The 53477-nt window shown below is 68.3% G+C and carries 56 protein-coding genes and 11 pseudogenes (2 of these 67 only partly in view); 36 read left to right on the top strand and 31 right to left on the bottom strand.

Annotated elements, in window-relative coordinates:
- Together ACIOGX_RS00630 and ACIOGX_RS00625 are read left to right on the top strand one after the other, a co-directional pair.
- Positions 1 to 688 carry the 3' portion of a hypothetical protein gene (locus ACIOGX_RS00630; RefSeq protein WP_401908943.1) on the top strand. It extends 176 nt beyond the left edge of the window, so 688 of the gene's 864 nt are visible here — the last part of the coding sequence; its start codon lies off the left edge, out of view; it ends in the stop codon at positions 686 to 688.
- 101 nt (positions 689 to 789) lie between these two features.
- Positions 790 to 1638 carry a tetratricopeptide repeat protein gene (locus ACIOGX_RS00625; protein ID WP_401908940.1) on the top strand — a complete coding sequence of 283 codons (849 nt, stop codon included), beginning with the start codon at positions 790 to 792 and terminating at the stop codon, positions 1636 to 1638.
- A 435-nt stretch (positions 1639 to 2073) separates the two neighbouring features.
- On the opposite strand, the gene ACIOGX_RS00620 is transcribed toward ACIOGX_RS00625, so the two are convergent.
- The 6 genes from ACIOGX_RS00620 to ACIOGX_RS00595 all read right to left on the bottom strand — a co-directional run bounded on the left by ACIOGX_RS00620 (position 2074) and on the right by ACIOGX_RS00595 (position 7309).
- Positions 2074 to 2280, bottom strand: coding sequence for a hypothetical protein (locus tag ACIOGX_RS00620; RefSeq protein WP_401908937.1), 207 nt, complete (start codon positions 2278 to 2280; stop codon positions 2074 to 2076).
- A 72-nt stretch (positions 2281 to 2352) separates the two neighbouring features.
- Complete coding sequence (locus ACIOGX_RS00615; protein ID WP_401908935.1) at positions 2353 to 2973, bottom strand: dihydrofolate reductase family protein; 621 nt, start codon at positions 2971 to 2973, stop codon at positions 2353 to 2355.
- Positions 2973 to 3479, bottom strand: coding sequence for an SRPBCC family protein (locus tag ACIOGX_RS00610; RefSeq protein ID WP_401908933.1), 507 nt, complete (start codon positions 3477 to 3479; stop codon positions 2973 to 2975). The genes ACIOGX_RS00615 and ACIOGX_RS00610 overlap by 1 nt, the downstream gene beginning before the upstream one ends.
- 3 nt (positions 3480 to 3482) lie before the next feature.
- The gene (locus ACIOGX_RS00605) at positions 3483 to 3824 is read right to left on the bottom strand and encodes a metalloregulator ArsR/SmtB family transcription factor (RefSeq protein WP_356512905.1); all 342 of its coding nucleotides are present in this window, start codon (positions 3822 to 3824) and stop codon (positions 3483 to 3485) included.
- Positions 3825 to 3978: 154 nt separating this feature from the next.
- A complete protein-coding gene (locus tag ACIOGX_RS00600) occupies positions 3979 to 5172 on the bottom strand; it encodes a tetratricopeptide repeat protein (RefSeq protein ID WP_401908930.1) in 1194 nt (397 codons plus the stop codon).
- Positions 5173 to 6592: 1420 nt separating this feature from the next.
- A complete protein-coding gene (locus tag ACIOGX_RS00595; protein WP_401758302.1) occupies positions 6593 to 7309 on the bottom strand; it encodes a CDP-diacylglycerol diphosphatase in 717 nt (238 codons plus the stop codon).
- A gap of 582 nt (positions 7310 to 7891) precedes the next feature.
- On the opposite strand from ACIOGX_RS00595, the gene ACIOGX_RS00590 reads away from it, so the two are divergent.
- The 3 genes and pseudogenes from ACIOGX_RS00590 (at position 7892) to ACIOGX_RS00580 (ending at position 9710) form a co-directional block, all read left to right on the top strand.
- Complete coding sequence (locus ACIOGX_RS00590) at positions 7892 to 8266, top strand: VOC family protein (protein WP_401758299.1); 375 nt, start codon at positions 7892 to 7894, stop codon at positions 8264 to 8266.
- A 125-nt stretch (positions 8267 to 8391) separates the two neighbouring features.
- Positions 8392 to 8967: pseudogene (locus ACIOGX_RS00585) on the top strand (transposase); the annotation flags it as partial.
- Positions 8968 to 9056: 89 nt separating this feature from the next.
- Positions 9057 to 9710 carry a ScbR family autoregulator-binding transcription factor gene (locus tag ACIOGX_RS00580; protein ID WP_384770733.1) on the top strand — a complete coding sequence of 218 codons (654 nt, stop codon included), beginning with the start codon at positions 9057 to 9059 and terminating at the stop codon, positions 9708 to 9710.
- A 224-nt stretch (positions 9711 to 9934) separates the two neighbouring features.
- On the opposite strand, the gene ACIOGX_RS00575 is transcribed toward ACIOGX_RS00580, so the two are convergent.
- Both ACIOGX_RS00575 and ACIOGX_RS00570 read right to left on the bottom strand, forming a co-directional pair.
- Entirely contained in the window at positions 9935 to 11443 is a 1509-nt protein-coding gene (locus ACIOGX_RS00575) for a hypothetical protein (protein ID WP_401908926.1), read from the bottom strand.
- 637 nt (positions 11444 to 12080) lie between these two features.
- A complete protein-coding gene (locus ACIOGX_RS00570) occupies positions 12081 to 13010 on the bottom strand; it encodes a LysR family transcriptional regulator (RefSeq protein ID WP_401908923.1) in 930 nt (309 codons plus the stop codon).
- Between the two features lie 114 nt (positions 13011 to 13124).
- Here ACIOGX_RS00570 and ACIOGX_RS00565 point away from each other — a divergent pair, with 114 nt between their 5' ends.
- Complete coding sequence (locus tag ACIOGX_RS00565) at positions 13125 to 13652, top strand: DapH/DapD/GlmU-related protein (RefSeq protein WP_401758291.1); 528 nt, start codon at positions 13125 to 13127, stop codon at positions 13650 to 13652.
- 643 nt (positions 13653 to 14295) lie between these two features.
- Here ACIOGX_RS00565 and ACIOGX_RS00560 read toward each other — a convergent pair.
- A complete protein-coding gene (locus tag ACIOGX_RS00560) occupies positions 14296 to 14859 on the bottom strand; it encodes a dihydrofolate reductase family protein (protein ID WP_401908920.1) in 564 nt (187 codons plus the stop codon).
- Positions 14860 to 14947: 88 nt separating this feature from the next.
- Between ACIOGX_RS00560 and ACIOGX_RS00555 the strand changes: the two genes are divergently transcribed.
- Positions 14948 to 15928 carry a GNAT family N-acetyltransferase gene (locus ACIOGX_RS00555; protein WP_401908918.1) on the top strand — a complete coding sequence of 327 codons (981 nt, stop codon included), beginning with the start codon at positions 14948 to 14950 and terminating at the stop codon, positions 15926 to 15928.
- Positions 15929 to 16007: 79 nt separating this feature from the next.
- On the top strand, positions 16008 to 16187 hold the full coding sequence (locus ACIOGX_RS00550; protein ID WP_356518374.1) for a hypothetical protein: 180 nt from the start codon (positions 16008 to 16010) through the stop codon (positions 16185 to 16187).
- Between the two features lie 24 nt (positions 16188 to 16211).
- On the opposite strand, the gene ACIOGX_RS00545 is transcribed toward ACIOGX_RS00550, so the two are convergent.
- Together ACIOGX_RS00545 and ACIOGX_RS00540 are read right to left on the bottom strand one after the other, a co-directional pair.
- Positions 16212 to 17786, bottom strand: a complete 1575-nt coding sequence (locus tag ACIOGX_RS00545; RefSeq protein WP_401908914.1) for an MFS transporter — start codon at positions 17784 to 17786, stop codon at positions 16212 to 16214.
- A gap of 345 nt (positions 17787 to 18131) precedes the next feature.
- Positions 18132 to 18365 (bottom strand): annotated as a pseudogene (locus tag ACIOGX_RS00540) (FAD-binding protein); the annotation flags it as partial.
- A gap of 90 nt (positions 18366 to 18455) precedes the next feature.
- On the opposite strand from ACIOGX_RS00540, the gene ACIOGX_RS00535 reads away from it, so the two are divergent.
- The 3 genes from ACIOGX_RS00535 (at position 18456) to ACIOGX_RS00525 (ending at position 20290) form a co-directional block, all read left to right on the top strand.
- Positions 18456 to 19070, top strand: coding sequence for a helix-turn-helix domain-containing protein (locus ACIOGX_RS00535; RefSeq protein WP_401908911.1), 615 nt, complete (start codon positions 18456 to 18458; stop codon positions 19068 to 19070).
- Positions 19071 to 19200: 130 nt separating this feature from the next.
- Entirely contained in the window at positions 19201 to 20073 is an 873-nt protein-coding gene (locus ACIOGX_RS00530) for a class I SAM-dependent methyltransferase (RefSeq protein ID WP_401908908.1), read from the top strand.
- A gap of 61 nt (positions 20074 to 20134) precedes the next feature.
- Entirely contained in the window at positions 20135 to 20290 is a 156-nt protein-coding gene (locus ACIOGX_RS00525) for a hypothetical protein (RefSeq protein ID WP_401908905.1), read from the top strand.
- Positions 20291 to 20429: 139 nt separating this feature from the next.
- On the opposite strand, the gene mdlC is transcribed toward ACIOGX_RS00525, so the two are convergent.
- Together mdlC and ACIOGX_RS00515 are read right to left on the bottom strand one after the other, a co-directional pair.
- The gene (gene mdlC / locus ACIOGX_RS00520) at positions 20430 to 22004 is read right to left on the bottom strand and encodes a benzoylformate decarboxylase (RefSeq protein ID WP_401908902.1); all 1575 of its coding nucleotides are present in this window, start codon (positions 22002 to 22004) and stop codon (positions 20430 to 20432) included.
- Positions 22005 to 22444: 440 nt separating this feature from the next.
- Positions 22445 to 23359 (bottom strand): alpha/beta hydrolase, encoded by a 915-nt coding sequence (locus ACIOGX_RS00515; RefSeq protein WP_401908900.1) that lies wholly within the window; start codon positions 23357 to 23359, stop codon positions 22445 to 22447.
- Positions 23360 to 23473: 114 nt separating this feature from the next.
- On the opposite strand from ACIOGX_RS00515, the gene ACIOGX_RS00510 reads away from it, so the two are divergent.
- The gene (locus tag ACIOGX_RS00510; RefSeq protein ID WP_356518367.1) at positions 23474 to 23890 is read left to right on the top strand and encodes a MarR family transcriptional regulator; all 417 of its coding nucleotides are present in this window, start codon (positions 23474 to 23476) and stop codon (positions 23888 to 23890) included.
- Here the strand turns inward: ACIOGX_RS00510 and ACIOGX_RS00505 are convergent.
- Positions 23874 to 24526 (bottom strand): annotated as a pseudogene (locus ACIOGX_RS00505) (hypothetical protein). The gene ACIOGX_RS00510 and the pseudogene ACIOGX_RS00505 sit on opposite strands and share 17 nt — an antisense overlap.
- Positions 24527 to 24754: 228 nt before the next feature.
- Here ACIOGX_RS00505 and ACIOGX_RS00500 point away from each other — a divergent pair.
- Complete coding sequence (locus ACIOGX_RS00500; RefSeq protein WP_356518366.1) at positions 24755 to 25210, top strand: MarR family transcriptional regulator; 456 nt, start codon at positions 24755 to 24757, stop codon at positions 25208 to 25210.
- Between the two features lie 629 nt (positions 25211 to 25839).
- Here ACIOGX_RS00500 and ACIOGX_RS00495 read toward each other — a convergent pair.
- Complete coding sequence (locus ACIOGX_RS00495; protein WP_401908896.1) at positions 25840 to 26418, bottom strand: TetR/AcrR family transcriptional regulator; 579 nt, start codon at positions 26416 to 26418, stop codon at positions 25840 to 25842.
- Between the two features lie 81 nt (positions 26419 to 26499).
- Between ACIOGX_RS00495 and ACIOGX_RS00490 the strand changes: the two genes are divergently transcribed.
- Entirely contained in the window at positions 26500 to 27273 is a 774-nt protein-coding gene (locus ACIOGX_RS00490; RefSeq protein WP_356518364.1) for an oxidoreductase, read from the top strand.
- Between the two features lie 31 nt (positions 27274 to 27304).
- On the top strand, positions 27305 to 27673 hold the full coding sequence (locus ACIOGX_RS00485; RefSeq protein ID WP_401908893.1) for a VOC family protein: 369 nt from the start codon (positions 27305 to 27307) through the stop codon (positions 27671 to 27673).
- Positions 27674 to 28073: 400 nt separating this feature from the next.
- Here ACIOGX_RS00485 and ACIOGX_RS00480 read toward each other — a convergent pair.
- A pseudogene (locus tag ACIOGX_RS00480) lies at positions 28074 to 28169 on the bottom strand (site-specific integrase); the annotation flags it as partial.
- 38 nt (positions 28170 to 28207) lie between these two features.
- Here ACIOGX_RS00480 and ACIOGX_RS00475 point away from each other — a divergent pair.
- Both ACIOGX_RS00475 and ACIOGX_RS00470 read left to right on the top strand, forming a co-directional pair.
- Positions 28208 to 28567, top strand: coding sequence for a hypothetical protein (locus ACIOGX_RS00475; RefSeq protein WP_401908889.1), 360 nt, complete (start codon positions 28208 to 28210; stop codon positions 28565 to 28567).
- A 39-nt stretch (positions 28568 to 28606) separates the two neighbouring features.
- Positions 28607 to 28858, top strand: a complete 252-nt coding sequence (locus ACIOGX_RS00470; protein WP_401908886.1) for a hypothetical protein — start codon at positions 28607 to 28609, stop codon at positions 28856 to 28858.
- 403 nt (positions 28859 to 29261) lie between these two features.
- Here the strand turns inward: ACIOGX_RS00470 and ACIOGX_RS00465 are convergent, their stop codons facing one another.
- Together ACIOGX_RS00465 and ACIOGX_RS00460 are read right to left on the bottom strand one after the other, a co-directional pair.
- Positions 29262 to 29654, bottom strand: coding sequence for a Dabb family protein (locus ACIOGX_RS00465; protein ID WP_401908883.1), 393 nt, complete (start codon positions 29652 to 29654; stop codon positions 29262 to 29264).
- A 349-nt stretch (positions 29655 to 30003) separates the two neighbouring features.
- Positions 30004 to 30276: a hypothetical protein gene (locus ACIOGX_RS00460; RefSeq protein WP_401908880.1), complete on the bottom strand. Its 273-nt coding sequence runs from the start codon at positions 30274 to 30276 to the stop codon at positions 30004 to 30006.
- 11 nt (positions 30277 to 30287) lie between these two features.
- On the opposite strand from ACIOGX_RS00460, the pseudogene ACIOGX_RS00455 reads away from it, so the two are divergent.
- Together ACIOGX_RS00455 and ACIOGX_RS00450 are read left to right on the top strand one after the other, a co-directional pair.
- Positions 30288 to 30626 (top strand): annotated as a pseudogene (locus ACIOGX_RS00455) (hypothetical protein); the annotation flags it as partial.
- 125 nt (positions 30627 to 30751) lie between these two features.
- Entirely contained in the window at positions 30752 to 31489 is a 738-nt protein-coding gene (locus ACIOGX_RS00450) for an ATP-grasp domain-containing protein (protein ID WP_401760125.1), read from the top strand.
- A gap of 261 nt (positions 31490 to 31750) precedes the next feature.
- Here ACIOGX_RS00450 and ACIOGX_RS00445 read toward each other — a convergent pair whose 3' ends face one another.
- Positions 31751 to 32176 carry a transposase gene (locus tag ACIOGX_RS00445; RefSeq protein ID WP_401908877.1) on the bottom strand — a complete coding sequence of 142 codons (426 nt, stop codon included), beginning with the start codon at positions 32174 to 32176 and terminating at the stop codon, positions 31751 to 31753.
- Between the two features lie 54 nt (positions 32177 to 32230).
- Entirely contained in the window at positions 32231 to 33025 is a 795-nt protein-coding gene (locus tag ACIOGX_RS00440; protein WP_401908874.1) for an SDR family oxidoreductase, read from the bottom strand.
- Positions 33026 to 33117: 92 nt separating this feature from the next.
- Between ACIOGX_RS00440 and ACIOGX_RS00435 the strand changes: the two genes are divergently transcribed.
- The gene (locus ACIOGX_RS00435) at positions 33118 to 33381 is read left to right on the top strand and encodes a hypothetical protein (RefSeq protein WP_401908872.1); all 264 of its coding nucleotides are present in this window, start codon (positions 33118 to 33120) and stop codon (positions 33379 to 33381) included.
- 260 nt (positions 33382 to 33641) lie between these two features.
- On the opposite strand, the gene ACIOGX_RS00430 is transcribed toward ACIOGX_RS00435, so the two are convergent.
- Both ACIOGX_RS00430 and ACIOGX_RS00425 read right to left on the bottom strand, forming a co-directional pair.
- Positions 33642 to 34235, bottom strand: a complete 594-nt coding sequence (locus ACIOGX_RS00430; RefSeq protein ID WP_401908869.1) for a short chain dehydrogenase — start codon at positions 34233 to 34235, stop codon at positions 33642 to 33644.
- Positions 34232 to 34693, bottom strand: coding sequence for a nuclear transport factor 2 family protein (locus ACIOGX_RS00425; RefSeq protein ID WP_401908867.1), 462 nt, complete (start codon positions 34691 to 34693; stop codon positions 34232 to 34234). Before ACIOGX_RS00425 ends, ACIOGX_RS00430 begins: the two co-directional genes overlap by 4 nt.
- Positions 34694 to 34799: 106 nt before the next feature.
- On the opposite strand from ACIOGX_RS00425, the gene ACIOGX_RS00420 reads away from it, so the two are divergent.
- Entirely contained in the window at positions 34800 to 35723 is a 924-nt protein-coding gene (locus ACIOGX_RS00420) for a LysR family transcriptional regulator (RefSeq protein WP_356518356.1), read from the top strand.
- 487 nt (positions 35724 to 36210) lie between these two features.
- Here ACIOGX_RS00420 and ACIOGX_RS00415 read toward each other — a convergent pair whose 3' ends face one another.
- Positions 36211 to 36537 (bottom strand): hypothetical protein, encoded by a 327-nt coding sequence (locus tag ACIOGX_RS00415; RefSeq protein ID WP_401908864.1) that lies wholly within the window; start codon positions 36535 to 36537, stop codon positions 36211 to 36213.
- An 80-nt stretch (positions 36538 to 36617) separates the two neighbouring features.
- On the opposite strand from ACIOGX_RS00415, the gene ACIOGX_RS00410 reads away from it, so the two are divergent.
- Positions 36618 to 36911 carry a hypothetical protein gene (locus ACIOGX_RS00410; protein ID WP_401908862.1) on the top strand — a complete coding sequence of 98 codons (294 nt, stop codon included), beginning with the start codon at positions 36618 to 36620 and terminating at the stop codon, positions 36909 to 36911.
- A gap of 315 nt (positions 36912 to 37226) precedes the next feature.
- Entirely contained in the window at positions 37227 to 37796 is a 570-nt protein-coding gene (locus ACIOGX_RS00405) for a GNAT family N-acetyltransferase (protein ID WP_401908860.1), read from the top strand.
- 688 nt (positions 37797 to 38484) lie between these two features.
- Here the strand turns inward: ACIOGX_RS00405 and ACIOGX_RS00400 are convergent.
- From ACIOGX_RS00400 to ACIOGX_RS00390, 3 genes and pseudogenes are all read right to left on the bottom strand, one after another.
- Positions 38485 to 38596, bottom strand: a pseudogene (locus tag ACIOGX_RS00400) (AAA family ATPase); the annotation flags it as partial.
- Positions 38597 to 38782: 186 nt separating this feature from the next.
- Positions 38783 to 39169, bottom strand: coding sequence for a DUF6355 family natural product biosynthesis protein (locus ACIOGX_RS00395; RefSeq protein ID WP_401908857.1), 387 nt, complete (start codon positions 39167 to 39169; stop codon positions 38783 to 38785).
- 512 nt (positions 39170 to 39681) lie between these two features.
- Complete coding sequence (locus ACIOGX_RS00390; RefSeq protein WP_401908854.1) at positions 39682 to 40245, bottom strand: dihydrofolate reductase family protein; 564 nt, start codon at positions 40243 to 40245, stop codon at positions 39682 to 39684.
- On the opposite strand from ACIOGX_RS00390, the pseudogene ACIOGX_RS00385 reads away from it, so the two are divergent.
- The 6 genes and pseudogenes from ACIOGX_RS00385 to ACIOGX_RS00360 form a co-directional block, all read left to right on the top strand.
- Positions 40191 to 40580 (top strand): annotated as a pseudogene (locus tag ACIOGX_RS00385) (hypothetical protein); the annotation flags it as partial. The gene ACIOGX_RS00390 and the pseudogene ACIOGX_RS00385 overlap by 55 nt on opposite strands.
- 183 nt (positions 40581 to 40763) lie before the next feature.
- Positions 40764 to 41165 (top strand): annotated as a pseudogene (locus ACIOGX_RS00380) (IS481 family transposase); the annotation flags it as partial.
- Between the two features lie 151 nt (positions 41166 to 41316).
- A complete protein-coding gene (locus tag ACIOGX_RS00375) occupies positions 41317 to 41727 on the top strand; it encodes a RidA family protein (RefSeq protein ID WP_356518350.1) in 411 nt (136 codons plus the stop codon).
- Between the two features lie 341 nt (positions 41728 to 42068).
- Positions 42069 to 42689 (top strand): DUF6518 family protein, encoded by a 621-nt coding sequence (locus tag ACIOGX_RS00370; RefSeq protein WP_401908852.1) that lies wholly within the window; start codon positions 42069 to 42071, stop codon positions 42687 to 42689.
- A 378-nt stretch (positions 42690 to 43067) separates the two neighbouring features.
- Positions 43068 to 43358 (top strand): annotated as a pseudogene (locus ACIOGX_RS00365) (transposase); the annotation flags it as partial.
- Positions 43356 to 43929, top strand: a pseudogene (locus ACIOGX_RS00360) (ATP-binding protein); the annotation flags it as partial. The pseudogenes ACIOGX_RS00365 and ACIOGX_RS00360, both read left to right, overlap by 3 nt.
- A 67-nt stretch (positions 43930 to 43996) precedes the next feature.
- Here the strand turns inward: ACIOGX_RS00360 and ACIOGX_RS00355 are convergent.
- A complete protein-coding gene (locus tag ACIOGX_RS00355) occupies positions 43997 to 44935 on the bottom strand; it encodes a MerR family transcriptional regulator (RefSeq protein ID WP_401908849.1) in 939 nt (312 codons plus the stop codon).
- Positions 44936 to 45336: 401 nt separating this feature from the next.
- Here ACIOGX_RS00355 and ACIOGX_RS00350 point away from each other — a divergent pair, with 401 nt between their 5' ends.
- On the top strand, positions 45337 to 45594 hold the full coding sequence (locus tag ACIOGX_RS00350; protein ID WP_401908846.1) for a hypothetical protein: 258 nt from the start codon (positions 45337 to 45339) through the stop codon (positions 45592 to 45594).
- A 176-nt stretch (positions 45595 to 45770) separates the two neighbouring features.
- Here ACIOGX_RS00350 and ACIOGX_RS00345 read toward each other — a convergent pair whose 3' ends face one another.
- Positions 45771 to 46937 carry an RICIN domain-containing protein gene (locus ACIOGX_RS00345; protein WP_401908843.1) on the bottom strand — a complete coding sequence of 389 codons (1167 nt, stop codon included), beginning with the start codon at positions 46935 to 46937 and terminating at the stop codon, positions 45771 to 45773.
- 395 nt (positions 46938 to 47332) lie between these two features.
- Here ACIOGX_RS00345 and ACIOGX_RS00340 point away from each other — a divergent pair, with 395 nt between their 5' ends.
- Positions 47333 to 47500, top strand: coding sequence for a hypothetical protein (locus ACIOGX_RS00340; protein ID WP_356518330.1), 168 nt, complete (start codon positions 47333 to 47335; stop codon positions 47498 to 47500).
- Between the two features lie 834 nt (positions 47501 to 48334).
- On the opposite strand, the gene ACIOGX_RS00335 is transcribed toward ACIOGX_RS00340, so the two are convergent.
- Positions 48335 to 49195 (bottom strand): enoyl-CoA hydratase/isomerase family protein, encoded by an 861-nt coding sequence (locus ACIOGX_RS00335; RefSeq protein ID WP_356518329.1) that lies wholly within the window; start codon positions 49193 to 49195, stop codon positions 48335 to 48337.
- Positions 49196 to 49276: 81 nt separating this feature from the next.
- Between ACIOGX_RS00335 and ACIOGX_RS00330 the strand changes: the two genes are divergently transcribed.
- The 3 genes and pseudogenes from ACIOGX_RS00330 (at position 49277) to ACIOGX_RS00320 (ending at position 51884) form a co-directional block, all read left to right on the top strand.
- Positions 49277 to 49861, top strand: a complete 585-nt coding sequence (locus ACIOGX_RS00330) for a TetR/AcrR family transcriptional regulator (protein WP_356518328.1) — start codon at positions 49277 to 49279, stop codon at positions 49859 to 49861.
- Positions 49862 to 50863: 1002 nt separating this feature from the next.
- Positions 50864 to 51393 (top strand): annotated as a pseudogene (locus tag ACIOGX_RS00325) (flavoprotein).
- A 332-nt stretch (positions 51394 to 51725) separates the two neighbouring features.
- On the top strand, positions 51726 to 51884 hold the full coding sequence (locus ACIOGX_RS00320) for a hypothetical protein (RefSeq protein ID WP_401908839.1): 159 nt from the start codon (positions 51726 to 51728) through the stop codon (positions 51882 to 51884).
- Between the two features lie 241 nt (positions 51885 to 52125).
- On the opposite strand, the gene ACIOGX_RS00315 is transcribed toward ACIOGX_RS00320, so the two are convergent.
- A complete protein-coding gene (locus ACIOGX_RS00315; RefSeq protein ID WP_356518327.1) occupies positions 52126 to 52374 on the bottom strand; it encodes a hypothetical protein in 249 nt (82 codons plus the stop codon).
- 54 nt (positions 52375 to 52428) lie between these two features.
- On the opposite strand from ACIOGX_RS00315, the gene ACIOGX_RS00310 reads away from it, so the two are divergent.
- Positions 52429 to 52704 carry a DUF6233 domain-containing protein gene (locus ACIOGX_RS00310; protein ID WP_401908835.1) on the top strand — a complete coding sequence of 92 codons (276 nt, stop codon included), beginning with the start codon at positions 52429 to 52431 and terminating at the stop codon, positions 52702 to 52704.
- Between the two features lie 154 nt (positions 52705 to 52858).
- Here ACIOGX_RS00310 and ACIOGX_RS00305 read toward each other — a convergent pair whose 3' ends face one another.
- Positions 52859 to 53353, bottom strand: a complete 495-nt coding sequence (locus ACIOGX_RS00305) for a hypothetical protein (protein WP_401908833.1) — start codon at positions 53351 to 53353, stop codon at positions 52859 to 52861.
- Between the two features lie 116 nt (positions 53354 to 53469).
- Here ACIOGX_RS00305 and ACIOGX_RS00300 point away from each other — a divergent pair, with 116 nt between their 5' ends.
- Positions 53470 to 53477 carry the start of an aminoglycoside phosphotransferase family protein gene (locus ACIOGX_RS00300; protein WP_401908830.1) on the top strand. 889 nt of this gene lie beyond the right edge of the window, so the window shows 8 of its 897 coding nt (coding positions 1-8); the start codon lies at positions 53470 to 53472; the stop codon falls past the right edge of the window.

The raw sequence follows: 53477 nt of genomic DNA, 5'->3' as shown, positions 1-53477 counted from the left end.
CACCGTCACAGCGACCTTCTACAACTTCCGCCACGCGCATGTGGAGCGGTACATCCCCGCCGCATGGGCCGTCACCACGCCGAAGGCGGTGCTCGCGGCCCGACTGCGCGGCGCGGACACGATGCTGCGGCGACTGCTCGGGGAGGAGGCCCTCACCTCGAAGGAGATGGCCGAGGCCGCCGAACTGGCGCTGCGCGCCACCGAGGCATGCCGCCGGGAGGCACGGCCGCTGTACGCCGCGAACGCCGGACTCCCCGTGCCCGAAGAACCGCACCTGGCCCTGTGGCACGCCGCGACGCTGCTGCGCGAGCACCGGGGGGACGGTCACCTCGCCGCGCTGGCGGTCGCCGGCCTGTCCGGTATCGAGGCGCTGGTTCTGCACAATGCCACCGGCACGGGGCCGACGTCGGCGCTTTTCATGCGCACCCGCGGCTGGTCCGCGGAGCAGTGGGCCGCCGCCCGGGACGGGTTGCGCGAGCGCGGCCTGCTGGACGAGGCGGGCGATCTCACGGCATCGGGGGCGGCCCTGCGCGGCGAGGCCGAGGCGCTCACCGACCGTCTCGACGCCGCCCCGTACGACCACCTCGGCCCGGCCGCCACCGCGCGCCTCACCGAGCTGGCCGGCGGCTTCACCAGAACCCTCAGGGCGATGGGCGCCTTCCCCGCGGTGCACTTCGGCAGGGGCTGAAGTCCGGAGCGGGGCGCTCGGCACCGGCAACGGGCCGCCTCCACGCCGCGCGCGGAACCGCTGAAGGGCCGGGTTCGTCATTGCGGGTTGGGAGGCGGGATATGAGCGACGCAGGACAATCACCCGAGGTCACGGCGGAGGCGCGGGAGCTTCATGAGCGCGGGGTGGAGGCGCTGCGCGAGGGGCGCGCGCTGGACGCCGAGGACCTGTTCCGGGAGGCATACGAGGCGGGCCACGCGGGCGCGGCGAACGATCTCGGCGACAGCCTGGCGGTGTGGCGGGATCTCGACGGGGCGCGGAAGTGGTGGCGGCGCGCGGCCGACGCCGGGATCACCGGGGCGGCGTACAGCCTCGGTCTCCACGCGGACGAGGAGGGTGACCCGGAGGAGGCCGAGCGCTGGTACCGCCGGGCCGCGGCGGACGAGCACCGGGACGCGCTGCTCAATCTCGGGAAGCTGCTGGAGGGCCGGGACGAGGACGAGTCGATGCGCCTGTATCTGCGGCCGGAGCTGGGGTCCGACAAGGCCGCTTTCAACATCGGCCGGCTGTACGACAACAGGGGGCAGCTGACGGCGGCCGAGCCCTGGTACCGCCGGGCGGCGGAGCGCGGCAACCCGTCCGGCGCGTTCAACCTGGGGCATGTACGGCTGGATCTCGGGAATGAGGACGGGGCCCTGCAGGCGTGGCGGCACGCGGCGGATCTCCAGCACCAGGACGCGGCGCTGAGTGTGGGAATCATCCTCGCGCGGGGCGGTGACGAGGACGGCGCGGGCGAGTGGTTCCGCCGGGCGGCGCGGGAGTTCGGCGATCCGCGCGGGGCCCGGAAGCTCGCCACGTACTACGAGGCCCGTGGCGACGCCGCCGAGGCGACCCGATGGACCGCCCTGGCCGAGCGACTGTCGGCGCCGCCCGTCGAGGTGATCGGGATGACCTGGCGCCCGGACGCCTGACCGGGCCGGACTGCCATGGCGGCCGGCCGGCCCGGGGCGCCGGGCGCGCAGCCCGGGAAGCCGGAACGGCCGCCATCGTCCCGCAGTCGGCCGGAGCGCCCCCTCCGAACCGGCCCCTTCGGAACCCCCGGTGTATGCCGTTTGCCCTCGACCACCCTCCGTGCGATGACGATTGACAGACGTTCCTGGCCCGGGACCTGATCAGGCGGACTGATCAGGCGGTCGAAGCCGTGCCGCGCCGATGACAGGTGATACGACGCGGCGTGACGTCATCGCACAGACGGCACAGGGCATCCCGAGCGGGGGAGGCGTATGACGGCGGGTGAGGGGGTAGCCCGCAAGTACCTTTCGGATCGAAGGCGCTCCGTATAAGTGGCGACGCCCAGACAAAGGCCGTCACTCTCCCCGTCCGAACGCCTGGAGCGTACGGCCCCGTCAGGGCGTGGCGGTGACCTGCTCCGGTGACCAGCCGTCGTTCTCGGCGGTGTCGCTCACCAGCCCGGCCTGCACCAGGTCGGCCGGCTCGATCGCCGCCTCGTACTCCGCCACGAACGCCGCTTCGTCGCCGCCCTCGTCGCTGGGAAGTTCGTCGTGACCGGGGATCACCGCGGACGGCAGTTCCGACACCGTGTCGGCGTACATGGCCGGCTCCCCACCCCCATCGGCCGTCCGCGGGCAGCTGATCTCGGCGGGAAAGCGCTGAGGTCGGGACGATTACCGCTTCCGGACGGCGTACGTCACATGCGTCACCCTCGGGGAGGGCTCCGCGCGGACCTGCTCCAGGGCCACACGGCCCGCGTCCACGCCCTCGAACAGGCGGATTCCGGAGCCGAACAGCACGGGTGAGAGCGCGATCGAGAACTCGTCGATCAGGCCGGCGTTCACGTACTCCAGGATTGTCGCGCCGCCGCCCGCGATGCGGACGTCGCGATCATCGGCGGCCTCGCGGGCCTGGTCGAGGGCGGACTCGATGCCGTCGTTGACGAAGTGGAACGTGGTCCCGCCCGGCCGCTCCCAGGGGTCACGCTTCTCGTGCGTCACGACGAAGACCGGCGTGTGGAACGGCGCCTCCTCCGGCCACATCCGCTCGCCGGCGTCGAACATGCGCTTGCCCATCACGCTCGCGCCGGTGCGCTCGAACGTCTCCCGCACGATGTCGTTGTCGCGCCCCTCCTCGCCGCCCCGGCCGAGCTTCAGGTTCTCCCGGAAGAACCGCTGAGGGAAGATCCACTGCTGTAGTTCCATCCACAGCTGCCCCATCAATTCCTCGGGGGACTCGGGCGCGATGAAACCGTCCAGCGACATCGACACGCTGAAGAACACCTTCCCGGCCATCAGCCCTCCGCTCCCTTCCGAACGATCTCGGCGACGTACGCGGCCAGATTGCTCAGGGTCTGCCGGCCGCCCTCGATCGCGTGGTACTTCTCGACTGCCTCGTCGCGCAGCTCCTTGGTGGGGAACACCGTGCGCATCTCGATCCGGGTCGCCGCACCGTCGGGCTCGAACGTGATCACCGACTCGAAGGCGTTCGGGTCGTCGCGGGTCTCGCCGTGGAGCATCGCGATCCGTTCCGGCGGGGCGAGCTCGGTCCAGCTGATCCACTCCTGGTAGTCCGTCCCGTCCGGTCCGCGCATCACGAAGTCCCACACCCCGCCGACGCGGAACGCGAACGCCCGCGTGGTGGTGGTGAACCCTTCCGGTCCCCACCATCGCGACAGGTGCCGCACCTCGGTGAACGCCTCGAACGCCAGCTCCCGTGGGGCGTCGATGATCCGCGAGATGACGATCTCGCGGTCGGCTGTCGGCGACTGCGCCGGCGTTCCTCGTTCTGTCGTGCTCATCAGTTACTCCGCTTTCCTTGTCTGCTTCAGGTCCTGCACGTAGGCGTCCAGCCGGTCGAAGCTCCCGTTCCAGAACTGCTCGAAACCGCCGGTCCACTCGTGGACGGGCCGCAGCCCATCGGCGTCAAGGCCGTACAGACGCTGCTTGCCTGCCTTGCGGTCGCACACCAGCCCGACCTCCCGGAGCACCCGCAGGTGTTTGGACGCCCCCGGCTGGGTCATCCCCAGCTCCTGGGCCAACTCGGTCACCGACCGCTCACCAGCCCGCAGCAGTACCAGGATCTCCCGGCGCTGCGGCTCGGCGATGGCGTTGAAGACGTCCGATGTCGTCGCTGCTCGTGCCATAGGGCAATCGTATGCCGATATCGGCATACGTCAAGGTCGGAAGGAATCAGGTGGGTCACGGGCAGGCGGGTGTCGAACGGCAACCGGGTCTCGTCGGTGCATGCGCGCAGGTACGACGGGCGAGCGGCTTGGAGCCCTGTACCAGGCAGGACTTTCAGAATGGTGGCTCGTCCGGCCACAGCTGTGTCGTCGGTACGGCAGGCGGTGGTGGGTCTGTGCGCTGTAGGAGGGCCAGGGCGTCTTTGATGCGGCCGAGGTCGATGAGGTAGCCGGCCAGGGTGCTGGTGTTGGCGGGGGCATACTGCTCGAGGACGATGACGGCGTCCTCGGTGCGCCCGGCGTTGGCCAGCAGGGTGGCGACGTGCTCCGCCGCATACGAGGTGGTGCCCTCAGGGTGAGCTCGGGTCAGCTCGACGGCCTCGTCGACCCGGCCGCAGGCGGCCATCAGTGGGAGCCTGATCCAGAACAGCTCCCACTCCTCCTTGCCACGGCGGGCCTTGAGGTCGTCGAGCCAAGTCAGAGCGTCCTGCGGGCGGCCCTGGTCGGCGTACAGGGTGCACAGCACGTCGACGATCCAGTCCTCCGCGCCGCCGGGGGCGTCGGCCAGCGCACGCATCACCTCGATCGCGTCGTCGTAACGGTCGTGCCGTGCCAGGAGGCGTGCGAGTTCCACTGCCGCGTTGCCGCGGCGAATGGACGCGTTGCCGGCCTGCCGGTAGACGGTGATCGCGCCGTCGACGTCGCCGCGCTCCTCGAGCAGCTCTGCAAGGCGCCGCGCGGCGTGCCCGAGAGGTTCGGTGTCCGCGTAGGAGCGCAGCTCGTCGATCCGGTTGTGCCGGGCGAACAGGTCGGCGAGCTGGTCACGGCCGTTGAGTGAGGTGAACTGGCGGGTGGACAGCAGGGCGACCGCCTCTTCGACGCGGTCCTGGCGTTCGCGGACGGTGGCGAGCAATCCGATTGCCGGGTGGGGCTCCAGGCCGCGGCAACACCACGGGGAGTCGCACGCGTGCCCGGCCGGGATCCGGGCGGCGAGCAGTCCGGCGGCCTCCTCGTCACGGCCGGCGCCTTGCGCGACGTCGATCAGTGCCTTGGCGAGGGACCAGTCGTCGATGTGGGGCCGCAGCAGGTCGAACGCCTCGTCGGCCAGGCCGTTCCGGGCGAGCAGCCGCGCGAACGACGCCAGCGCCGGCCCGCCCCCGGTCTCGGCGTACGAGCGGGCCGAGGCCATGTGCGTGCGGGCGAGCGCGACCGCCTCCTCACCGCGTCCCCATTCCTCCAGCAGCCCGGCCGTGGCGGCGGCTGCTGCGCCTCGACCTGCCGGTCCTGCCCGCCGAGCACTCTCGCCCACTCTCGACAACACACGCTCGCCGCCGGCCGTCCACGACAGCGCCAACCAGTCCGGAGCGGACCGCGTTTCCGCCGAGTGGATGCCCCCCGGCCCGCTGGGCGACCTGCCGCTACATCTCCGACTGGGTGACCGTGAAGACTTGCTGGGGCCGATGAGCGGTAGCGGTGGTTCCTCTCATCTTCGTGCCCTCGATCGCACGGCTCCGCCCCGCGGTTGACCTCGCATCACATGCGAGCTTGTCGCGTCGAGTGTGACCTGGTGGCCACCTGGCGTCCGGGGGGATCCGTACCGCTGACAGCGGTACGGATCCCCCCGGACGCCTCCATGCGGCTGGTGACGGCGTTCCTACCGGCACCTCGACAACGCGGGGCGTTCGTCCTGCACCCCCCGATTCCTACCGTCAACAGGTGTGACGGAGGTGGGGAACCCCGCAGAGCTCACCACACCTCGACAAGCTCCGGTTCAGACGCTCGGTGAAATCCCGAGAGACACACCGTTGATCGCCCCTGCCGAGTTCACCGGGGCGGCGTGGGTGATGGTCCGTCCGAAACACACCGACCAGGATTTCGCACCCACCCCCGATGACGAGCATGTCCACTCGTTCAGGTAACCGCTGGAGTTCGCCAGGTCCATTGCCGCTGTCGCACGGTAGGAACTGGATCGTTCGTTGCGCACGATCACCGCCCCCTGTACGCCGTTCCCGTTCCCGTTCGACGCCCTGACCGCGCAGACCTGAGCGAGCACATCGGACTCGATGTGGACCGTACGGGCGCACCGCCAGAGGCTGGTGCTGGAGGTGATCGGATTTGTGTTCCCGTACGGTCGCCAGCTGCCGCTCTCCGCGGCTGCTGCGGAGCCGGCGGTCGCCAGACTCAGACCGACGACAGCAGTGAGCGCGGCTGTCGACCCTGCGACCATCCGGGTAACTCGCGTGGTGATCCGTCGTGCTCGTTTCACGGTCATGTTTTCTCCCCCTTGGGCCTCGGGCGCTTCCCTGAGGCTGGTGGTGTTGACGGGGTCGATACTGCCGTGGTGCCGGCGGAACGTCTTTGGCCGAGAGTCCACACGTCTTGACGATGCGTCTCCAAGCAACCCTCGGTGGTGGCACTGGCTTTGGCACATCGGACCAGCTGCGGAGCGGTGCTGATCGGCGGCGAGGGGCGCCCCGCTCAGCCGGGCCGTCGCCCGAGAGGCAGCGACCGTGCGAGGCATCCGGTACCCCATCGCCCGCACCCTCATCCGACAGCCGGGCAGCCCTCCCGACCGGGCCAGGCAGACTTCGCAAGAAGCCGAACAGTGTCGCGACCGACAAGGCTCACAGCGACGGGCCGTGCCGCAAATCCCCTCGGGCCGGCAAGCCTCTGCGAGGACGTCGGCGTCACCGCACCGCCCCCCGGGGCCGACTGCCATCGAGTAGTCGTCAGCTGTACACCAGCAGGTAGTCGCACGTGCTCGTGCCGTCGTGGAGGGACGTGTCGCTGTTGAGGACGTAGAAGGAACCCGCGAATCCGGTGGTCGTCATCTTCGGGATCACGATCATGGTCTGGTTCGCCATGCTCAGCGAGTTCGGGACCACCACGTTTCGGTACAGCAGCGTGAAAAGGTTCTGCTGGAGGTCGTGGAGCCTGAGGATGCGGTAGACACGGTCGCCTGAACCCGCGGGCCCCGAAATGGGCGCTTGGTTGCCCGGGGCGGCCCATTGGGAGGGCTGGGTGGCCATGCGGCCCTGGGATTCGAGTTCCTGGAGTCGCCTCTGTGTGCTCGCCCTGATTCCGGCCATGTGAATATGCAGCTGATTGAACTGGCGGGCGCCCTGCGAGTTGATCCCCAGCCCGATATTCGGGTACTTCACGGGGACGCTTCCGCCGCTTCTCGCGTTCTCCCACGCTTCCTGCCAGTAGTTCGCAGCCGAGTTCATGTGGATGAACGGGCATTCAATGCCCGTGATCCGGCACGAGGGGAGGAGGAGATAGTTGTGCGTATTCTCCGGTTTTCCGTGCAGCACGACGTAATTCGAGGTCGTCTTCAAGCAGTCGGGCTTGGGCTGCGGTGCCGGTGGGACGGTGCCCTGCGTGCAGTACTGGACGTCGTGCCAGAGCGGGTCGTTGTCGGTGGGCCGGCCGCAGAGGGACTGCATCTGAGAAGGCGGACAGGGACTCGCGGGCCCACCGGGAGGAGGAGGTGGGGGACACGACGGGGCGGAGGACGGTCCTCCGTGCGCCGGACTCGCCGTGGCGGTCGTTCCCGCCATGACTCCCGCACCGGTCAGCAGCGCTGCGGCACCAAGGGTGCCCGAGAGCGAAACGAATTGACGCCGGGGAAATTCGTTCGCGTTCTTCTGGTCGTTCATGCGTGTGATCTCCGATAGTGATGACCGTTGTCTGAATTTGGCGGCCGCGAGCGAAGGGCGTTTTCGCCCCGGTTCTTCGCCCCTCGCCGATCCGTTCACAGAATAGGGATGTGAGATCGAATTACCCTTCGACTACACGGGTTGGTGTGTCGTTCCGCCATTGAGAGGCATTCCGTTTGCGGTATGGGTACCGCTTACCGTCGTCGGTAGAGAGTCTGCCGATGTCGAAATGCCGCCAAGCCTCGCAGCCAGGGCATTCCCAGGTGGACCACGCTGTGTCGTTCGGTGAAGCGGTTCATCGCAGCCGGCTTCTCGTTCGCCGTACTCCAGCTCTAGATCGTGATCAGGCATCGTGAAACGCTGCCCTTCATGATCGCCAATGTGCACTGTGTGGTGTTGGACTGTGCCGATGTCGTCGAGCTGTCCCGGTTCTACCAGTCGCTTCTCGGCGGCGTGGTGAACCAGCCGGATCCACGGTGGTCGCTCGGCGACGACTGGGCGACGCTCCACACCGACGGGCTCGTGCTTGCCTTTCAGCAGGTGGAAGACCATCAGCCACCACGGTGGCCGGACCCCGCCCGGCCCCAGCAGTTCCACCTGGACCTGGGGGTCAAGGACCTGGATCGAGCCCAGGAGGACGTTCTCAACCGGGGTGCCACGCTGCTCGACGAGGGTGACGGAAAACGGAGTTGGCGCATCTTTGCCGACCCGGCAGGTCACCCGTTCTGTCTCGTCCGAGACTGACAGGAGGGCACGGTAAGGGGGCGGGCCACCGATGATCGTCGTGCGTTGCGCGGACCAACGACGAGACGGTGGCCGTGGGCCACAGCATAGATCCCGCCCGGTGCCGGGGGCGGTTCGAGGCGGCCATGAGCCGGATCGCGGGACGGTTCAGCCGCTACGAACCCCGCCTGCACGCCGGGCGGTCAGTGCTCGGCCTGCTGTCGGACCCGCCGCGTAAAAGCCGCTGGACGATCGCGGAGCGGGCCGGGGAGGTCGGCGCGCACGCTACACGCGGCGGCGGACCGGGAGTTGTCCATCCAGCGCTGCTGGACGAGCGATCCGGCTGACCGCGTCCCGGCGGCGGGGCTCGGCGAGGACACCGTCTTCGCGACCACGCCGCAACTGGCCCACGATGATTGAACGCCCCCTGGGCGCCGGACACCACGTGGACCGGGTCACCGGGGATGAGGTCTACGGCGACAACCCGAAACTGCGCACGGCCGCAGCGCACTGCCACCGGCGAACTAGCCAACTACCGCTGCTTCTCACCCCAGCCGGCGCCCAAGCCCGAGTGGGTGCGTGGAGCCGGATCCAGATGGCGTGTGGAAGAGACCTTCCGGACCGCGAAAGAACTGGCGGGACTCGATGAACACCCAAGTCCGCCTTATCCCCTCTGGATCCGCTGGGTCGCCCGCGCGAAGCTCGCTCACGCCTTCAGGGCGCCCCCGGGGGACTCGGCTCTCTGTAAGATACGAACTCGCCGGTTTTTTTGTGGACCGGGACAGCGGCCGTGCAGGTGAAGGAGGCGAAAGTGGCGAAACAGGACAGAGCCATCCGTACGCGTCAGACGATCCTGGGGGCAGCAGCCCGCGTGTTCGAAGAACACGGATACCAGGCAGCCACCATCACCGAAATCCTCACCACCGCGGGCGTCACCAAAGGCGCCCTCTACTTCCACTTCCAGTCCAAGGAAGACCTCGCCCACGGCGTACTCAGCGAACAGGACCAACGCCTCACCGTCCCCGACCGCCCCTGCAAAATCCAGGAAGTCGTCGACGTCATCATGCTCCACGCCCACCGCCTCCAGACCGACCCCATGGTCCGCGCCGGCGTCCGCCTCTCACTCGACCAGCAAGCACACGACCTCGACCGCAGCGGCCCCTTCCTCAACTGGGCCACCGTCATGCGCGAACACCTCGAAAAAGCACAGACCCAAGGCGAACTCCTCCCCCACGTCCAGCCCGCCGAAAGCGCAGACATCCTCGTAGGAAGCTTCGCCGGCATCCAGGCCATGTCCCAAGCACTCACCGACTACCACGACCTCACCGACCGCGTCCGCACCCTCCTCCACCACCTCCTCCCCAACATCATCCACGCCTCCATCCTCACCACCCTCGACCTCACCCCCACCCGAGGACAAACCGTCTACAACGAACTCACCACCACACCCCACACCACCACCTAGAACTTGTCCGGCCGATCATGCGACTACTGCGTGCTCGACTGGTTGTTGAGGACGTGGGGCGGGGCGGGGCGGACGAGCGTGCCCGCGCGCGGCGGTGGCGTCAGGGGCGCTTCGAAGTGGCCTGTGCAACCCTGACGATGTCGGTGTCGCTCCGCAGGCCAAGCGGTGGGTGGAGCGCGGCCCCGTCACTCGGCTGACGCCCCCTCACCGAACGAAGCGACGCCCTAATCCCTGACCTTGAGGAAGCGCATCCGGGTTGCGCCATTGCTGTCGGTGCCGCCGGCCTCGGCGTTGGAGATCTTGCCGCCGGTGAGGACGAACATCAGGTGCAGGCGGACCGTCCGGGGGCCGGAGGTGACCGCGTACTCGGTCATGATGTGTGTGGTTCCGCCTTGCTGTTCCTGCCTCGCCGCGTTGATCGCCGCGATCTGGGTGAAGCTCGTCAGGAGGGTGTCCGTGGTCTCGTCCCTGAGCCAGCCGATGATGTAGCCGCTGCCGCCGGTGGCGGAACCGAGCGCGTACCGTACATCGCTGTCGATGTGGTACACCCCGGCTTCCGGGAGCACGATGTCGGACTCGGGGATCGGCACGTCGGTACCAGCCTGGGCGAGGAGGTTGGCGTTCTGCCTCTCGGAGTTGAGGAACGCGCTCACCGGCGTGAGGCGGGCACCGATCTCCCACCTTTCGGGGCAGCCGTGCGTCCCGGTGACGTCGATGTCCACCGACCGTTCGGTGCTGCTGTTGCCGCCGGGAGCGATACCCGTCAGGTCGATCCGCGGCACGAGCAGCCCACCGGTCGTGTTCCGTGCGGCATTGCACGGGGACGGGTCCAGAGCAGGCGTGTCGGGCGCGTACAGACACCCGTCGCTGCCCCGGGTGATGGCGTTGCCCCGGTCTGTGGAGATGCACGGAGGGCGGGCGGTGGCGCATCCATCCTGGCAGGAGGCGACCGGGATGACCGGCGGGACCGCGGCGTAGGGAGTCGAGCCGTCGAGGGTGTCGGTCGTGCAGGTGACCGCGCCGTCGCAGTTACGGCAGGTCGTACGGAGGAACGGCCTGCCGCAGCCCGGGGCGGACGCCTGCACGGTGAGGACGAAGCTGTCGACGGTCCACTGCTTGGGGCCGACTCGGCAGGCGTCGTCGTTGCCTGTTTCCAGGTTGAGTTCGACGACGATCTTTCCCGCGACAACGTCCGCGAGGGACACGGTGGTCGGTGGGATGACGCCGTTGTCGTCACCACCCGCTGGCAGATCGGGCGGCCCCAGGAGATCGGTGCGGATCGGGGTCGTGCCGTTCCACAGCGCGAAGCGGCCGTAGAGCTGGCAGGCCGTGTTCCTGCCGTCGTTGTGGACATGGACCGAGGCGCTGATCGTGACGCTGGTGGGGTTGCCGCGCAGTGACGTGGGGTCGATGTGCACGACGCCGGCGAGCCAGGTGTGCTGGCCGTTGTGCGTCCCGTCGTCGGCCGGGAACGTGCCCGTGCCGCTGTTCAGGATGGTCTGGGCGACGACAGGGTCCAGTGCGGCATGGGTGTTGGCGATGGTGTAGTACGGCGTCGGGTCGGTGCTGCTCGCGGTCGCCGCGACCCGGTACGGCGCGGAGTCGCGCAGTGGGGTCGTCTCGCAGTGCTCGCACGGCTTGGAGCAGCGACAAGCAACGGGAGGACAGGCCGGCTTGGAGGGCTGACAGCCGCCGATGGCGATGGGGGACTGCCCGCAGCCGCATCCACTCATGGGTCAACTCCTTGTGTGAGGTGGAGTGGTGACAGTGACGGTGTGCCCGTGCCACTGTGGCGCGGTTGGGGCACGAGGGGATGGTGCGCCGGCTCGTCGGCCGAAACGGATGAAAGCCGAGAGGGCGGGCGCGTTGAGGGACACCGGTGGACCTGAAGTCGGCCACGCAACCGGGGGAGTGGAAGAAGACCGTCCGGCGGACCGCTCGTCGAGTCGTGGCTGACGTGTTGTGGCTGACATGACATCGATCGTCATCCAGCTACGTGTTCCCGCAGCCGGTCATATCCTTGGGGTGGGAAACAGAAGCGGCCCTGTCGGCCCCTCTTCGCGATTCAGCTACTGATACTGGGCAAACCGCGTTGGGCGCTCGGACATAGGAATACCTGAAGCTCAGTCACTTGACTTCTTCGTTGCCATTCCTAATGTACTATCCCGTGATCTGCCGGGCATTACCCCGTTAGAGTGGCCGATTTCATCATCAAGGGGGCGGAGCGCTCACATTTCTACCGGCGTACGAGCCGGGAGCGGATGGCCGACCGGGCCCGCTGCACCCGGACCTCCATGCCGATGCCGAAAGAGGCGACCGGAGGCGGGGGAGCGGTACCTCCAGGGTGTGTCTGTCGATTCGGTCGTCTGGTCAGCGGTCCATCCAGTCCGGCGCCCACACGTCGTGCGGGGTTCGCGGGCCTGTGGTGCGCAGATGATCGCGTAGCGCGGTCAGCACGGGGTGCTGGTCTCCGCTGCGGAACAGCAGCACGTGCGGGTAGACCGGGGTCGGGTCGTGCAACGGGATGCGCCGTAGGTCGTGGGTCTGGGTCCACAGGTACCGGTCCCCGCTGCCGACGAGGGTGGCCAGCGAGGCCGAGTCGGCCAGCGCGTCCATCAGGGCCTCGTCACCGAAGTTGGGGCCAAGCGCGTCGATGCTCAGGCCGAAGGCCTTGGACAGCGCCTGGTAGAACGCCGCCCACTCCGTGCCCGGCCTGATCCCGGGGATCCAGATACGGTGGCCGGCCAGATCCGCAGGACTGACCCAGGGTGCGTCAGCCAGCGGGTGGCAGGGTCCGACCAGGAGCTCCAGGGGTGCGTCCAGGAGTCGTTCGGCGCTGATCCCGGCCGGGACCTGGTCTGCGGGCAGGGCACGGAAAGACGCGTCGACGGTCCCTTCGAGCACCGCCTGGGCGGCCTGTGCGGCGTTCTCCTTGCTCAACGTGACCGTGTCCAGGTCCGTCTCGGGGCGGGAGCGGTAGAACCGGTAGACGGCCTGGGCCGGGGAGATGCGCCGATTGAGGACATCGACGCGCAAGGGACGGCTGCCGGGGCGCACGGCGTGCTCGGCCTGCTCTATGGCCGCCAGGACCTTCTTGGCGTGCGGCAGGAAGACCTGCCCGTCCAGGCTCGGCCGGGAGCCTCGGGAGGTCCGCACCAGGAGCGTGACCTCGATGTGTCTCTCCAGGGCCGCGATCCGCTTGGAGACGGCCTGTTGGCTGATCCCCAGCTTGTCGGCAGCAGCCTGGAACTGGCCGGTCTCGGCGACGGCCACGAACGTCCGCAGCGCTTCAACATCCACGCTTCCACTCTACTTTCACAACCATGTGTTGTGTCTGGTGTGGTGCAGGGTTGTTTGATCGAGTGCTCTGCGCGGTGGTGGGATCAGCACATGTCTACCCGCACAGAGCAGGTCATGTATGTCCAGACAACTGAGTTCGAGCGTCATGCGGAGAGGATCGTGGAGGTGACCGATGCGACGTCTCGACTGAACGTGCTTCCGTTCAGCGACAGCGAGGGTCGCGCGGAACTCCTTTCCGTTGTGTTCGGCGGCCCGCTGCCGGAGTCGGTGATGATCTACCCGCCGTTCTTCACCGAGTGCGGGCTCAACACGAAGTTCGGGGAGAACGTCTTCGTCAACCAGGGATGCACCTTCATGGACAAGGGAGGCATCCGTATCGGCAACGGCGTCATGATCGCTCCCAAGGTCAGCCTCATCACCGGAGGCCATCCACTGGCCCTGGCCGAGCGCCGCGAGTACCTCTCCTTCGCCCCGATCGTCATCGAGGACGACGTCTGGATCGGGACGGCTGCCGTGATCACGCAGGGGGTGACCCTCGGTGCCGGTGCGGTGGTCGCTGCCGGTGCGGTGGTCACTCGTGATGTTCCAGCCGGCACCGTGGTCGCGGGAGTGCCCGCCCGGGTGATCAAGACGATCGACTGAGCCCGGCCGGGCTGTCGGCCGGGTGCGCTACGCCTCTGAGGTCTGACCCTGATGCCTCGTCACGCCCGGCTGACCGACCGGCGGTGGGACCGCCTCCCGCTCGCCCGCGCGGACGACGATGGGCCGATCGACTGGCGGGTGGCGGTGGCGGGTGGCCGGTGGACTCCACCATCACCCGGGCCCGCCAGCACGCCACCAACACCCGCTGCCCCGAGAAGCGCCGGGCGGGCCGCAGCCCGAGGGCAGGGCCTCGACGTTTACGGAGAGCCCGCCGGGCACGCGATCGGCCGTTCCCGCGACCGGTTCCGGCGGCGCGGCGTCTGGCCGCCGGAACCGGACACCTTCGGCTGGGCTGTCGCGGACTGCCCGGGATGCCTGATCCGGCGGAGGCCGCATGGACGGTCCGCCTGACCAGGGTCAGCGGGAGGGCCATCGGCGCCTGAACGGCTACACGCGGGGCTGGTGCGGACGACCATCGGGGGTCGTGCACCGGGCGCCGGGCGCAGCTACAGGTGGGGCAGGCAACATCGATGCCGCCCGGACCGATCATTCTCAAACTGCCGGTCGTCAGGATCGTCCTCGCCGCCCGACATGACCACGGGTCGAGGATCGCAGCGGCATGGCGGAGTCGCGTGACGGGTGCTCAGCGTCTCGTCTCGTATCTGGTCAGGGTCACGCCGCCGGGAAGTGTTCGCGTCTCGATCAGGTTGAGGTTCACCCAGTTGTCCAGCGTGGTGAAGAATGGTGTGCCGCCGCCTGCCAGGACTGGTGCGGTGGCCAGTATGTATTCGTCGATCAGTCCGGCTCGCATGGCTGCTCCGGCGAGTGTGGCGCCGCCGATGTCCATGGGGCCGCCGTCCTCGGCCTTGAGGCGGGTGATTTCGGCGACTGCGTCGCCGGTGACCAGGCGGGTGTTCCAGTCGACCTTGTTGATCGTGGAGGAGAACACCACCTTTGGCATGTCGCGCCAGCGGCGTGCGAACTCGATCTCGGCCGGGGTGGCGTTGGGGTGTTGGTCGCCGGTCGGCCAGTGGGAGCTCATCGTCTGCCACAGCTTGCGCCCGTACAGTGTCAGGTCGGTTGCCTGCAACTGGTCGGACCAGAACTGGAACAGTTCGTCGCTCGGTACGCTCCAGCCGATGTCGTCGCCGGGTGCGGCGATGTAGCCGTCCAGGGTCAGGTTCATGCCGTAGATCAGTTTCCGCATGGCGCCAGCCTTCCGTGAGTCGGTTTCACGCGTACAGACCGGCGCGGCGCGGGAAACTCATCGGTGCGCGTTCTGAGTTCGTTCGCGTGTGGTTTTCGTGCTCGGTGGCTCAGCCGCGGACTCATCGTCCGGCCGAGGAAACGAGCGGCTGAGGATACCCGATGCCGATCTGTGGCTCTTCGACTCCCACACCCTGGTCCGCATGCACATCGACGACTCCGACTCCACCGTGGGCGTCGAGCCGATCGAGGGCGGCCCCGAGATGCTCGCCGCCTGCCGGGCCCGCGATGTCCTCATGTCCCTCGCCCTTCCTACTGCCGAAGTGTGGGCGCAGGTACAACGACCGAACCCGGGCGTCCGCCGCCCAGATGCCCAAGCTCGTCGATTACTTGGTGAGCTTGGGCGCCGGTATCGGGGGCGTGATGAAGGCAACATGATCACCGTCTCGACGGTGGGGCGGCGATCACGCGGCTACGTTGCTGCGATGAGCGACACCTCCCTGCTCGGCCGCACTGTCCGTCTCGTTCAGCTGTCCGTCGATCATGCAGAAGCGTTGTTTCCCTCTGCGTCGGATCCCGAGGTCTGGCGGTGGATGCCCCGGCCTCGGCCAGGCTCTCTCATAGAGACGCGGGAGATGATCAGCCAGATGCTGGCGGATCGGGCCAGACGGTGCTTCGCCGTTGAGCGCCTGACGGACAAGGCAGTGATCGGCTCGACCAGCCTGTATGAGTTCGACCTCGCCCAGGGCCGCGCTGAGATTGGTGCGACCTGGTTCGATCGCGCTTGTTGGGGCGGCCCCTACAACGCCGAGTCCAAGCTCCTGCTATTGGCACACGCCTTCGACGACCTGGGCCTCGTCCGAATTGCCTTGCGTACCGACAACCTCAACGTACGGTCCCAGCAGGCGATGACACGGTTGGGGCTGGTCCACGAAGGGACGTTGCGCAGCCACATGGTGCGCCAGGACGGCACGCGCCGTGATTCGCTCTACTACAGCGTCCTCGTGGATGAATGGCCATCCCTGCGCGAGAAGCTGGTTGCCCGCGTGGCGGCGAAATTCACTGTCTGATCGTGTAGCGGCCCGTCACCGTGAGAGGAGGACCCGCTTCCGCAGGAGGCGAAAGCCGGCGCGGCCGAACATCTGCCTCGTGAGCTTCTTTATCCGGCGGTGGAGCGGCAGACCAGGGCGAGCCGCGATGGCGGCAGCCGAGACGCTCGGACTCGACTCGTCGGTGGGGCAGCGGCTTTTCAGGGCGGGTACGTTCCTGGAGCGGGTCGTCGAGGATATGAAGGAATCGGCCGACCGCTGGCGCACCCTCCTGAGGTGAGGGGCCCTGATCATCCTGTCCATCTCACCCATCCGCGTTGGCCTGGAGGGGTGCGGTGCTCTTCGGGCCGCGCAGGGCGACGTGGACGAGCAGGGCGGCCATGACGGCGGCGCCGATCCACATGGCCTGCTGCCAGCCGTCGACGAACGACCGCTGCGCGGCGTGGATCAGGTCCTGGGCGTGGCTGCCTGTCGCGGGCGCGACCTCGATGGCGTTGGCGATGCCTTCGCGTGCGGTGTCCGCGGCCCCGCTGGGGATGCCGTCGAGCTTGCCGTCGAGGGCGCCGCGGTAGCCATCGGCCAGCAGAGCTCCGAGCATGGCGACGCCCAGGGCGGTGCCGAACTCGCGGGTGACATCGTTGAGGGCGGAGGCAACGCCCTGCTCGGCGCGGGGCAGTGAGCTGGTGATGGCCTCGGTGGAGGGGGTCATCGACAGACCCATGCCGGTCCCCATGGCGAGCATCCCGGCCAGGATGGACAGGTAGCCGCCGTCGACGGACACGAACAGCGCCATCAGGGCCAGGCCAAGGGTGGCGAGGGCGACGCCCACGGTCATGGTGAAGCGGGCGCCGATCCTGGCAACCATCGTGGGGGCCAGGCCGGAGGCCATCATCATCATGACGGCCATCGGCATCATCGCCACGGTGGACAGCAGTCCGGACCAGCCGAGTACGGCCTGGAAGAACGGGAAGAGCACGACGGCGATACCGGCCTGGACGCCGAAGACGACGAGCAGGGTGATGGAGCCGGAGGCCAGGCCGCGCTCACGGAAGAGGCGTACGTCCAGCAGCGATGCCTCGCGGCGGTGCAGCTCCCAGGCCACGAAGGCGAGGGCGGAGGCGACGCCGACGGCCAGACTGATCAGGGTGATGGGGGCGGTCCAGCCGCGCTCGGGGCCTTCCTGCAGGACGAAGATCAGACCGATCACGGCGATGGTGGAGACGAGTGCGCCGATGGTGTCGAAGGAATGGGGGGAGCGTTCGCGGGAGTTGGGCACCGACTTCAGTGTCATCACCAGCGCGACGACGGCCAGGACCACAGGCAGCGCGAACAGCAGGCGCCAGTCGGCGACATCGATCAGCAGGGCGGAGAGGAACATTCCCAGGATGCCGCCGCCTCCGGCGACACCGGTCCACACACCGATCGCCTTGCCCCGCTTCTCCTCGGGGAAGGTGGAGGTGATGACGGCCAGTGTGATCGGCATGATCATCGCGGCGCTGACGCCGCTGGCCACACGGGCGGCGATCATTATCCCGGCCGAGGGGGCCAGGCCCGCGACGACGCCGGCGGCACCGAAGATGACCAGTCCGGTGATCAGCATGGGCTTGCGGCCCAGCCGGTCACCGATCGCGCCGAGCGGCAGCAGCAGCGCGGCCAGGGCGAGGGTGTAGATATTGATGATCCACAGGACGGTGTTCTGCGAGGCGCCGAACTCGACGGCCATGTGAGTCTGGGCGACGTTCAGCCCCGACACCGAGGCGATGACAGCCATCAGTGCGATCGAGACGGTGATCAGGATCGCGCGCAGCTGACGCGCATCCGGCGTACCCTCGCGGCCGGTTGGCGCGGCCGCCGCCCGTGGAGGCTGATTGATACTCATGGTTTCCTTCCCAAAAGGGCATGTGGAATCAGCGCCGGGACAGGACCGGTCGCCAGGTCGGTGAAATGTCGCCAGGTTGGTGAGACAGGGCTTGCTCACCGCGCGGACCATTGGATGACGGTCGCGCGCTTCGTCAGCAGCGCCGCTTACGTGTCACGCGGTGGTCTTCTGTACGGCAGCGAGCGCGGCGTCGGTGTCCGCGGCGGCCAGTACGGCGTTGATGCGGGAGCCGACCAGGGCTCCGGCCGCGGCGGGGCGCCGACCTGGGCGGTGAGGTCGGTGGCGTTGCAGGCCAGGCCGGTGCCTCCGCCGCAGCCGGGATCTCGATGGTGCCTGCCATGGCCGACGGCCGCGCTCGAGGATCTCGGGCGGCGGTGTGCCGTCCAGGACGACGAAGCCGTGCATGGCTGCCGCGGGAGCATTGCGGGGGGTGCCGCTGTCGATCACGACGACCGAACGGCGCGAGCGGGCCGACACCAGCGCGCCGTTCAGGCCCGCGGCGCCGCCGCCGATCACCACGACACCCACAGTCCCGGTGTGCAGCTCGTCGCCGGCGTAGCGGGAAGTCAGCGCGGACATGCCTGGCCCTTTCTCGTACCCCGGCCCCGTGCTGGACCAGCTGTATGCGACGTTAAACGCGCCTTGCATCATGGGCATACGATGTTGCTCATGACGCAAGAAGATGGGCAGCTGGACAGCCTCGTACGCAAACGGATCCGCGCGCTGCGCGTCGCGCAGGGCTGGTCGCTGGAGGAACTGGCCACCCGCGCCAACCTCAGCCAGTCCTCACTGAGCCGCATCGAGAACGGTCAACGCCGCCTCGCCCTGGATCAGCTCGTCACTCTCGCCCGCGCCCTGGACACCACCTTGGACCAGCTCGTGGAGAACGCCGCCGACGACATCGTCATCAGCCCGATGATCGACAGCGCTCACGGCCTGATGCGCTGGCCCATGAAGGGCGACCCCGGCATGAGTGTGATGCGTCAGAGGATGACCGACCCGCCGCCCGACAACCCGGCCCGCATGCGTGCCCACCCCGGCCGCGAATGGCTCGTCGTGCTGTCCGGCACCGCCATCCTCATGCTCGGCCACCGGCGCTATCGCATCGAGACCAACCAGGCCGCCCAGTTCCCCACCATGATGCCGCACGCCATCGGCGCCGAGGGCGGACCGTGCGAGATCATGGGGATCTTCGACCGCGACGCCCGCCGCGGCCACCGGAAGGACGCCGGCGCCGACGGCACCGAAGCCGACTGCGGAGGCGGGCAGGGCTTCAGCGAATAGGACCCGGAGGCCGCGCCAGAGGCCCCGCTCCGCCGGGCGATCTTGCGTGATGGGCAGCGTACCCGGCCACCTTCTTGCGTATTCGGCAAACATTCGTGCTATCTGCGCATGACCCTCTTACGGTGTTGCCATGACCCCAGCGCATCAGCACACGTCCCACCCTGACGACTCACACGGCCACCGCCAGTCGCACGACGACAGCGGCCAGGCGGAAATCCTCGACCTGGACGCCGATGTGCTCGCCCAGCACATCGCGTCCATCACCGCCTGGCTGCCGCTCAAGAGCGAGCCGCGCCAGATCGTGGACCTGGGCTGTGGTACAGGAGCGGGCACCTTCGCGCTTCTCGACCGTTTCCCCGAAACGCATGTCACCGCCGTCGACGCCTCGGCCGGGCACCTCCAGCTCCTGCGCGAAAAGGCATGCGCCCGCGGTGTGCGGGAACGCGTGCTCGCCGTGCGGGCCGACCTCGACACCCACCACTGGCCCGATCTCGGCACACCGGACCTGGTGTGGGCCTCGGCCTCGATGCACCACATGGCCCACCCCGACCGCGCCCTCACGAGCGTCCACGACCTGCTCGCTCCCGGCGGCCTGTTCGCCGTCGTCGAGCTCGCGGGCTTCCCCCGCTTCCTGCCCGCCGACGCCCCCGAGGACCGGCCCGGTCTCGAAGAGCGCGCCCATGCCGCGACCGACAGCTTCCACGCCGAGCACGTTCCGCACCGCGGCGCCGACTGGGGCCCGATGCTCACCGCCGCCGGCTTCACCGTCGAGGACGAGCGCACCATCACCGTGAACATCGAAGGTGAGCGCGGCGAAGCGATCGGACGCTACGCCTACCGCAGCCTGCAGCGCATCCGCGGCGTCGCCGCACCCGCACTCAGCCCCGAGGACCTCGCCGCACTCGACAGGCTCCTCGACACGGACGGCCCGAACAGCATCCTGCGCCGCGACGATCTCGCCGTACGCACCGAGCGCACCGTCTGGGCCGCTCGCCGCGCCTGACACCCCGGCACCCCGGGGGTGCCTGCCGCGCAGCCCAGCATCCGAAGCGGGCGCCCTGATCGTGACGGCCCAGGCCGCCGACGGCGTGAAGGCAGCCGGCGGGCTGGTCGACGGAACGAGTCCCGTCCCCTCCGGCAGCTCCCTGGAACTCCCTGACAATCGGGTCGGCTTCGTCGGCGGCGCGGACGGCGCGTCGACGTCGGCGAGCGCGCCCTGATCCACGCTGCCGACCAGTGCTGATACGCCCCGCCCTCTGCCGGAACCCATCAACCTGCAACCAAGGAAGACCCATATGAGGCAGGACGTGAAGAACAAGGACATGGTGAAGCCGTGACGCCACAGGACCCCGCCGGCGGTCAGCGCTGGAGGATCTCGACGAGGCGGGGTCCGGTGGCGTCGGGGCCCTTCTTGAGGTACTCGGTGAGGTCCTCGAGGGTTTCGGCTCGGTGGACTTCGAGGCCGTAGCCGCGGGCGATGTCGAGGATGCCGAGGTCGGGGATGTGCAGGTATTCGCCCTTGGGGACGTGCAGTTCTTCGGCGAATTCCTCCAGCGCGCGGTATTTCGTGTTGGTGCACACCACGAAGGTCACCGGGACCTTGTGGCGGGCTGCGGTCCACAGGCCGGCGATGGTGTAGTGCGGGGAGCCGTCGCCGAGGAGGCAGACCACGGGCCGGTCGGGCCGGCCGAGTTTGAGGCCGATCGCGGCAGGAAGACCCCAGCCGAGTCCTCCTGCGGCGGAGTAGAAGAGGGAACGCGCGCGGGCAATCGTAAGCCGGTCGCGGAGCATCTCGCCGGAGGTCCACTCAAGCGAGAAGACGGTGTTGTCGTCGCGGGTGCCGCGGTCGATGGCGTCGAGGATGGCTTCGGCGGTGAAGTGCGGTCCGCTGGTGTCGGCTTCGGTGATCGTGAGCGGCGTGGGCCACGGCCGGTCGCTTTCGGCGACCGCGCCGCTGACGCGGACCAGGGCGTCGGAGGCGTCGCCGACGAACATTCGTCCGAACGGTGCGCGGGTGGCTTCGTCGGGGTCGTCGGTGACGGCGTAGACGGTGGTGCCGGGCTGGAGGAAGTCCTCCGTGCTCGGTGCGTGGTAGCGGAAGACCGGGGCGCCGAAGCAGACGACGGTGTCGTACTGCGCGAGGATCTTGGCGAGCTCGCCCGCCGCGGTCGGAAGCAGCCCTTGGTGGCAGCGGTGGCGTGTCGGGAAGGGGCAGCGGGGGGCGCTGGGGGCGACCCAGACGGGGAGGCGGGCGCGTTCCGCCAGCGCGACGGCGGCCTGGAACCCCTCTTCGGTATCGGCGCCCGGGCCGAGGACGAGCGCCGTTTTGGAGGCACCGTTGAGTGCGGCGACCAGGGTTTCGACCGTCTGCGGGGTGACGACGGGGGATCCGTCTACGGCACGCTGAAGCAGGAAGGCCTGCGCGTGGTCGTCCGCGGGCTCGGGCCAGTCGTCGAGGGGCACCGACAGATAGACGACGCCGCGCGGGGCGGAGTCGGCCAGCATGAGTCCCTTGGACACGAGCGCGGGGCCGTCCTGAGGGCGCAGGGGTTCGTCGGCCCACTTGACGAGAGGCTCGGTCAGCTTGATGGGATCGACGTTGGTGAGCAGGGCGCCGGCCGGCACGTAGCGCCGTGTCTGTTGGCCAGCCATCACGACCACCGGTGTGTGGCTGGCCTGGGTATTGGTCAGGCACCCCATCGCGTTGCCGGTTCCGGCGGCCGCGTGCAGGTTCGCGAAGCCGATGGTGCCCGTGGCCTGAGCGAATCCGTCCGCCATCGCGATGACGGCGCCTTCCTGCAGGCCGAGGTAGTAGGGGATGTCGTCCGGAAGCCCGGTCAGGAACGGCAGCTCGTTCGACCCCGGGTTCCCGAACACCGCCCTCACTCCGTGGTGGCGAAGGATTCCATAGAAGGCGTCACTGACAGTAACCACGACAATGCATTCCTTACTCACGGCGCCCGGACGTAGCTCCACCACTATGAGGATGAATCGCCACATAAGCTAACTTCGCGAATAAGTAGGGGTGTGTGTCGTCCCGATCGTGGGGGCACCCTCGTGATGCCACCTCACCCAGGGCTTCCAGACGGGCTGCGGGACGGACGGGAGGAGCGGCGGGGGGTGCGGTGGGACGAACACGGCACCTTCGTGGATCTTGCGGCGTAGAGATGCGCGAGCTCAGCCGCCGCGCGTTCCCCGAGCCCGATGTCGTCCCGGACGATGCGCCGCCCCCGGTCGACGTGGCCCGCGCGCGGCGACGCTCCAGCGTCGGACACGCTGAGGACGCGGGCGCGTGCCTTGCGGCTGGCGTGGCAGGCGGGACTTTCGTAACACGCCTAGTGCCGTGACCGCATAGGTGCACCGAGTTGGTTGATTTACAGGTTGTTCAGATAAAAGTTGCCGAGTCGGTCGACGGCGGCGTCGACGTACTCGGGCTCGTCGTACATCTCGTAGTGGCCGGCGCCGTCGATCACCATGATGTCGACCGGGTTGGGTGCCAGCTTCCACAACCGCATGCCGGACTCGTAGGAGCCGGTGTTGCCGATGCGTCCGGCGAGGATGACCTGAAGAGGCTGCGTCATGAGCTGGTCGACCAGGTGATACGCGTCGTAGCCCAGCAGCAGCGAGTCCCCGCGCGCGAGACGGCGGTTCGTGGAGTGTGCGTGCCCGCCCCGCTCGGTGCGGTAATAGGTGACTGCCTGGGTCGTGTCGATATCGGTGAGCCCGGCTGCTGTGGCTTCTTCCAGGGTGTCGGGCAGCCAGTTCACGCGGGTCAGCTCGCCGGAGTGGGTCTCTTCGATGCGCGCGTCAGCCATGGTGTCGAGTGCGGCCGCCGCGCCATCCGGCTGGAAGCTGCGGAACGACGTGCCCATGTTGCCTGGGACGACCGTGCCGACCGCCTTGATGCGATGGTCCGTGCGGGCGGTGTGCACTGCGTAACCTCCGCCGGCGCAGATGCCAAGGACGCCGATGCGTTCCGGGTCGATGCCGGGCATCGTGCTGAGCGCGTCGATCGCGTAGGAGATGTCCTCGCCGCGGCGGTAGGGGTCTTCGAGGTCGCGGGGCTCTCCGCCGCTACGACCCTGATGGGCGGGGTCGAACACGAGCGCGGCGATGCCGCAGGCGGCGAGGCGGGATGCGTAGTTCGCGCCGATCTGCTCCTTCACGCTGCTGCCGGGCGTGGAGAGCACCACGGCGCGCAGCGGCGCCGCATCGTCGATGTTGTCGGGCAGGTAGAGGTCGGCCGCGAGATCGATCGGTCCGCGCGGGATCATGATGTGCTGAAGCATCTGATGACGCCTTCACGTAGATGTTTGTTCCATGACTGTCCAGTACGAAACACCATGCAGTACAATTCAGAACTAATTCAGAACTGTACCACCTGAACGGATGGAGGGGCTTGCGTGGCGGTCGACGGGGCGCAGCTGTGGACGCTGAACCAGCGTCTGCTGAGCGTCGTAATGGATGCCTGCAGCGCTGAACTGGCCGAGCTTGGGCTGGAGACGAAGGAGTTCTTCGTGCTGGCGGAGGTGGCCGCGTCGCCGTATCCTGCCGGACTCGCGGCGGCGCTGATGATCCCTAAAGCGAGTGTGACGGTTTACGTCCGCAACCTCGTCGCAAAGGGGTTCATGCGGCGCGAGATCGACGACGAGGACCTGCGGCGGCATCGGCTCATCCTGACTGCCGAGGGCGAGGCGGCGCGGGACCGCGCGCTCTCAGCGCTCGCGGCGGAGTTCGACCGCAGGCTGGCGAGGATTACCCCGCAGGACCGCACCGATCTGCAGCGCATCCTTCTGGAGATGCTCAAGACGCCAAAATGAGGCCGTGATGACAGACGGTCGGCCTTCCCGGTGAATGCCCTGCCCGCTGGCGCCCGCCCCAGCGGATGCCCTGCTCCCTTCGGATGCGAGCGCGTTCCTTGCGTTCGGCGGCCAGGGCGTCGCGGTGACGGGCGTTGGCGTTGCGCCAGCTCAGGCAGACGTGCAAGGTCCGGGTCTGCACGGTGTGGTTGGGGTGGTTGGAGTTGGCGATGGTGAACTGCCACAGCGGTCCGAAGTGCGCCTCGATCGGGTTCGCCCACGAGACGTTGGCCGGCAGCCGATCGGGGCGCTGTCGTTCTGCCCGGCCCGAGCCTGCGGTGGGCCGGATCCCCAGCGGGCCGAACCCGTCGAAGGCGGAAACCGGTCCGGGAAGCGGTCCGGGACGTGCTCGATACGGTCCGGCTTCGTCCCCCGTTCGGGGTCCGGAGACTCCTTCCAAATCTTGATGCGCTGGCAGGTGACACCGAGGCGAGCGAGCAAGCGCTGGGCGATCACCGGGACGCGGTTCCCGCCGGCCGAGGCCAGCATCATCGCCCGCCGGTAGCGCACCGAACTGGTGCTGCCCCGGCGCACGACCTGCTTCGGCTTCCGCCTCTCCTGGTCGGTCAGTCTGCGCACACGGACGGGCTCGGCCAGCGCGCCTCCAGCGGTCGGATCAGACGTCACCGCACATCCAACCGCCACGACCACCACCCCGGCGAACCTGCGCGGTCAGAGCACCAGGCCCTGTCTTCGAAGTAGCGCCGTCCACCCGGACGCCGCCGAGCAGGCCACCGGATGCCCGCAGGTGCTTGACCTCATGTTTGGTTGGGGTTCTACGTTCATTCTCACCAGTCAAGATCCGAGGATGGTGAGGGCGGAACGATGGAGTACTCGCACAACGACACCGAACTGGTCAAGCAGCCGATTGGCTATTGGAGCGGGGCCGCTAGCAAAGCAGTTGTCACGAACATCCGCGCCGGGCTGGCACAGTTCGATGTCACCCAGCCCCAGTGGTGGGTTCTGAACCAGGTGGCCACGAGCGAGAACGGCCGGACCCGCGAGGAGGTGACGATAGTCCTGGAGGGCTACTTGGACGTGGGAGTCGCGCTTGCGGGGGAGATCGACGCCCTCCTCGACCGGGACTTGCTGGCGCTCGACAGTGAGAACCGCCTTCGGCTGACCTCTGGGGGAGACGCGGTCTATCGCCAGTGCGCAGAGCGCCAGTGGGCCATGCGGAAGCAAGCCCACGACGGCATCACTGATGAGGAGTACCTGGTTACCCTCAAGGTGCTCCAGCGGATGATCCACAACGTCGGAGGCGAGGCATGGCACCACTAGGCCCTGTCTTCAAAGTCCCGCCTGCTCGGCGACGCCCGGCACACACGCTCGCGGCGTTGCCGGGATCACCCCAGTACGTCCAGTACGGGGGCGACCCTCCGCCTTGCGATCGCACGCACCGGACGCCGCCGAGCCCGCCCTCCGGGCGGACGCCACTACTTTGAAGACAGGGCCTAGAGACGGTTGTGGGCGGGCGCCGCAGCACGGGGGGAACCTGACCTGGGTAGCGGTGGCTTCGCCCACATCAACTGTCGGCGTTTATCTGCGGAGTCCAGCCAGGCGGCGACCGTAGGTGATTGCCGGCGGCGTCGCGGCTTCACGTTCCGCCGGTCTCGTTGAGCAGGCGGTGGTGGCCTTGTTGCGGTGGCCGAGAGCGTCCGCGACGACGGGAGCGGGCGTCTCAAGGAGTTGTTGTCGGATGGCGGCGCCGCGGGCGGCAGCCGCTGGGGCACCGAGCTCGTCGAGAAGTGCGGACAGGCGGTCGGGGCGGAAGGGGCGGCCCGGCCGCCGACGCCCTGCGCCCGCTGCGCGACCCGGACGGGCCGGAGCTGGACGAGGGCGACGACGGAAGCGGTCAGGAGTAACGGACTGGACCGACCCGGTGGTGCACGGCACGCGGCACCCGACTCTCAGGGCGCCTGCGGGGCCCTGTGGCGCAGGCCGTCGAAGAGGAGAGCAGTGATCTGCCGGGCCTCGACCAACCAGCCCTCCGTGGCGCGCATTCCACAGACGCCGCCCAGGGCGCGCAACAGGGTGGAGCCGGTGACGTCGTCGCGGACGGTGCCGGCCGCGCTGCCGGCTTCGAGCAGCAGGGAGAGGGCGTCGGCCATACGCGTGCGTGCGTCGTCAAAGACCGGTGAGTCCGTCGCCATGATGCTCTCCAGAACACTGGACATCCCCTTGCCCACCGCCGCGTGTTCCACGAGCAGCAGCAGGAAGCGCCGCAGCGCCTCCTCCGGAGCGTGATCGTCCAGCAGGTCACCGGGCGCATCACACAGGATGTCGACCTCTGTGCGGTAGACCTCCTCGATCAGCGCCTCGCGGGTTTCGAAGTGGCGGTAGAGCGTTCCGACGGCGACGCCGGCGCTGCGGGCGATGTCCTCCACGTGCGCGTCGGTGTCACCGCCGAGGAATGCCTGGCGGGCCGCGGACAGCAGTGCCTCGCGGTTGCGTCGTGCGTCGGCGCGCAGCGGGCGTGATGTCGGCAAGAGAACCTCCATAAGGTGAGTCCGGTTCCGTTTACGTGTACCGTTTCCGGAGTCAGGTTCATCTTACGGAGGAGAGACCTCATGCCCATCACGGACAACAGCCTCGACGGCCTTCGGGTACTGGTCACCGGTGGTAGCCGGGGCCTGGGCGCGGCGACCGCGCGCCGCTTCGTCGCCGCGGGAGCGACCGTGCTGACGGCCTCCCGCAGCCGACCCGTGGAGGACAGTGGTGCCACATTCCTCGCGGCGGACCTCTCCACGCAGCAGGGTGTGGCCGAACTCGGCCGCCGGGTCGTGGAGCGGGTGGGCGGCGTGGACGTGCTCGTGAACAACGCGGGCGCGGCGAGCGCCCCGGCGCCGACCCTGAGCCGGTCGGACGAATCCTGGCAGGCGGACCTGGAGATGAACCTCCTCAGTGCCGTGCGCCTGGACCGGGCCCTGGTGCCGGGCATGGTCGAGCGGGGCTCCGGCGTCGTCGTGCACGTCTCCTCGATCGCCAGTCAACTGCCCCAGCGCACCGAGGCCTCCTACGCCGCCGCCAAGGCCGCGCTCAACACCTACAGCCGCGAACTGGCCACCGAGGTCGGCGAGCACGGAGTACGCGTGGTCTGCGTGCTGCCAGGCTTCGTCGTCACCGACGGCGCCACCGCCCACCTGAAACACATGGCGGAGAAGCAGGGCGTCACCACCGGGGAGGTCGCGCAGCAGATCGTGGACCACCTGAAGGTCCCCATGGGCCGCCCCGGGGATCCCGAGGACGTCGCCGAGATGATCGCCTTCCTCGCCTCCGGCCGCGCGAAGTGGCTCACCGGAGCGCAGTTCCGCGTCGACGGCGGCATCATCCCGACCGTCTGAGCAACCACCGACAGCACGAACAGGACACCCCATGCCCATCACCCTGACCTCCGTGATCATCGACGCCGCCGACATCGAGAAGGAGAGCGCCTTCTGGCAGCGGCTGCTCGGCGGCTCCCTCACCCCCACGCCGACCCACCACTTCGTTCAGGCCGCCGGCCTCCCGGTGATCGTCGTCCAGTCCGCCCCCGGACACACCGCCCCGAACTGGCCGGACGGCACCTCCCAGCAGATGCACCTCGACTTCGGCGTCGACGACCTCGCAACCGCCGACCGCACGGCCACCGAAGCCGGCGCCACCCGACTGCGACCCACCGACGACGTCGCCCCGGAAACCCGCGGCGGCAGCCGCGTATACGCCAGCCCGGCCGGACACCCCTTCTGTCTGCGCTCGACCTGAGCCGGTCGCCGTCCACCGACCCGTCGTCTGTCGTCTGTCGTCAAACGATGGCGAGCTCAAGCGGTCGGCGCACTGCCAGAAGGCCAAACGAGCCGACAGCCGCACTACGCCTGTCGGAGCGGCTGGTCCGCTCGAACCGCCTCGGCGACCTCGTCAGCGGCCTTCCGGAAGGCGTCCGCACATTCGAGCAGGTCTCGGCGACAGAGCCGCAACTGCCACCAGCACTGAACCACCCGCGACTGGCGTCGATCGCCCCGGAGGACGACCGCCACCCACGGCGGGGGAGCGGGGCACCCGCTGGCGCTGCGATCCTCGATCGCCCCGGAGGACGACCGCCACCGGCGGTGCCGGGCCGATGAACTGGGTGACGACAGGCCTGTGGGACGGCTCATCCGATCAGGACCACCGGACCGTTGTAGCCGGGCTCCGCGCACCAGCCCAGCCACGAGAGCACGGCCGCCCGCCGCGCGTTCCAGGTGTTGACCGCCGCAGCACCCACAACAACGTCGAGAGAGACGGTGACACCCTTTGACAATGTTCTTGGGCGATCAGACAAGCAGCGTCGAGCTCTGCCCGCTGCGGTACCAATTCTCAGCGGTCCTCGGCGACTCATACGATGACAACTGGCTGGTCATCGGCGGTACGGTGCGGACTCCGGAGGGCATCTGGTCCTTCACCGATCCTTGTCTGCTGACCGATGAAGCCTCTCAGGTATCCGCGTGGCTGCGCGCGGTGGCCGCAGGGACGGCTGCGGTCACCGGACCTGACACCGACGGCCAACTGCCCCCGGATACGTCGTTCATCGAGCCGGTCCTGGCCTTCAGCCTCGCCGATCGCAGCGAGGACGGTGCGGTGATACGTGTGCACCTGTCCATGGAGGCAGCACCCCCATGACAGCAGGGTGAAGACGGAGCAGACATCTATCAGTACTTCGTGGAGGTTGAGGTCGAACGGGCTGCCCTGCTGCACGCGGCTGACCACTGGGATCTTGCTCTGGCTTCGTTCCCGACCCGCCGACCCGCCGACCCGCCGACCCGCCGACCCGCCGACCCGCCGACCCGCCGACCCGCCGACCCGGCCGCCGGTGACGCCGGCACCGACGGCCAGGGCGTCGCGCAGATCCCGCCGACGGCGGTGGTGAAGCTCACCGGGCCACCGCTCCCTCACGGCGGCCGGGCCCGGTGATCACGAAGGCGGTGGAGCGGGAGGCCAGGGCGATGAGTGAGCTGAGCCGGAGGGCGTTTCCGGCTCGGGAGGCCGCGTTCGACGATGCGTCGGCCGTGGTCGAGACAGCTCGCACGGAGCGGGGCCCGCCAGGCTGCGGCGACCGAGGCTGCTGCCCTGCGCCGGGCCCGTGTCAAGTGTGCCGCCAGCGAAGCGGTTGTGGACGGTGGATCAGGCGCCGAACTCGGCCGGCGTCTCCGCCACTTCCTACCGGTCCGGAACCGCCAGATCACGCCCTCGAACTGCTGCCGCAGCCGCTCAGGATACGGGCCGTATCTGCCGATCGGCAGATACGGCCTGTCGAACTCCCCTGTCTCATACGTCAGTTGCGCCCGCGTCATGTATGACGAACTACCGGATCACCTCACGAGGCTGCCAACAATGGGCCGAGTTGGGCGGCCCATTGCGGGTAGAGCGCGACCTTCTCCTCGTGCAGGGTGAGGGTGTCCCGGGCCAGGGTGGGTGTCATATCGTCGGACAGGTCCGGGCCGATGGCGATTCTGGCCAGATAGGGCATGATCTGCGGGTCGCCTGCCAGGTGGACCGGATCGTGCATGTACCGCCGCAGAGCCGGCAGGTCGGCGATGCCGACGCAGCAGGCATGGGTGAAGCCATCGGAATCCCCGAGTGTCTGACCTACCGTCGAGAACGAAACCGACTCGACAGAGGCCGTCCGTCGTATCACCGCGAGCACGCGCTCGCGCTCCTCCTCGGTCGCGGTTTCCTTGAACGCGAAACGCAGCATGTGAACGATCACGCCTGTACCACCCTTCCACACGTACTGAACCAGCCGGTTCAGGTTTCTAGTCTTACCAGTTCGATAAGTACACTGAACCCATGGGTTCAGAAGTGTCAACCGGGGGCAGACGTACGGCTCGTGGGCTGATCGAGCGGCGGCAGGCGATCCTGGACGGCGCGTTCGCGGTATCCGCACGGCGCGGCTACGCCCAGAACTAGAACAAACCGGTTTACCTGGCGCTACCGCCACGCAGAGCCGTACGCTGCCGACCTGCGGCTTTCCCCTGGAGGGGAACGGTGTACTGCTCCGGACACGAGAACGGCGCCGCACCTGGGGTGCAGCGCCGTTGCCCGGCCGGGCGGCCGGGTCAGCGGACGCGCTTGAGATGGGTCTTGGTGATAGGCGTGACGTTGCCCTTGGCCTTGGCTTCGGCCTTGCGGGCCTTCCCGTCCAGGTGGAGCTGGAAGCGGCACTCGTACTCGTCTTCGAAGTCGCCGGCGTCCAGTCGCATGTCCCGGGGCAGCGCCTTGACGGCTCGCTGCTGCTCGCGGGGGTCGTTGAACGCGGCGAGCATCGGGTGGAGCTGGAAGCGCCCGCGACGGACCACGGTGACGAGCCGGGCGGCGACCAGGTGCGGCATGGTACGGCTGATGCTGGGCCACAACCTGGATGAGTGATGCGAACAAGTGGATCGGACCTGTGCTCGGTCTGCCTGAACTACCGTTCGTCGACTTCGGTAACGCTCTGCTCAACGAGCGTCCTGCTGGCATTCATTGGAAGTCCGAGCCGTTGGTGGAGTACGCCAACGGCCGACCGTTCGCTTGGGTGGACGACGAACAGGGCGACGCGGATCATGCAAACGTGGCTGCCAACCACTGCGCACCCGCCTTGCTCCATCACGTCAATCCACGGGTCGGTCTGTGGAACGACGATTTCACTACCCTGGCGGCCTTCGCAGCATCCATCGACATGTCGACGGGCACTCCCTGAGCGGCAAGCGGCCAGGCCAATTCTGCTGTGGCGGGCATGGCGGGCATGGCGGGCTAGCGTGGTGGTTTTGCGGAGTGCGGGAGGGATTCGCGGTGCTGGTCATGCCTGGGCGGCGGACGTCGACGATGGAGCTGTTGGCCGTTGAGGCGGCGGGGCGAGGGATGTCGGTCAGGGCCGCGGAGGAGCCCGGCCTGGCAGGCCCTGCGTACTGGTATGGCGGGCCGGTCGCGGGTGCGCGGCTGGCAGGCCGGCTCGGGTTCGCGTTGCTGGAGCCGACGGACGGCTGGCTCGCCGAGTTGCCGGAGGAGTTCACCGGTCGCCAGGTCCGGGCAGGGACCATCGCGGACGCATGGGCGATCGACCGGCCGACGTTCGTCAAGCCGCCTCGTGACAAGTCCTTCCCGGCTGGCGTTTACAACGACGGCTCCCGGCTGTCCAGCGCTCTGGACCCGGCGACACCGGTGCTGTTGTCCGAGGTGGTGACCTTCGCTGCCGAGTACCGGCTGTTCCTGCTGGACGGCCGGATCGCGGCGGCGAGCCGGTACGCGGTGTTCGGCCGGCTCGACCCGCGCCTGCTCGGAACGGACCGGGCGGACCGGGCCGTCGCCGGGGAGATCACAGAGTTCGCCGACCGCCTGGTCGCGGTGGCCGGGCCCGCGCTGCCGAGCGCCGTGGTGGTGGACGTCGGGCAGGTGCTCGACCCGTACCGTCCGGGACACCGCTGGGCCGTGGTGGAGGCCAACATGGCGTGGTTCTCGCACGCGTACGCCGCCGACCCGGCGCGGGTGCTGGACGTGGTCCTGCGGGCGGCTGGCCCACGCGACCACATGCGGCAGCGAGATCTGGCGTTCGTACGGCACTGATCCGCACTGCGCGAACCGGGCTTCCCCGCGGTGGACCTGACCGCACTCCAGAAACTGGTGCTTCCAGTTCGATCAAGATCACCTGCCAAACGGTCAAGGTCGTGTGGCAGAGGACATGCGCGGCCTGCCGACTCCGAGCCGGGGGCACCCAGATCGCTTCCAGGAGCGACTCGAACTGAGGCGAATCACCCCGCTGTCCGGCGGTGATCACCACCGATAGCGGCTTCTGACCCCGCTCGACGGCGAGGTGGATCTCGCTGGTCAGGCCGCCCCGGGAGCGTCCGAGCCCGTGGTCGGCCGGCTCGACGGTGATCCCGCCGGGCGGTTCCTTCTGGAGATCCCCCTTTTCGCCGCCCCAGCCGCGTGCTGGTGGGCCCGGCAGACCGTGGAGTCGATGTTCACGTCCCAGGTGATCAGGCCCTTGGCATCCGCCTCGGCCTGCAGCTGAGTGACGATCCGGGCCCAGGTGCCATCGCGCTGCCGGCGCCGGAACAGGTCATGGACGCGGTCCCACGGCCCGTAGCGTTCCGGCACGTCACGCCAGGGAGCACCCGTCCGGGTCCGCCACCGTATGCCGTCTGTCAGCTGCCGCCGCGTCCATACCGGCGGACGGCCCGACTTGATGCCCTGCGGCAACAGCCGCTCAAGTCGGGCCCACTGGCCGTTCGTCAGATCCCCACGTCCCATTGGACATGATCACGAACGATCAAGATCAACTTCCATGAGCAGACCCTGGGCGGCCTACGCGGTTGTGGCGATGCCGCCGTCGACGGGGATCACGGCGCCTGTGAGGTATGCGCCTGCCCGGCTGGCGAGGAACACGGCGACACCCGCCATATCGTCGTCGCGGCCGATCCGGCGTAGTGGGGCCGAAGCCGCGATCGCCTCGCCGAACTCATCGAGGGTTGCGGCCATCATCGCCGACGGGAACGGTCCCGGCGCCACGGCGTTCACGGTGACGTGCTGCGGTCCTAGTTCCTTGGCGAGCACTCTGGTGAGTTGATGCAGTGCGGCCTTGCTGCTGGAGTACGAGTAGTTGGGCCGCTGGGGGATGTGGATGGCGGCGATGCTGCCGATGTTGATGATCCGCGCGGGATCGTCGGCGGTGCCCGCCCTGCGAAGTGCGGGCAGCAGCGCCTGGACCAGCCAGAACGGCGACTTCAGATTGAGGTCGACGACCGTGTCCCAGGCCGCGTCGGGGAACGTCGCCAGCGGCTCGTCCCACATGGCGCCCGCGTTGTTGACGAGGATGTCGAGACGCTCCGAGTCGGCGGTGACGAGGTCGGACAGGCGCCGACACTCGTCGTGGCGGGACAGGTCGGCGGGGATGGCCCGCACCTCACCGAATGTGGACAGCTGTTCCTGCGCCTGAGCGCACGCTTCTGCGTTGCGTGAGCTGATGACCACGCGGACGCCCGCCTGGAGAAGGCCACGCGCGATCATCATTCCGATGCCTCGGGTGCCACCGGTGACGAGCGCGCGCTTTCCACGCAGATCGAAAAGTTCTGCATGCGTGGTGAATTGGTTGTCTTCCATTTGCCGTTTGCCGTCTTTCCAGTTGGTCGTACGGGATGATGCGTCGACGCGTTGGGTGTTGGGTTCAGCTGTCTCAACGCTATGACCTTGGAGTGCACTCCAAGCAAGCGGATCAGGTCCCGGCGGACCGCGTCCGCAACCGCCTCGAGCGCGGATCGCGAGGCGGACGGCCGCCCAAGTTCGGCAAGGACGACTACAAGCAGCGGCACGCGGTCGAGTGCGGGATCAACCGCCTCAAGCGCCACCGGGCTGTAGCCACGAGGTATGACAAGCTCGTGGTCCGCTACGAGGCGACCGTGCTGGTCGCAGCCCTCAACGAGTGGCTGCCGCCTGGACGTCGTCCCCGACTTCTCTGAGCTACGAGTGCTGGAAGAGGGAGGTGCGGTCGCGGGTAAGACTGATGAGCGGTCCCGTCTGAGCTACGCACTCCGCGAGTACGGAGCCGCACGGAAGAGCCGAAGGGCTTCGGCTGGAAGGACTATCGCGTCCTGGTCATCCGTGCTCGTACACAGCTCGGTGGTCGGCTGTTGGCGGGCACCGGCCTGACCATGGACGCTGACCCCGAGCGAGCCGGTTCCGCAGCGATATCCGGCTCGTTTGCCGACACTCCGGCCGGTCAGCGGGGGGAAGGGGTCAAGGTCTGTCCCTGCGTCTGTCCTGTGACTACATTGATGTAGGCGCGGGCGACGTCTCTCACCGGTGTGCCTCCCCTGGAGTCCATACCGAGCTTTTCGAGCGTCTCCGTCACCCATCCTGGGCTGACGACGTTCACTCTCAGCCCGCGGGGCATCTCGATGGCCGCGGCCCGGACGAACGCCTCCAGTCCGGCGTTGACAAGAGCGCCGAACGAGCTGCCCGGCGTGGGCTCCTGAAAGGTACCGCTGGTGAGGGTGATGGATCCGCCGTCCCGCACGTGATCCACTGCCCGGCGGAGCAAGGCCACCTGTCCCAGTAGTTTGCCTTTCAGGCCGAGAGTGAACTCGTCGTCCGAAGGTGATGCGAGTGGGGTCAGCTGACCGCTGGCCGCGCAGCAGATGACCGCGTCCACTGTGCCGACGGTGGCGAAAAGGACGTCGATGGAGGCCGGTATTTCCAGGTCAACCCGGGTGCTGCCGTTGCGTGAAGCCCGTATCACCTCATGCTCGGTCTCGAGCCCGTCTGCGACCGCACGGCCGATGGTGCCGGTCGCCCCGATCACGATGATCTTCATGCCGATTCCTTCTGTCCCCGGGCGAGGCGGGCTGGAAGGGGGGCCAACGGGAAGTTGGCCCAGACGTAGTTGTCCATCTGGTGTTGGTCACCGCTGAGGTTGTCCACTCGATCGACCTGGCCGTCGGCGTCGAAGTGCCACACCAGCGCCCACATCGTGTCGACGTGGCCCACACCCTGGGTCGTCCAGCCTCGGTGGATGTCGACGACGTACTCGCCGCTGCTGCCGAGAAATACAGGTTCGGCCCGGAAGCCCGCCTTGCCGAGCTGGTCGAAGAAGCTGACCACTTCGTCGAGTCCGTGCTTGGTGCCCGACAGCGGGTGGTGGCCCGGGATGGTCCACTCGATGTCGGGAGCCAGGACCGAGCTCATCGCTGTGACGTCGTGGGCGGCGTAGGCAGAGAAGAACTGGTTGATGGCCTCGGTCTTGGGGTCGGGCACGACTTCACTCGTCGTCATCTGGATGCTCTCCGGCGTGTTCGGTACCGGGCCGTCCCGGTCGCGTGATCAACGCTCCCGCCGGCCCGCCGTAGTCGTCCAATACCTGCTTCCATAACCTGGCGGCATGGATGTCGACACCCGCTTGTTGCGGTACTTCGCCACGGTGGTCGAGGAAGGCAACCTCACGCGGGCCGCTCAGCGCCTCTACATCTCGCAGCCCGCACTGACGAAACAGATACGGCAGCTGGAAGCCCGGCTGGGAGTGAACCTGTTCGTCCGTTCCCGCGCCGGGATGACCCCCACCGAGGCCGGTGAGGCTCTGGCCGCCCACGCCGGCGCCGTGCTGACCGCTTGGGAGAATGCGCTGCGCGTCACCCGGGGCGCCACGACCCGGGCGGCACGCACGCTACGGGTCGGCTTCGTGGCCAGCGCCGCCAACGAGCGCACCCAGCTGATCATCGCCGACTTCGCCCGACGGCGCCCCGGCTGGCGGGTCCAGATGCGACAGACCGAATGGACCGACCCCACCGCCGGACTGGCCACCGGCGACGTCGACGTGGCGCTGCTGCGCCTGCCAGTGCCCGCGCAGAGCGAATTCGACGTCGAGGTGCTGCTGACCGAGCCACGCTGGATCGCTCTGCCTGCGGGGCATCGCCTCGCGGGGGAGGATCAGATCCGGTTCCGGGATCTGTACGACGAACCGTTCGTGGCGGCTCCCGCCGAGTCCGGGGAATGGCGCGACTACTGGCTCGCGGCCGATGAGCGCGAGGGGCACCCGGTGCGTATCGGCGCGGTCGCGCACCATCCCGATGAATGGCTCAACGCGATCGCCCACGGCCAGGGCGTCAGCCTCACCCCCGAGGCGACCGCCCGCTTCTACCAGCGCCCGGACATCGTCTACCGGCCCGTTACGGGCGTCAGCCACAGCCGGGTCGGTGTCGCTCGACCCCACACCCAACGGGACGACGCCGTCGACGCCTTCGTCCTCAGCTGCCGTGCCGTATGCGTAGACGGCAGCCTCGTGGCCAGCCTGACCATGGACAGCTGACCACGACCAAACGACGACCAAACCGACAGCACTCATTTCAAGCTCGGTAGCACGACCGGTAATCTCTCCAATAGTGGGGACTCCCAGAAAGACCGGCGATGTCGTCCGCTCGTTTCGTTCGTCAAGCTGTGAGATTTTCCGGTCGGCCGACTCAAGGCTGACGGAAAGTCCTTCCACTTCGCCGAGCCACCCCTCGCTCTCGGCCTCAGCAATTCGTTTCCGGAGATTTTCTCTCATCTCTACCAAGCGCGGGCCTGTCACTGGGGCGCATCACAAGGACCGGACAACGGACGCGAGCGTGCTCATGATTGCAGTCGGTGCCGTAGGCCCGACCGCATTCTCCCAAGGCGAGTTCGCGAAGCTCGAAGTGCCCCAGGCAGTCCTGCCACTCCTCGGGCATCACCGCTCGGGCATCACCGCTCGGTACTCCTCGGAGGGCCGGAGGCTCCGGCGGTGAGCGATGAATGAGCGGTGTGCTTCGATCGCCTCAACGGGATAGATGACCGCATATCCCATGGTTGTGTTGATGTTGGCGTGACCAGCGACCACCCGCCCGATGTGCGGTGGCACTCAGCACGTCGGCAGGCTCGGGGGAGGGAAGGGGGCACCAGCAAAAGCCGTTCCTGATCCGTTTTGGACGGCGCGATTCGGAGAAGCGTACGGCGAGGTAGGAGGCTTCGAGGCCGGCTGCGTCGTCGGGCCAGGCGGCCAGGCCGAGTTGGGCGCGGGTGGCGGGGGTGAGCTGCTGGGCGAGGATGTCGGTGACCTCGGCGAGGACGACGCGTCCCTGGTTGCGCCAGGAGTCGAGGGTCATGGCGATGGACAGGGCGTGGAGGCTGACGGTGCGGGTGCGGGTGCGGCCGGCGGGGGATTTGCGGGCGCGCTCTGTGCCTGGTGGAGCAGGGGGACGATGCCGGAGCGGTCGACGAATTGGCGGGCGCGGGTGAAGTCGGCGGCCCTGACGCTCTGGCGGCGCTCGCGCGGCGGGATCTGGTGGACCTTCAAGGTCATCCGGCAGCGACGACCAACATTCTCCTGGATGGAATCACCCAGGTCCGGCCGCATGTCGTTCACTTCTCCGGTCACAGTGCGGCGGAGCTGATCGAGTGCGAACGGGACGTCGACGAGCCGCACGAGAGCGCCATCGTCTCTGCCGGCGCATTCGCCCGGGGCCATCGCCGCCCTTGATGAGAAGCCGCTGCTGGTCCTGCTGAACTCCCGCCACTCCGCCGCTCAGATCATGAACCTGGTCGACACCGTGCCCTTCGCCATCGGCATGTCGGACGAGATCGGAGACGTCGACGCGATCACGTACGCCGCCCGGTTCAACCGGGCCTGAGCGGTCTCATCGAGAGCGTGCATGCCACGATCTGTCTGATTGCCCAAGAACTCGATGTCCCGAAGATGGCGCTGACGGTCGTGCTCACCGGCGACATCACAGCGTCTGTCGACGGGTGCATCGCGCGTCCGGCCTCGACTTTGAAACCCGTGAGGATCACGACCGTGACCTACACCATCCGTGATTACACCCGCGCCGACGAGGGCTCCTGGCTCCGCTGCCGGGTGCTCTCCTTCCTGAACACCGCCTACTACGACGATGTCGATCGCACCAAGCCCGCCATCCCGGTTCCCGGCCTCGAACTGGTGGCGGTGGATCGGACGGACACCGTGGTGGGGATCATGGACACCATGGTCGTAGGCGCGCTGGCGACCATCGACACCATCGCCGTCCATCCTGATCACCAGCATCGCGGACTCGGCCGTGCCCTCCTCCGCAGGACGCGCTCCCGGATCCGCGGCACGGCAGTGACCACGCTCGATGCGTGGACCCGGGACGACCCGGACACCCTGCGCTGGTACCGGGCGATGGGTTTCGAGGAGAGCGACCACTACCTCCACGTCTTCGCGCATGCCTACACCGCCGGGGACGAGCCTGATCGCGCCATCCTCAAGCCGCGGCCCGGCCTGCGGCTCAGGGCCGCGTTCCTGCACGCGAAGCTCACTGACGAAGCGCAACTGCGAGGCGAGTTCAGCCGAGTGCACGTCTGCCGCCGCTTCACCATGACGCCCTGAAGGAATCGCCCCGGTACGTGGCCGGCTCAGCGCGACGACCGCTGCCCGCCCACCGAGCTCTCCGATCGGCCCTGCCCATAGGACGCCCCTCGGCGGGGTGTCTCCCCGTCGGCCGCGACCCGCCGTCGCCTCCACAGGCGCGCGGCGCCGACCAGCAGCAGCGCTTCTCCCTCGGGAGTCAGCCGATCGCGAGCTTCCCGCCGAGAGCCTCAAGGACCCTGCCGGTGATGTAGCGGGCGGGAGGAGACAAGGAACAGAACCGCCTCCAACAGGCGGCCCCCGACCGCTCTCACCGTGCTCGCAGCCCCCGGATCCCAGGTACAGCACGTCTGCTCGGGTTCCGGTTCATGGAACAGGGGCCTCTGCGACTGTATCTGGAAAGCGAGGATGCCTCCGGTGCGGTTGCCGCCGACGTACAGCCGGGCGGAGCGCTGACCGCCCTTCTGGCCGCGCGGCCCTCACTATTGGGCGAGGAGTGGCAGACCTCTGACGGCGCGGACGACCCGCATTGCAGATATGCGGTGGACCCCATTGACTGGTGAGTGGCGGGGCCGCGCCAGACGCGGCCTTGCCGCTGGGACTCTTGACGGTGCCAAGTCGAAGGGCGCGTCGCTCGCGATCTCGTTGACTTCATCGGCTGAACTTCGGACTTCGCCGGCGCGCACGGGCTCAGGCGCAGCTTGTAGAGTGCGGGCTCGTTGAAGTCGCGGATGGAGGGCAGCCGCAGCAGGCGGCAGGCGGTGTCGATCGCGGCGTCGGCGGCCTGCTCGGTCAAGCCGTCGCTGACGGGGCAGAGTCACAGCGGCGTCCATGTAGCGGGCATTGAACAGCACCTGTCCACGGTGCTGGCCAGCAACTTCTGGGCAGACCTCGAACGCCGTCACCCGTGCATCGACTCCCTGCGTTTGTTCGGTCGAGATCAGCACGGCTTGGAAGGCGAGGTTGACCTCGAAGACGATCCGCAAGGGCTTCTGCTGGATCAAGGCTCAGTGGGAGGTGTGTGCGGTGCGGTCTCCGCTCCGGCAGCCGGCGCCGCCGATGTAGTAGGCGTTGAGGTAGTTCGGACCTGCGCCCGGTAGCTGCGTGCGGCTGGGGCTCACACAGAGGTGGTAGTCGTTCGTGCTACCGCCTCCTCTGACGTCGACGTGTACCCGTACCGTCGTCGTGCCGCAGTGGTTGTACGCGGCGAACTGGGACTCGCGGACGCTGTACCGGAAGAAGCCGCACGGGACGAGGGACGCCGGAGCCGCCTGACGCACTTCCGGACCGCGCTCAAGCTCGGCGTGAGCCGGACTGGGGAACGCCAGCATGGCCAGCGCGGCGCTTGACGCTGCCGCCAAGACGACTCGCAGAGGACGGGGGGAGAGCTTCACGACACTCCTTGGGGATGAGCCATGACGATTGACAACCGGATGATCGGCTCTGTCTGATACCACGACACCCTCTTGAGCGTCGCGCCGACACTGCAACCGTAACGTCGTGTTCGCTTGTCGTGACCTTATGTCACCAGATTGAGTGGTGGGTGAGATTGAAACAGGAATGAGGACGCGGATCGTACGGCGGGACGGGGTCATCTTCCTGCCCTCCTGTTTCGTCACCGGTCTCCCAGGTGGACGAGCCGGCGGAGGCGGTTCGCGGTGAAGGGACGACAGATACCGCGAGAACGTCGAGCCATGGACCGGGTATGCGCCCGGTGTGCCGCCCTCGCCGCTGCCGGACTCGGGTCTGCCGCTGAGGGTGCCCGCGCGCGATGCGCACTGCCTGCGAAAGGGGGGCGCGGTGATCCGGCAGGCCGCTGCCCCGCCGGAAGACTGGAACGGCGCACACCGTAGTGGCGTTCACATTCGGGAGGACCCGGCAGGCGGTCGAATCGCGTGACGGGTGCTCAGCGTCTCGTCTCGTATCTGGTCAGGGTCACGCCGCCGGGAAGTGTTCGCGTCTCGACCAGGTTGAGGTTCACCCAGTTGTCCAGCGCGGTGAAGAATGGTGTGCCGCCGCCTGCCAGGACTGGCGCGGTGGCCAGTACGTATTCGTCGATCAGTCCGGCGCGCATGGCTGCTCCGGCGAGTGTGGCGCCGCCGATGCCCATGGGGCCGCCGTCCTCGGCCTTGAGGCGGGTGATTTCGGCGACTGCGTCGCCGGTGACCAGGCGGGTGTTCCAGTCGACCTTGTCGATCGTGGAGGAGAACACCGTCTTTGGCATGTCGCGCCAGCGGCGTGCGAACTCGGTCTCGGCCGCGGTGGCGTTGGGGTGTTGGTCGCCGGTCGGCCAGTGGGAGCTCATCGTCTGCCACAGCTTGCGCCCGTACAGCGTCAGGTCGGTTGCCTGCAACTGGTCGGACCAGAACTGGAACAGCTCGTCGCTCGGTACGCTCCAGCCGATGTCGTCGCCGGGTGCGGCGATGTAGCCGTCCAGGGTCAGGTTCATGCCGTAGATCAGTTTCCGCATGGCGCCAGCCTTCCGTGAGTCGGTTTCACGCGTACAGACCGGCGCGGCGCGGGAAACTCATCGGTGCGCGCACTGAGTTCGCGTGTGGTCCTCGTGCTCGGTGGCTCAGCCGCGGACTCATCGTCCGGCCGAGGAAAAGGCATCGATTTGAGACTGATCTTGGTGGGAGGTCCGGGGCCGCGCGGCCGAGCACCAGGCCTACGCCAACGATCTCGACGACGAGCGCGCGCCACTTCACGGAGGTGCTGGTGGACGCGGGCATCGCGAACAATCGGCTCAACTGGCAGTGGATAACAGGTATCGGCACGGACTCGCGCCCCACCAACCCGGTGATCCAGGGAAAGCGGTACGACCCGCAAGTCCGCTACGTACGCCGCTGGGTGCCCGAGCCGCGCGGGCCGGCGGGCCTGGCCGACCGCTCCAGCAGGCCCTTGAAGACATCGCACCGGACCACGGCGGATATCGAGGCCGACGTCTGCCGACTGCGGACCGACCGCAAGCTCCCACCGGCCCGGATCGGTCCGATCCTGGGGCTGCCCGCCTCGACCGTTCACCGCAGCCTGGCCCGCCGCGGCCTGCACCGGCGCGCCTGGCTCGACCGGCCCACCGGCACCGTGATCCGCCGCTACGAACGCGACCAGCCCGGTGAGCTGATCCACATCGACGTGAAGAAACCTGGCCGTATCCCTCATGGCGGCGGCCACAAAATCCTGGGCCGGGCGGCCGGCAGCCCGAACAAGGATCGCCGCAACGGCATCGGATACGCCTACCTGCGTACCGCCCTGGACGCCCACACCCGCCTCGCATACACCGAGGACCTGCCCGACGAGACCGCCCCGACCTGCGCCGGCTTCCTGACCCGCGCCACAGCATGGTTCGCCACACGAGGCATCACCGTCGAACGTGTCCTGACCGACAATGTCTGGGCCTACACCAGAACACCTGGCGCCAGACCTGCCATGACCCGGGCATCAGCTTGTCTTTCAATGTTTGTCAGGTGCTCTTACCACCGTGGTCTCCGGATCGGAAAACCCGGTGCGCGCTGGTAGCGGGTCCGTCAGACTCGCGGGCATGAGTGCGAAGATCACCCGTATCAATCCTGACCAGCTGCATGAAACGCCTGGCTATCACCACATCACCGTGGCCGAGGCCGGCCGGACGGCCTACTTGGCGGGACAGTGCCCACTCGACCGCCATGGATCCCTCGTCGGCCCGGGTTCCCTCGACATGCAGATCGACCAGGTCGCGGCAAACGCCCTGACCGCATTGGCGGCGGTCGGCGCCCAACCGCAGGATGTCGTCCGCTCGGTGATCTATGTGCGCAGCGACGACACCGGCGTCCTCGGCGCCGCGTGGCGTCGGCTCACCGGCTCGGTCATCGGTCCGGCGTTCACCACTGCCAGCACGCTCCTGGGTGTCGCACAGCTCGGCTTCGGCGGACAGCTCGTCGAGGTGGACCTCACTGTGGCCCTTCCCGGCTGAACCTCACCGCTGCGCCGGGCCCGTGCGCCGTGGCTTGGCGCCCTTCCCGTGGTGGGCTGGGTGGGCATATGCCTCGCCGGCGGCAAGGACGCGGGACCTTAGACGACAAGCTGAGGCCGCCGCCCGCGTGTTTCGCTGCTGTCGCCAGATGACTACGCGGGTCGCGTCCGACGCCGCGCTCTCGATGCCGCCCGACGGGGCGCTCGCCACGTTCCCGGAGCCGGAGCCGGAGCCGGGGCCGAACGGGCCGAGGGAACGCGCCTCCGCTCCCGCGCGTCCTCATCACTGCACCAGAGGGTTTGTGAGCCCCGCAGTCCTCGAGACGGACAGTGAGCACCACCGTGAACGCATCCCCTGTCATCACCCCGCTGCCCGGTGCGCGTGGCGGAGTCTGGGCCGGCGCAACGGCGTCGACGTTCGCCGGAGGACTCCTGCTCGGCGTCCTGACCAACCTGGCCCAGAGCTGGCTTCCCGGGGCATGGAACCAGATCGCCAATTCCGGCGCGGTCTGGTCCGTCGCCGCGTTCGCCGCGGGCGCGCTGCTGGCCCGACGGGTCAGCCTGCCCGCAGCAGCGGCCGGGGGCCTGTGCGCCGAGGCCGCTCTCGTCATCGGTTACTACGGCTATGCGGAGGTCGCGCGCGACGGCATGGGCGACATGCAGGCTCCCCTGATATGGCTGGGGATGGCGTTCATCGCCGGCCCCCTGTTCGGGGTGGCGGGGTTCTGGTGGCGAGGCAGCGTCCCACGCCGGCGGGTCATCGGCCTCGCCGCCCTCGCGGGCGTCTTCGGTACGGAGGCCATCCACTACGCGTGGGTCCTGCACCACGCTCCTCAGGCATGGACCTGCCTCGCCGTTCTGGTCCTCGTGCCCCTCCTCATGGGACGAACCCACAAGGAACGCGCGCTGGCCCTCCTGACTGCCGTCCCCTTCTCGCTACTGGCCTATCTGATCTTCTACTGACTGATCCTTCCGTAGGACCTCGGCCGATACATCCTTCGGCGCTCTCGATCCGGCACCAGAACGCTCGACATAGCTGAGCACTTCCTTGCCGGCGCGGACACTGAGGCCCCGCTGCCGCAGGAGAGCAGGGCCGCATCAGTGTCCACTGGGTCGTGGTCACCAGCCCTCTCCTCAATTGGCTCTGCCGGCCGACAGAGTCACTCGCCCGACTCATCTCACGCCGAGGTTAAGCGGCAAGCTCAGCTTGTTGTTTAACGTCCGGGCCTGAAACGCCAGTTGGCTGCTCGGTGGTCGCTGGCAGGCGATGCGACAGCGGTGCGGCCTTGGTGTGATCATGTGCGTTGTCGAGACGCTGTTGATCATGCCAAGGCCGCGAGGGTGAGTCTGCTGCACGACGCTGTCCACGTCGAGTCCCTGACCGTGTTGTCCCGGTTCCGGACCGACTTCTACGACTGTCTGACCTCCCGCGCGGACGCGCTGTTCGATCTGGCCGACGCAGTGCTGTGTACGGACGGACCGGTGCGGTCGCTGGTCGACCTCGCGCTGGCGCCCGAGCACCGCCGCGGGCACGGCTCCCTCTACACCGGCCTGAACCGCGGCCGGCTCGATGTCGCCCGGCTGCGGCGGACCCTGGCCGGGGTGCCGCTGCCCCGGGCGGCCGGCGGCCGGGCATGTCGCCGCTCGGAGCGGCGGATCAAGGCGGCCGGCTCTCCGCGGGAGAAGTCGCTGCGGGCGTTCGACTTCGACGTCAACCCGAACATCGACGCGGCGACCATCCACACCCTCGCCAGCCGCGAATGGATCAAGAAGAGCCAGCCGCTCTGCCTGATCGGGGACTCCGGCGCCGGCAAGTCCCACATGCTCATCGCGCTCGGCACCGAGGCGGCCATGAAGGGCTGCCGCGTCCGCTACACCCTCGCCACAAAGCTCGTGAACGAGCTGGTCGAGGCCGCCGACGAGAAGCAGCCTCTGCATTGATGAGCTCGGCTACATGGAGCTTGACCGGCACGGCGCCGAACTCCTCTTCCAGGTCCTGACCGAACGCGAGGAGGAGAACAGCGTCGCCATCGCCTCCAACGAGTCCTCCGGCGGCTGGACCAAGACCTTCACCGATCCCCGCCCCTGCGCGGCCATCGTCGACCGCCTCACCTTCAACGGCACGATCATCGGGACCGGCACGGACTCCTATCGCCTCGCCACCACCCGTGCCCGCGCCGAAGAGCAGGCAAAGGCCAACTGACGCGCTCTTCCACTTGCTCTGCGGTCCGCCATCCCTGCGGCAGATATGTCCGGGGCTGCGCGGCGTGCTATCGGCTCAGCTGCGAGCGCAGAGCGGTGATGAACCAACTGAAGACCGGCGCGAGAGTAGGCGGTAGCGGCCAGCCGTTGACGGTCGACAAAAGCTGCCAGTAGCGCTCCGCCCGCGGGTCTGCACCGGCCTCCAGACGGCAGACGAGCCACCGTCGCAGCTCGGCGTCGTCGGCCCGCTCGAACGACTCGGCGTAGAGCGCGGAGAGGGAGTCGACGACCGGCGCCGCCTGGGCGGATGTCGGCTCGATTCCCGCCGCGAGAGCTTCGCCGACCTGTTCACGTACCGCCGTGGTGAGGTCGTGGTGCAGGCCGGTCGTGTCGCCCTGCGCGCGCTCCGCCGCCTGGTGTTCGGCCATCTTCCGGACCGAGGCCCGGAAGTCCGTGTCCTGGCAGAGTTCGGCGAGTTCGACCCACGCCTCGACCTGCTCGGGAGCCGGATCCTCCGGGAGTTGTGGCATGGCCGAACGCATCATCGCCACGAACTCGGGGTTGGCGTCGAGGCCGCCGAAGGTGTCGTCGATGAAGTCGGTCACCAGCCGCTGTCGTTCTTCGTCGGAGAGCTTGGCGAGTCTGTGCATGAGATCCAGTTCCTCAGGTGTGGGGCCCCGCTTGGCCACCGCCCTCAGGACCGACCGACGCAGCAGGAGCGTGCGAATCTGCACATCCAGGGCGTCGGCGTGTGCCGCCGCCACCTCGGGTACCGAGGCTTCCCGGTCGAGTACCTTCCTGATGGCGGGAAGGTCCAGCCCGAGTTCGCGCAGGGTGCGCACGAGGTCGAGACGTGTGACGGCGTCGATGTCGTAGAGGCGGTAACCGGCCGGGCTTCGGTCGGTCGGCGGCACGATCCCCGCGTCGGAGTAAAACCGAATGGTCTTCACCGTCAGCCCGGTTCGCCGGGCAAGGTCACCAATCGCGTAGAGCGCGTCGCCGTTCATGTGCTCCACTCTGCTGTCTCCCCCTACTGGAGACACAAGCGGTTGCCTCCTCCAGTTGGACCGAACCGCGCCTTCAGAGTCCCGACAGGGATCGCACCAGATCTCCCGAAGTGCCGTCATTTCCCGTGAACACTCGCGGGCTCCCTGGCCACTGATCGCCGTTGAAACTCGTCGACAAACGCTGTCCTTACACGTTAACGAAGCCAACCAGGGCCCTGTGAAGGCTGTTTCGGGTGAGGTCCGTTGCACCATCGACAGCGCCCTTGAGTGAAGGTGGTGACCACCGTCTTCGCTCAAGGGCACCTAGCACCAGGCCAACGAGGCCGCCCGTCGCAGGGGTTCGGACAGTAGAACGCGTAGTCGCCGCTGCGGGTGAGTTCCCGGAGCCGGGCGATGGCGATGTGAATGGCGACATCGTCCCCGCGTGCGGTGTGATGCAGGGTGAGGGCGAGTTTGAGCAGTGGCGCGGCCGCGGTGATTCCGGCGTTGGTGATCACTGTCCGCAGCAGGGCGGCACGGTCGTCGACGGCGGGGCCGGAGGCGTCCGCGTCGCGGGCGAGGGCCGCGATGTGGGCGGGCGGGGTGGTGGCGCGCTGGTCGAGTCCGGCCAGGAGCTGTTGGGCGTGGGTGATCTCCCGGTCGGCGGGCGGGGTCGGTGAAGGCGACGGTGAGGGCTGGGTGATGGCCTGTTCGCCGGGGTTGCTGGGCTGTTCGGCTTCGGTGTGTGTGGCGGCGTAGGCGGCGGTGCGCGGGAGCAGGCCGCGTACTGCAACATGGCACTGTTCTGATGTTCAGCCGGGAGGGGCGGCCCGTGGCGACCGCCCCCTGCATCCGGTCAATCTGTGACGAGGGCCGGTCCGTACGGTGCGGCCGGAGGACGCACGGCGATCGGGAGCTCCCCCCACGTCCCGTAGCCGAACGTCGTCCAGACGCGCATCGCCTGCTTCCGGTCGTCGCGCGGCTCCTCCAGCCGCACCGGCTCGCCCAGCCGGTTCGGGAGCCCCAGCACGAGGCCGGAGTCCTTCGCGCGGATCCGGAAAGCCTTTGCCGCGAGATCGGGAGGAGTGATGTTCTCTGAGAGCGGCGGGTAAGGAGCGGGGGCGACCAGCTCCGGTATGGCGTGCCAGCCGCCGCGGCGGTACACCTCCAGCAGGAACAGCTGCGCCGCGCCGCCGTCCGGCTCCCGCTGGACGACTGGTGCTCCGGCCTCGGTCCCGCAGGCGTGGACGGCCTTGCCGGAGTGGTGCAGCAGGATCCGGTGGAAGCCCGCCCCGTCCGGCTCGAAGAAGAACCGGCTGAGGGATGTGTTGTCGTATTGCTGGACCACCACCAGCGGCTCGCCCTCGCCGATCCCGCGGTCCAGCGGCACGGGGGTCGGCGCGGCACGGTACCCGGTGGCGGCCACGGCCCCGGCGACGTCCGCGAGGCCCCGCTCGTGGTTGATCGCGCGGACGATCTCCTCGGTCAGCGGGCGCAGGGCGAGCACCCGGCGGATCGCGTCCGCACGGGCGAAGCTGCCGTACTCGGGCCCGAAGTGGTCGGGGATGAAGAGGTTGCCGGGGGAGGGGTCGAGGAGATCACCCAGGCTGAACAGGGCATCGTACTGGTCGGGGAGCTGGGGCGTGCTCCACACATCGTCGCCGGGCAGGCGCCATATCACGGCCGACAGCTGCCACCACTGCTCGCCGCGGTCCTCGAACCGCCTCATCGCGGCGAGCCGCGGCACCAGCTGCGCGGGCAACTGTCCGAGGAGCGCTTCGATGTCTTCTTCCTTGTAGGACTTGTCTACATCCCAGGCCCACACCAGCGTGCCGTCCGGTCCGTGGTCGACGCCCAGACAGCGGCAATCGTGCCAGCTCGACAGCCGCTCCCCCTCGGGGGACACGTCGAACTCGTAGACAAAGTGACCGGGACAGATGGCGCTCAGGGCGGCAAGAGCCCGACACCGTTCGAGCAGGGCGGGTATGTCGGGCATACGTGCGGCGGCTTCTTCGACAGACATGCGTGCCAGAAAAACACACGCCTCTGACAGTCGGGCCCCACCGCTCCTGGGCGACAGGCAAAGGCCCCGCTCGCAACGGACATCTGATCGGGGCCATCGCGCGCGCGTGGGGTCAGTGCGGACACCGGCTCCGCCCCCTGCGCGTCTACGACGCCATCGCGCCCGCCATCGACCGCTCAAGGAGGACGCGGTCGGTGGTCCGTGACGTACGCGAGCCCGCCCCGGCTCTCAGTCCCAGACGCTGGTCGCCTCGGCGTGCGGCATCGAGGAAGCCCGGAAAATCCTGGGCGACCTGGTGGACAGGGTGCGGTAAGGCATCTGACGCGTCACGGAAAGCCGGTCGCACAGATTGTTCCGACCAGCAGCAAGGAATCCCCCAGCGAAGGAGAGAACCCATGACGGACAACGACAACGACGGTACGGAGGAGCGCAGGCACGCGTACCGGCAGTACCTGGCGGAGCAGCAGGCGGACTGCCCGACGCCGCCGGCTACGCAGGAGGAGCTGGACGCGGAGAGGGACACGAAGTCACGGAGCTGGGATCGGTCCGTCGCACCCTGGTGACCAATCGCCCCGGAGGCATTGGAGCTGCCTCCGGGGCGTATCCGTACCGTACCGCGGTGGCTGAACAGCCTCCGCGTTCTGCCGGACGGCTCAATGGCGCCGGGGGCTTGTCCGTTACGGACTCACCCTTGCCCTGCCACCGACACCCGATCGGTGGCCACGCTGAAAAGGCTCACTGTAGGGCCGACTCCGAGAGCGAAGGCGTTGGCCTCTTCCTCCTCACGTCGCAGACGTCACGTGCGGGGTGTGTCGGTCCGGGTGCCGGGGCGGCCGGTCGTGGGATCCCAGATGACGAGGACATCGAGATAGCCGTCGCGGAGTTCGCCAACGGCTTTGTCCCAGCAAGAGGTGGACCACCGGCTACGGCGTTCGATGACGGCACCGGTGATGTGCCAGCCCTGGGCGAGAGTGAACGTGGTCAGAGCGTGCAGTTCGTCGAGTTCCGCGTGGGTGAGGCGATCACGCTCGGTGGCGTGGTAGATCAGCGCGCGCCCGGTTCCCTCACCCAGCAGGCCCTGCTCGTGGAGGCGCTCGAGCCCGCTCGGGCCGACCTGATTCCAGTAGAGGACCTGGTCGGGAGAGACGGGTGTTCACGGGTACGTCCCACCTGCGGGGTCGGAGGCAATTGAAGATCGCTTCCCGTCCGGTGGTTGATCGTTCCCCAGATGGTGGGTCAGTGGGGCCGGGGCTGGGAGGCCCACCGAGGATGAAAAGGCTCCTTGATGGCTCGTCGCAATTCATTGTGACGCGACGGTTTGCTCCACAGGTGAACTCCACCTCTCACTCGGCGCCGAGTGAGAGGGACCGCGCGTTGATGTCGTGGACGGCCGCTGATCAGAGGCTGTCGAGGATGCGCTCCAGGTCGCGTTCGCCCTCTCGGGTTTGCACGCCCGCGGCGAGCTGCTTGTGGGCCGACGCGACCATATCGTCGGTGAACAGGGAGTACAGCGCGGCGTTCTCCACGGCGTACGCCTGGTGGGGGATTTTCGGGGTGATGGTCTCGACGGTGGCCTTGATGGCGGCGACGACCTCGGGGCGCAGGCGAGCGATTCGGCGCGCCAGCCGGTCGACGAAGGCGTCGATCTCGTTGGCAGGGACCGCGCGGTTGACCAGGCCGTAGCGTTCGGCCAGCTCGGCGTCGACCAGCTCGCTGCCGAGGAGCAGTTCCAGTGCGCGTCCCCGGCCGAGCAGGCGGGTCATGTTGACCGTTCCGCCGCCGCCGGGAAGGATATCCATCACGGCCTCGGGCTGGGCCTGGCCGGACCGGCCGATCGCCGCGAACCGCATGTCGAGGTACATAAGAAACTCGTTGCCGGCGCCCCGGGCGAAGCCGGCGATCTTGCCGATGGTGACCTGCGGCAGGCTGCGCACCTCGTCGCTCACGGCCTCCAGGATGTTCACGCCGTCCGGGACGGGCACGTCCGGCGCGGCGGCGACCGCGGCGGCTGTGGCGGCGGGCAGCGCCTCCGGATCGGTGAGGTAGGCCATGTCGCCGTGCGCGCTGAAGAACTCCGGGTCGGCGCTGTCGAACACAACGACGCGGACGTCGGTGTCGTGGCGCACCCGGTTGACGAAGCCGCGCAGTGACGGCAGCAGGACACCGTCCATCAGGTTCAGCGGCGGGTGGTCGAGGGTGACGGTTGCGACACCGTTGTCCACCGTGATCCGCAGACCGGTCAGGTCGTCGTAGGGCATATAGACTCCTTCGATAAGTGGGGAGTTTCCCCGGTAATGAGTATGTGGGGACTCTCCCCACTTAGTCAATGTGGAGTGATCTTGGTTACAGCACGCCCGCTTCGCGCCGACGCGCAGCGCAACCGCGACGCGATCCTGATCGCAGCGCGCGAAGCGTTCGAGGCGGACGGAGTGTTCGCCTCGCTCGACGCGATCGCGTTGCGCGCCGGTGTCGGCAACGCCACCCTCTACCGGAACTTCCCCACCCGGGACGACCTGCTCGCCGCGGTCATCGAGGGCTTCTTCATCCGAGCGCTGACGGAGGCCGACGAGTTGTCCCGCACGCTGCCGCCGGGCGGGGCGCTCGTCGAGTGGCTGGTGCGGGTGAGCTGGGGGATGCGGATCTGGCACGACCTGCCGGCCTGTCTCGCCACCGCGCACCACGACGACGCCTCGCCGCTGCAATCGGCGAATGCGCCGTTGGTGGAGCGGGTCGGCGTCCTGCTGGACACGGCCAAGGCGGCCGGCGAGGTGGCCGGCGAGATCACCGCGGACGAGGTGTTCGAACTGGTCCTCGCCCTGTCCTGGGGCATCGACCGTTTCGGTGACGACGAGACGAAGGCGCGGCGTCGGACAACGATGGCGACGGCAGGGATCTTCGCATGGGAACCTCAGGTTTGCTTGTGATCGTTTCCCAGTTGGCGTGGGTTGCAGTCTCCGCTCTGACAGCGGGCCGGAACGGCTCGGAGATCGTAGGCAAGGCCACGGCACGCGATATCTCGGCCGGGCGCGGAGACCCGTGAGCTACAGGACGCCCACCCCACACCTGCGTGACATGCCACTGGGAGGCTGCGGCGGCCCGGCGCGGGGAGGCGCCTTCGAGGGAGAACCGCCATGGACGGTGGTGTGGCGGGCTGTTGGGCTGTACGAGCGCGACCTTGCCGTGGCCGGGGACGGCGGAGTCGCCGACGCCGGCCAGGCCGGTGGCCCGGATCAGCACCCGTCCGGCGCGCCGGCCGCGGAGGACGGGGACGCGTCAGGAGGGTGCCCTCGTCGGAGCAGGTGGCCCAGGCCGCCGCCCGCGGATCTCCGGGCCCCTGGCACCGGGGAACCCGACGGAACTCTGCTCGGGGCGGCTCGGACCAGACGGTGGGGTGCCGCCAGTGGCGGGGAACGCTCCGGTTGGAGCCGCGGACCGGATCAGTGATCTAGAGGGTGCGAGTAACGCGGTGGCCGGGTAGGGCCGTTGGGAAGTCAACCGCGTATCTCAACCGGTGGCCGTCCGTATCCCTCGTTGGGTTGAACGCACAACGCACTCAGCACCCCTCCGTTGCAGTGGTCGTTGATGCGGATCGACGCATCGGTGCAGGCGCAGCACCGAGTCTCGATGGCCGGCTGAGTGGGCGTCTGCCAGGCGAGCCGCGTCTCCCCGGGGCCGGGGCACTCGGCGTGCTCATCGATGCGGCAGGCTGGCGCTGTGTGCGCGGGTGTGCTGGTGGCGGTCACTGTGTCTCACCTGCCCGGCGAGGTGGGCCAGTTTTCGCTGCTCTTTGATACGGGTGCCTGCGTGGTCGTCCGGCCAGTGCGGGCATAACGGACTCCGTTCCTGACTCGTCATCTGGAACGGTACTCGCGCTCGCTCCCGCAGCCGACCGGTTCGGGGGCGTTCGCATGTGGTCGACTGGCCCAATGACTTCACGGACTCTGTACCTGTTCGGCAGCGCGGCGCCCCCGGGCTTCGACATCGCCACGGTGATCAGCGACGCGCAGTCACGCGGGTGGCGGATGTGCGGCTTGGGTTGACGCCGACGGCGGCCCGCTGGCTGGACGCGCAGAAGACCGAGCTGGAGCGGCTGACCGGTGGCCCGGTCCGCTCCGAGTACAAGTCGCCTGGTGAGCCGGACGTGTGGCCTAAGGCAGACGTCATCCTGATGGCGTCGGCCACTTTCAACACGATCAACGAGTGGGCGCTCGGACTGACTTCGAAGTTTGTCGTGGGTGTCTGCGCGGAGGGTATCGGCGAGGGGATCCCGCTCGTGACGATGCCATGTGTGAACGCGGCGTACGCGCAGCATCGCCGCCTTGACCGGAGCGTCGCAGAGCTACGGGAGATGGGCGTGACTGTGCTCTACGGCGAAGGGGGCTTCGTTCCGAATCAGCCGGGTGAGAAGAAGCCGTATCCATGGGCTGCGGCGCTGGCTGCGGTCGAGGGAAGGTGACCCGCAGGTCTGGTGCATCGAACTGCAACGGCGCCCCCTGCCCAGCCGGTGAAGGCCAGACAAGGGGCGCGGTTCCCCACAGGACCGACTCAAAACCTCGGCGCTCGTTCTCGTGGGAGTGAGAAGCGTGTCCTGCCGTGGCCGTCCCCCGTTCACTCGGCATGACGAGTAACCGAAACCTTCGGCGTACCGTCCTCGCTGCACTGTTCCTGTCAGCCCTTGCGGAAACTGTCACGACATCGGCACCGCCGTGACGACGCTCCCGCAGACGACGTCCGCGGCGGCCGATGTCGTCGAACCGCCGCTGCCCATTGAGGCGCTCCCCCGGCCAGGTGAAAGAGGCGGGTGAGATCTGGAAGGAGAAGGACTGGCCGAGAGCCAAGCGCGCGACCGACTACCCGGTGGTCACCACCAAGTTCGTAATCCGGGGCAGCAACGTCTACGGCAACCACAGCGGCGACCTCCCCCTCGTCAAGGAGTACCGCGAGTAGGACGTCGACCCGCGCAACCCCGAACAGCACCGCGACGCCGAACGCCTCGTCCGCAACCCCTCCACCCATGTCGTCTGGTACACCGACGACCACTACGAGAACTTCCGCGAAGTCTCATCCGGCTGCTCGTAACGAGATCACGCCAGGCCTGCGGACACGGCCAGCACGTATACCCGTGACGGCAGAAAGCGCCCCCGCCCTGCTTCCGCTGATCGCAAGGCTGAGGATCGGGGCGACACGCTTACTTCAGGCGCCCGGCGGGCAGACGCCGCCAGGCGCGCGTGAACCGCACGAGTGCTGCGGTGGCGCCGATACCAAAAAAGAAGACACCCAGGCTGGCGCTGTGCAGGACTACGAAGGTGGTTACGACGGCGACAGCGATCAGGGAGCCGGAGAACAGCACCTGGTGTCGTGGATCGCGGAACCTTGCAAAGCCGAGCAGCGAGATCGCGAGCCACCCGACCAGGGAGCCGATACTAATGAAGATCATGATCGTCTCCCCCCTCCTCTCGAATGATAATCCCACAGCTCTACACTCGAACGCATGTCCGAAGATTCGTCGCTGCGCCTGTACGCGCTACGTGTGCTGGAGCGCGTCCAACTCCAAGACCTCGCGCGCACGCGGCGCTGGATCGCGGAAGAGGAAGGCCACGTCGCCGAGATCGCCGCGCGCCGGCCGCCACCTCCGCCGCCTGAGTGGGTCGTGGAGCGGGGCATCGCCGCGCGCCGCTCCCCTGTAGCGATACACGCCGGGGACTGCCCGATGGCAGGCCATGGCCGCCCTGAAGGGCTGGCGCCTCCCACGGAGACTCCGCTGTAGCACCAACCGGGTCACCGCCATCGTGAAGACCATCCCCGCCCTTCGTCACGCCTCAACCTGAGGTTGGAAAAAGCTCAATGCCGCCCGCGGTGCAGGTGACCAAGGGTGCAAATCGTCATCGGCGACACGATCCCCGAACGCAGCTGAGGACCCGTCAGCGGATACGGCGGTGTTCGTAGACCGTAAGGAACAGCGCGTCGATGGCGGCCTGGGCGTGGTCGGTGTCCCGGCCCTGGTCGACGGCGTTCAGGGCGTCGACTGCCGAGACCCGTACGGCCGAGGGCAGGCCGTCGACGGCGGCTACCCGGTACGCGGGAGTGCGGCGGGCGTCCCGTTCCTCTTCGGTCAACCCGCCCGGGGGCAGCGGGAAGGCCGCCGCCTGGTACGTCGCGATGTCGACGAGGACCGCGTCGGCGATCCCCTCCGCGTAACCGTCGACCGGCACGATCCCGGGCTGGAAGAAGGCCATCACCTGACGGCGGGAGAGGAACGCGCCTGTCCCCGCCCCTGGGCCGGCCGCGCCCGCGGCGACGACGGCCGCAACCCTGCCGCCCAGGAGAAGGCCGAAGCAGGCTCCGCCGAGCGCCCCGCACGTCACCAGGAAGAATGTGGTCATCAGGTGGATGCGGGCGGCAGGCGGGGACGTCATGCCCAGCAGCATGCACAGCACCTCTGACACCCGTCCGCGCGGCCGGAGCGGGGCAACTCGGGCCAGGAGCTGAGCGAGAGCCCGCTCCGTCTGCCGCCTTAGTACTGTGACTTCGCATGACCGA

The sequence above is a fragment of the Streptomyces sp. NPDC088147 genome, assembly GCF_044741565.1.
GTDB lineage: Bacteria > Actinomycetota > Actinomycetes > Streptomycetales > Streptomycetaceae > Streptomyces.
The sequence above is the reverse complement of the archived record's forward strand: the minus strand, read 5'-3'. Positions and strand labels throughout refer to the sequence as shown.

Excerpts from the sequence above, each read along its gene's own strand:
- ACIOGX_RS00605 (WP_356512905.1), bottom strand. The coding sequence starts at position 3,824 with ATGGCACGAGCAGCGACGACATCGGACGTCTTCAACGCCATCGCCGAG.
- ACIOGX_RS00315 (WP_356518327.1), bottom strand. The coding sequence starts at position 52,374 with ATGATCTTCATTAGTATCGGCTCCCTGGTCGGGTGGCTCGCGATCTCG.
- ACIOGX_RS00310 (WP_401908835.1), top strand. The coding sequence starts at position 52,429 with ATGTCCGAAGATTCGTCGCTGCGCCTGTACGCGCTACGTGTGCTGGAG.
- ACIOGX_RS00305 (WP_401908833.1), bottom strand. The coding sequence starts at position 53,353 with ATGACGTCCCCGCCTGCCGCCCGCATCCACCTGATGACCACATTCTTC.
- ACIOGX_RS00390 (WP_401908854.1), bottom strand. The coding sequence starts at position 40,245 with ATGCGGAAACTGATCTACGGCATGAACCTGACCCTGGACGGCTACATC.
- ACIOGX_RS00345 (WP_401908843.1), bottom strand. The coding sequence starts at position 46,937 with ATGTCTGTCGAAGAAGCCGCCGCACGTATGCCCGACATACCCGCCCTG.
- ACIOGX_RS00425 (WP_401908867.1), bottom strand. The coding sequence starts at position 34,693 with ATGACGACGAGTGAAGTCGTGCCCGACCCCAAGACCGAGGCCATCAAC.
- ACIOGX_RS00515 (WP_401908900.1), bottom strand. The coding sequence starts at position 23,359 with ATGCTTCAGCACATCATGATCCCGCGCGGACCGATCGATCTCGCGGCC.
- ACIOGX_RS00440 (WP_401908874.1), bottom strand. The coding sequence starts at position 33,025 with ATGGAAGACAACCAATTCACCACGCATGCAGAACTTTTCGATCTGCGT.
- ACIOGX_RS00415 (WP_401908864.1), bottom strand. The coding sequence starts at position 36,537 with ATGACCCTCGACTCCTGGCGCAACCAGGGACGCGTCGTCCTCGCCGAG.
- ACIOGX_RS00355 (WP_401908849.1), bottom strand. The coding sequence starts at position 44,935 with ATGAACGGCGACGCGCTCTACGCGATTGGTGACCTTGCCCGGCGAACC.
- ACIOGX_RS00460 (WP_401908880.1), bottom strand. The coding sequence starts at position 30,276 with ATGCCGCACCTGGTCGCCGCCCGGCTCGTCACCGTGGTCCGTCGCGGG.
- ACIOGX_RS00485 (WP_401908893.1), top strand. The coding sequence starts at position 27,305 with ATGCCCATCACCCTGACCTCCGTGATCATCGACGCCGCCGACATCGAG.
- ACIOGX_RS00475 (WP_401908889.1), top strand. The coding sequence starts at position 28,208 with ATGTTCTTGGGCGATCAGACAAGCAGCGTCGAGCTCTGCCCGCTGCGG.
- ACIOGX_RS00565 (WP_401758291.1), top strand. The coding sequence starts at position 13,125 with ATGTATGTCCAGACAACTGAGTTCGAGCGTCATGCGGAGAGGATCGTG.
- ACIOGX_RS00615 (WP_401908935.1), bottom strand. The coding sequence starts at position 2,973 with ATGGCCGGGAAGGTGTTCTTCAGCGTGTCGATGTCGCTGGACGGTTTC.
- ACIOGX_RS00575 (WP_401908926.1), bottom strand. The coding sequence starts at position 11,443 with ATGAGTGGATGCGGCTGCGGGCAGTCCCCCATCGCCATCGGCGGCTGT.
- ACIOGX_RS00530 (WP_401908908.1), top strand. The coding sequence starts at position 19,201 with ATGACCCCAGCGCATCAGCACACGTCCCACCCTGACGACTCACACGGC.
- ACIOGX_RS00590 (WP_401758299.1), top strand. The coding sequence starts at position 7,892 with ATGATCGCCAATGTGCACTGTGTGGTGTTGGACTGTGCCGATGTCGTC.
- ACIOGX_RS00340 (WP_356518330.1), top strand. The coding sequence starts at position 47,333 with ATGACGGACAACGACAACGACGGTACGGAGGAGCGCAGGCACGCGTAC.
- ACIOGX_RS00545 (WP_401908914.1), bottom strand. The coding sequence starts at position 17,786 with ATGAGTATCAATCAGCCTCCACGGGCGGCGGCCGCGCCAACCGGCCGC.
- ACIOGX_RS00620 (WP_401908937.1), bottom strand. The coding sequence starts at position 2,280 with ATGTACGCCGACACGGTGTCGGAACTGCCGTCCGCGGTGATCCCCGGT.
- ACIOGX_RS00420 (WP_356518356.1), top strand. The coding sequence starts at position 34,800 with ATGGATGTCGACACCCGCTTGTTGCGGTACTTCGCCACGGTGGTCGAG.
- ACIOGX_RS00450 (WP_401760125.1), top strand. The coding sequence starts at position 30,752 with ATGGAGCTGTTGGCCGTTGAGGCGGCGGGGCGAGGGATGTCGGTCAGG.
- ACIOGX_RS00445 (WP_401908877.1), bottom strand. The coding sequence starts at position 32,176 with ATGGGACGTGGGGATCTGACGAACGGCCAGTGGGCCCGACTTGAGCGG.
- ACIOGX_RS00560 (WP_401908920.1), bottom strand. The coding sequence starts at position 14,859 with ATGCGGAAACTGATCTACGGCATGAACCTGACCCTGGACGGCTACATC.
- ACIOGX_RS00595 (WP_401758302.1), bottom strand. The coding sequence starts at position 7,309 with ATGCAGTCCCTCTGCGGCCGGCCCACCGACAACGACCCGCTCTGGCAC.
- ACIOGX_RS00375 (WP_356518350.1), top strand. The coding sequence starts at position 41,317 with ATGAGTGCGAAGATCACCCGTATCAATCCTGACCAGCTGCATGAAACG.
- ACIOGX_RS00610 (WP_401908933.1), bottom strand. The coding sequence starts at position 3,479 with ATGAGCACGACAGAACGAGGAACGCCGGCGCAGTCGCCGACAGCCGAC.
- ACIOGX_RS00430 (WP_401908869.1), bottom strand. The coding sequence starts at position 34,235 with ATGAAGATCATCGTGATCGGGGCGACCGGCACCATCGGCCGTGCGGTC.
- ACIOGX_RS00535 (WP_401908911.1), top strand. The coding sequence starts at position 18,456 with ATGACGCAAGAAGATGGGCAGCTGGACAGCCTCGTACGCAAACGGATC.
- ACIOGX_RS00500 (WP_356518366.1), top strand. The coding sequence starts at position 24,755 with ATGGAGTACTCGCACAACGACACCGAACTGGTCAAGCAGCCGATTGGC.
- ACIOGX_RS00625 (WP_401908940.1), top strand. The coding sequence starts at position 790 with ATGAGCGACGCAGGACAATCACCCGAGGTCACGGCGGAGGCGCGGGAG.
- ACIOGX_RS00335 (WP_356518329.1), bottom strand. The coding sequence starts at position 49,195 with ATGCCCTACGACGACCTGACCGGTCTGCGGATCACGGTGGACAACGGT.
- ACIOGX_RS00490 (WP_356518364.1), top strand. The coding sequence starts at position 26,500 with ATGCCCATCACGGACAACAGCCTCGACGGCCTTCGGGTACTGGTCACC.